Source organism: Microcoleus sp. B4-C1 (assembly GCF_036705285.1).
Lineage (GTDB): Bacteria > Cyanobacteriota > Cyanobacteriia > Cyanobacteriales > Microcoleaceae > Microcoleus.
The window spans coordinates 1-52,253 of sequence record NZ_JAUBUC010000051.1 but is presented as its reverse complement, the minus strand read 5'-3'; the positions used below and the strand labels follow the sequence as shown (position 1 = coordinate 52,253).

Sequence of the window (52,253 nt, the reverse complement as noted above, 5' to 3'; positions counted from 1 at the left end):
CCCGCCCGTCCTTTTTGGACGGGCGGGACGCCCATCCCACAAACTTGTGGAAGTTATTTAATTCTCATTCCTAACAGGATATCCTGAATTCAGAACCATCGACAACACAGAAATTGAGGAGACGGCAGTGCCGTGTCCCTACCCCAAAACGTCGTAGCACGGGCGAGAACCCGACGCCATCGCCCGATTTGCAGGGACAGGGCAGTGCCGTGTCCTGACTGTGCGTAATATCTGAAGAACTCATTTATTAACATCAGAAATTTGACAAAGCATCAAGCCAAACCACTGATTTGGATCAGTCCAAACTTGCACCGGCATTAAACCACGCTGCGACAGTTCTTTTTTTACAGTAGTGAGATTAAACTTGCGCGATATTTCGCTGCGGATAGTTTCTCCCGCTGCAAATTCAACCGTTAAATTGAGAGAACGCAACTGCACTGTTTGCGCTTTTTTACTTTTCAAGTGCATTTCAATTTGACATTCCTCTTGATTGTAAAAAGCCCAATGCTCGAACTGTGCTAAATCAAAATTTCCATCATATTTTCGATTTAAATGTCGCAGCATATTCAAGTTAAATGCTGCCGTTACTCCTTGACTGTCATCGTAGGCAGGCTCTAAAATATCCTTAGATTTGTCCAAGTCAATTCCCAGCAAAAAATACTCTCCCGGCTGCAATGCACCGACAATTTGCGAGAAGAATAAATCGCATTCTTGAGCGTTGAGATTGCCGAGGGTACTGCCGAGAAAGCAAATCATTCGGGTTGGCAACGGCGACGGTGCAATTTTAGCTAAGGCTAATTCGTAAGTGCTGACAAGTCCGTGAATCTGGAGCGACGGATAATCTGCCAACAGTTGACAAGCGCTGCTTTCTAGGATAGTAGGACTGATGTCGATCGGCAAATAATGCAGGGGATATTCCAGTTGACTGTAAGCATCAAGGAGAATCCGAGTTTTGGTGGAACTGCCACTGCCGAGTTCGACGATTTCGCAGGGGCCCGTTAAATTGGCGATCGCCCCCGCGCACCCCTGCAAAATAGCCGTCTCAGTGCGTGTCAGGTAGTATTCCGGCAACTGGCAAATCAACTCAAACAGGTTCGAGCCGCGATCGTCGTAGAAATACTTTGGAGGCAGGGATTTCGGGGTTTGAGTCAACCCGCTAACTGCATCGCTGCCAGCATTGATTTCTGCGGGTGTCAGTGCCGCAGCGCTCACCAGTCGCTCTAAGTGCAGCCGGTTTTCTTTTGTTGAGGCTGAGTTGGTTGTGTCGGACAGTCTTGGGGATTTCATAAAGTAATTTTTAGATGCACACATGGGTATAGCACGCAGTCGCGTTGCCAAATATCGCGATCAAGTCAGATTTTTCAGGTGACTCTCCGTTCTGTATTGTCTCACCCGATGGATCTCGCATCCACAATTAAAACTTAAAATTTATCCACAAAAATTATTGAATACTTAACCAAACTTGTTTTATTTGAGCTTGTCACATGGAAAAATGTTGGGAATTTTGCAAACAAATTTTGTCCCCAATTCCCTCTCCAGCCCTTTATCTGATGTTCGTCAAATAAGCTTTCTAAGGCAAGTATTAAGGAATTTGTTAATTTGAAAAATCCGCTGACTAAATTCCTTAATATGAACAAACTTGATGGTAATTATAATTACCTAGCAAACTACTTAGCGCAGCGAAAACCAGCAATAATTTGCCGCACGCCCGGATAATACCAATTCCGAAAGGTCGATCGCAGTGCCTGCGGAAAAGTCGCCCAACTCCCGCCTTTCAAAACCCGGTGTTCTCCATCAAAATAAACTTGAGAATAGCCTCTGTAAGGATAACTTTCAAATCCCGGATAGGCGTCAAAGGTTGAAGCAGTCCACTCCCAAACATTGCCCAACATATCATAGCAGCCGATCGCACTTGCTCCTTTGGGAAAGGCATCAACTGGCGAAGTATTGGCAATATTATTGCCGTGATTGCACAGGCTGCCGTTTGGCGGTTCTTCTCCCCAAGGATAGATGCGATATGTTTGATTTGTGGCGTCCCAACTCGCAGCTTTTTCCCATTCGGCTTCCGATGGTAAACGCTTGCCGATAAAGTTGCAGTAAGCTTCGGCTTCGTACCAACTCACGCCGCAGACTGGATGGTTGTTGAAAGCTGGATTTTCTGACCAGTAAAGCGGTTGAGAGACGGCTTCGCCTTGCAGCCATTTCCAGCCGTCCGCTGACCACCAATCAGGGTTTTGATAGCCGCCGGATTCCATGAAATCTCGGTATTCACGGCAAGTGACGGGATAGCGATCGATCGAGTATGCTTCTAAATCACACAGGTGGCGCGATCGCTCATTATCCAAAGCCTCAGCAGCATCGCTTCCCATGTAAAATTCCCCGCCCGGAATTTCAATCGCCGAATCGGTAATTGGGAATTGGGCATTGGGAATTGGGAATTTCGGCTGCTTTATTCCTCTCTGTTGTAGAGAATTAATCCGTGTATCCCTGTCCAAATCCGTGTCGTGCCTTTCTTCCTTCTTCCTGTGCATTTGCAACACGAAAGCAACAGTTTCGCAGTGCTGGCTTTCGTGCTGAATAATAAACCGCCAGAGACGTTCTTGCTCGTCGATCGGCGCTACTTCCAAATAATCTAACACCTTTTTTCTCACCGCGTCCAGATATAATTCAACTTCAGGTAACGCGGGCAGAAAAACCCGTTGTTTTTTCGGCAAAATATCAGCAGCAAAAAGTTGGTGATACTGAGGAAAGACAGGTTCCAAGCCAGCACATCGTTGCAACAGCCACAAATCCTCAGTATAAGCAATGTGACCTAAGTGCCAGCCAACTGGACTGAAATCAGGATGAGCTTGACGGCAAAAAGTATCATAATCGATGTCTGCAAATAGCTTGAAAGTGCCGCGGCGACACTGCTGCAAATCGCGATAAATTGCCTCTCTACAAGATTGGATAGATTTCGATATCACGCTCTACTCCGGTACTGATAATGCTCTGGACTGGGCACTCGTGCCAATTGCCAGCAAATAAAGGTTCAGAAGCAATAATGACAGAATTCGGGAAATTTAAATCGTCTCGCAGCCAATAGAGGGAAGGAGGGGTTTTTTGGGAAGCAAAGCGAGAGGCAACGAGCTGGTGTCCGTCGCTGATAATTATATTAGCTGAAAATTCTACTTGGTGAACGTTTGCTAGCTCTGCCAAAATTTTCAGCGACTTTTGCAAAGCTGCTTGTACGGTCAGATTTCCGGCTGTCAATTCATTGACAAACAAGGCGAAGATATGCTCTGAATCTGTAGTACCGTTAATTGATTGATAAAGGGTATCGCTGAGTCGATCGCGAATTGGTCTGTAAAGAGTTTGCCGAAAATTCTTCACGAAGCCGTTGTGTACGAACAGCAGGCGATCGTTCTGAAACGGCTGACAGTTGCTCAAATCTACAGCTTGTCCTGAAGTTGCACTGCGAACGTATCCGATCGCGCATCCAGATTCAACGTATCGGCTGATACTCGGAAGGTTAACGTCGCTCCAAATTGGCTGTACATTTTTATAAGTAAACGGGTCAGTATCTAGGTGCGGGTGATACCAACCAATACCAAAACCGTCAGCATTGAGTAGGCCAGAAGTCATTTCGCGGGGCTGGTAACTCTGCACAATTAGGGAATGTTCCGGCTTGTACAGAATAGCATCGAGTAAAATCGGCTCCCCGAGGTAGCCAAGCAAACGGCACATAAAATTTTTGCAGCAAATTGATTAGCATTGTAGGCCATTAACCGAAAAATTGCCCGTTAGCGAAGCCCGCCCCTACGGGGGCTACGCCAACGAAGAGGATAGCCCATCTTCAGGGCTGGAAGGTTTTTTGTAGCCTGCTGCCAGCATCGCAGTACAAACGATACAGTTAAGGTAGAACCCCTGCAGCACAAGGAGACTCTTGAATGTTCCTCGACGAACTCATCCCAATGGCGAAAGAATTGATCGAACAGCCGATCGCCTTCGCGGGCGGATTTTTATCTGGCCTGCTTCGACTCAACCTTCACGAAGATCCCGTTAAAAGCTGGATCGACGAGCAAGCTGGTTCAACTTCCTACACTACTCCCCCAGCCGAACCCACCAACGGTAAAAGCACGGGGCCTCAGTCAATCTCGATCGACTAAGGAAAAGCAGTAACATCCTCCCAACGCCAAACTGATTACAGTTATGGCGTGGGCTTCCAAACTTCACACTTTGGCTTTTCGCGTTTTTCCCTTACGGGATTTCCACACTTGACTAGAGTGAATTTCTCAGCCCCCGCTAGAAAATCTGCACAGACACAAGCGATTCCCGTATAGCCTTTTTCAGATAGATGAAGTACAATAACACCAGTGTGTAAACCAGTTCCAAATATCTTGCTGAGAAAGTTGACGAAATGCAAACTCGATCGCATTTCCTAATTATTGATATTTTTTTTGTTAATCAAACTGAAAATATTTTTAAATTTTGAGCCTAATTTTTCAGGTTTATGATAAATCAGGCGAAGGGGGCGACAAGTATATTACTTTCGCCCTTTTTATTGATTACTTTATTTAATTATTTTGTCTGTTTCTATGATTATTCTCCATCACTCCCAAAGCATTTTTCCATAATCTCGGTAAGTTACCTGATCATAAAATCCTCAAATATAATTGTATCATTTTCCTTATTAAATTAACTTATAAGCTGTCGCGCATTTAAATTATATATTAGGGGCGGGCTAGAAGCCCAACCCTACTCCCCACAAGAGTTTGATTGTTTTTTGACATATAATTTAAATGCCGCAACAGCTTATAGCGATTCTAAGTGAATTGTGTAATTGTTCTAGGGGCAAAACTCACGCCCGGTTGCCCCAATCCGTGGGGGTAGGCACAGGGCACTACCCCTACATATTTGTACAACTGATGCGAGGATTGCTATAAGCTGTGGAGCATTTAAAGCAGTAACGAGGCTTGTATGGTGCGTCAATCGATTTGAGATTTGAGATTTGAGATTAAAGAATTGACTCCCCGGATAAATGCTCTTTCTTGAGGATTTTCGATTTGAGATGCTTTCAATTGATTCCACAGATAAATCACGTGGCGGGTACCACCTTTGAAATTCGTGGTCAGGAGTTAACACTTACGCGCTTATGCGGGAAACATTTCTGTAATGACCCACCCTACTATCGTCTTTTAAATGCCGAACAGCTTACTCATCAATTCATTACTACTTTTAACAGGCAAAAACTCAAATGTAAACTTTTAATAGGTAATTCATCTACCTGATAGAAGCTATAATATACAAGATATGTCCATAATTGCAGCGAGGATAACTGTAGTAGAAGTAAGCAGAAATAGTATGTTGAGAAAAATGAATTTACAAACCAGACTAATCAGTGCCTTTCTGACGATGGGACTTTTAGTATTTTTAGTAGCCTGGGTAGGATGGAGTTCAACATCCAATCTCAGTCAACACATAGAGACTCTCGGTAAAAATAAATTACCGAGTATTGAAGCATTATTGAAAATTAACGAGGGACAAACCCAAATTGAGTCATCCGAAAGAGCGCTAATTCATCCCGCACTCAGTCAAGCAGAAAGGCAAGATGCTTTAAACAGAATGGACAAGGCTTGGCAGCAGATTCAAAATGGCTTTAAAGCATACGAAGTGCTTCCTCGTACCTCAGATGAAGACGCACTATATCAACAAATGCTTAAGTATTGGGAGGAGTGGCAGCAGGAAGCTCAAGAACTCCTGCTAATTAATAAAGAATTTGAAACACTGGGAATTTTCAATCCTTTGGCTTTGCAGATTGAACTACTTAAGCAGGGTAAAAGTAATTCGCCGGAAATGGCAAGAGCAAACACAGCTACTAACCTTTTGAATAAACTTAGTCAGCAAGCTAAGGTGATTCGTGTTAGATTTATCAAATCTGAACAAGCCACTTTAGCAGTAGCTGAATCCAACCGAAAGGAAGCAGACGAAGCTTATAAAAGCGCAGAAAACGATCGTAAAAAAACTCAAATAGCTGTAGTATTGGGCATGACATTGGGGCCGCTAATAGCGATTATTTTAGGCATATCTTTAAGCATAGCGATCGCCAAACCTTTAGATCGAGCGCTCAAAGGTATTATTAATATGATTGTCAGTTCTTCTACCGAGATAGCGGCTACAATTGAGCAACAGGAACGTATTGCTGTACAACAAGCTGCTTCTGTTAATCAAACAACCACCACAATGGATGAATTGGGCGCATCATCGAGGCAATCAGCTATGCAAGCCGAATCAGCCCTTGAAAATGCCAGTAATGTCTTAAATATGGCTGCCGAAGGCAGTAAAGTGGTGCATAAAACCCAGCAGGGAATGTTGAGTTTGACGGAAAAAGTCGGAGCAATTGCCGCTCAAGTTTTAAACTTGAGCCAGCAAACCAATCAGATTGCTAATATTACCAATTTAGTCAGCGATTTGGCTAGTCAAACTAATATGCTGGCGATTAACGCTACAGTGGAAGCAGTACGCACGGGAGAACAAGGAAAGGGGTTTGGGGTGGTGGCGACGGAAATTCGCAGACTGGCAGATCAAAGCAAAAAATCGTCGGATCAGATTAGTGATTTGATAAACGGTATTAAGAATTCCATTAATAAAACAGTGATGGTAACAGATGAGGGCAAGAAAACTTTAGATAATAGCCTGAAATTGACTGAAGGTACGGCGGATAATTTTAACAATGTTGCTAATGCTATTAACAGTGTTGTTGTCAGCAGTCAGCAAATTTATCTTAATACCAAACAGCAGGCGATCGCTATTGAGCAAGTGGTAGATGCGATGAATGTTCTGAATAAAGGAGCAGCGGAAACAGCCAGCGGTATTACCCAAAGTCGAATTGGCACTCAAACACTTAACAAAGCGGCTTTAAATCTCAAATCCTTAGTTTAATTGAGAAAAGAAAGTAATATCCTAAACTGGGGATGAAGGAGATGGAGAGAAAATGTTCCCAATTCCTCATTTCCACTTGGCAATTCCAAATTTTGCCCAAGGATTGAAAGTGACATCTCCCCGTTTAGGCAAGGGTTGGGGAGATGTGAAGTAGGTTTCCTCAAAGGGCTGTCTAGATGTGTATAGTAATTCTCAAGTGAGTGAGGTATAGATTTGAATTTTAGATGAAAGAAGGGCAGAAGTGGGGAATTGGTAATTAATTGCCAAGTACCTCACGAAAGTTGACAACCGCTATATCAACGCTCGTGGCCCAGAGCAACCTAATATATTATACCTTGTTAGTCGCTATGTTTCCGAAGATGCTTGGTGATTCGTCGCCCACCAATCAGCGATCAGATTAAAATCAAGTATTGTTCAGGGGTGGGATTCCTCGTCGCCCCAAAACTCATATCCTCACTCATTCGCAGGGCGAGTGAGGAGATGAGTTTTGATTAAGCTAACTATTGCAGCCAGTACCAAGGGTTGGTCAATCGATTTTAGATTTTAGATTTTAGATTTTAGAATTGAAGCATTGACTTGCGCGAGATAAATTCGGGGGGCAAGTTTCTCGGATACAGGTTTTTTATTTATCCACGCATAAATCAGGGGGCTTGTATCCTGGATGCTTTCGGTGAGTGCGGCAAACCCTTTTAGTCAGAGTCGATCGCCCAGTTGTATGCTAGATAGCACTTGACAGTTAAATTAACAGGTTATTATGTATAGCACAACAAGTTCAGTTCGATCGACATGACTATCTACATTGGAAATCTGTCTTACCGCGCCACCGAAGAAGACCTGAAAGCAGTATTTGCAGAATACGGCACAGTCAAGCGAGTTGTCTTGCCTACCGACAGGGAAACCGGTCGGATGCGCGGTTTTGCATTTGTTGAGATGATGGAGGATGCCCAAGAAGACGCTGCAATTGCCGAATTAGACGGTGCAGAGTGGATGGGGCGCCCCTTGCGAGTGAACAAAGCTAAACCGAAAGAAGAGGGAAATCGAGGCGCAGGTATCAATAGAAACGACGGATATTAGTCTGGGATGCGGCGGTTGACATCCTCTCGGAACCCACCTGATGCACCAGTGCGCCAGTAGCGCCGAATTGCTACCAGCAGTTGATTTTGGGGATGAAATGTCAAATCCGCTGCACAAAAACATCGATTCTTTGTGGGCTGCACTTGATTCATAACTTTTTGAGCAAGACAGAATTTAGGCACGCTAGTCTAGAAACCCGATTTCTTGGGCGATACCGGGCTGCTAAAAGCAAAATTTGTCAGGAGAAACCGGGTTGATGAGCGTTAATCTTAAAAAGAGTAAACTCGCCCTTTTTCATCAATATAAACTGACCGGTCTTGCCTAGTGCGGCCGTCTGCTCTGGTGATGCGAATCGTCAAAATGTTTGTCTGCGAGTCAACGTTATAGTCGTATTTCAAAGTTGTGGTTGCTGTTGTGGCATTAATCGGAATATTGGCAATGTCGCCGGTACGATTGCTGAGGCGAACACTGATGTTTCTGCTGGCTCCGACTGGCAAGGATGACAAGCTGCCACCTGATTCACCGTATTCTAGGTTCAATCCCGTTTCATTTAACAGTCTGAGGGTAATGTTGCGAGTATTGTCAACCTGCGCTTGAGGTTGCCAGAATCCGGGTTTTGTCCCGCCGTCAGTTGCAGGTTGAGATAATGCTGGATGGGGATGCAGAAAGCCCAGGGCGGCAAGTATTGCTGCGGTTGCAATAATTTTTGATTTCACTGTTTGTACCTCCGATTCAAGTGTTGCTGATATTTCTAGCATAGCTTTAAAATCTGATCTTTTGATAGCGGAAGGAAAAAGAAGGAAGAAGCAATCTTGGGCTCATGTTTCACCAATTAAAAATGTCCTCACTGTCTGGGCGGTTGCTATATAATTAGAAACCGGGCTTCTGTAGTGGTTAATATCCGTGGATGCACGGGTTGTTTAGAAAGCCGATTTCTGAGGGGGTGGCTGCTTGCCAAAGCTATGATTTAGAGTAGAAACCGGATTTCTGAGGTAAAGTGGGTGCGGGAGTGGTTAATTGTTAATTATCGATCGAGCGGCTTCTAGCAGCAGGCGCTGTTCGGCGCGGACGATCGCCCTGCTAGTTTGTTCTGCTGCATCGACATTGACCGAAATAGACGAAATTCCCCACCGCACGAAGGATTCAACTGTATCGGGATACAATGCGGGAGCGTCGCCACAGATCGAGCAAGGAATGCCGACAGCCCTGGCTTGTTTGATTAATTGTTCGATCGCCCTCATCACTGCTCGCTCGCGCCCGTTAAATGCACCTGCTACCTGGTCGGAGTTGCGGTGAATGCCTAACAGAAATTGGGTTAAATCGTTGGTGCCGATGGAAATTCCTTGAACCCCGGCTTTTACGTAATCTGGTAATAAAAATAACACCGAAGGAACTTCCGCCATAATCCACAGTTGAAATTCGGGCGAGCGGTTTTTCCAAACAGTTTCTAAGCGCTGGCGGCAGTAGATAAACTCCTCAACCGATCGCACGAAAGGCAAAATTAAATTAACATTTGTATGACCTGACTCGCAGACTTTTTGAAGTACGCAGAGTTCCCAATCAAATAATTCCGGTTCAAAGGTATAACTGAAACTGCCGTGGTCGCCTGACTCGCGTAAATCGAGAGAGCGATAAAATATTGGCTGCGGGGAAACGGCAGCAGCAAATAAGCTGAGGCAATCCGCCATGCGATCGACAAATTCCGATTGGCGGCCGTCTTGTAGCCAAACTTTGGGGTTTTCACAGTCCAAAGCTTCTAATGCCATTAATTCCGATCGCAGCAATCCGATGCCGTCTATTGGCAGATTTTTGAGGCGGTCAATCGAACTTGTTTGGCTGACATTAACTAGCAGTTGAGTCGCCGTTGGTGGGCCCCAAACATATTGAGTAGACTCAGATTGTCGAGATTTAGGCTCGGAATTGGACGATCGATCAGAGGTAGAAGATTGGTGCTTGGCTATTGACATTTTGGCTGCTGTACTGTATGTATCTGCCTTTTTTGCTGTGTCCAGAAGTCGGCGGCTGTCTGCTGTCTCGATCGCATCGGGTTGGGCGAGGGCAAAAACTTCTCCGGTATCGCCGTCTACCAAAACCGAATCGCCCGAGGCGATCACCCGCGTGGCCCCGGTCACTCCCACAACGGCAGGAATCCCCAATTCTCTCGCTAAAATGGCGCCGTGGCCTGTCATACCTCCTTGTTCGGCAACCACCCCAGCAGCAACCTTCAGCCAAGGCAGCCAATTCGGATCGATTGTCCGAGCTACCAAAATGCCTCCGGCTAGGAATTCCGCGTTTTCTGGGTGGGAATTAGTCATAACTTGGGCAATTGCTTCGGCTTTTCCTGATGCTGCTGCCACACCTCTGAGTATGGCAGGAGTTCGGGCTCTTGCGATCGAGTTTGGCTGCCGGAGGGATCTCGAATTTTCCTCTAGTGGCGCGACTTTTTCCGCTTTGACAAGACGAACTTGAGTGAAATAAAACTGCAGTTCGCCGCTGTTTTCTGTCTGGTTTAGCGTCCACTCCAAAATTAAATCTGAGTCAAATTCGGCGATCGCTTTTTTACTCAATTCAATGATTTCTTGCAGTTGCGATTCCTCTAAAACATATTCTGTTTGTGCTTCCTCTCCCAGCGCTAAAACTTGCACGCAACAGTCAGCAAAATCAGGAATTATAAATGGAGAATCGGGAATTGGGAAAGCAGCAAACTTGCCCAGTAGCAGTTTTTTTTTCGGTTCACCATCGCCGACTTTGAGATTGTAGGCTAATGTTTTGTAACCGATCCGCTGGAATTTAACCGCGCTTGTTTCCGGCTGCACTTGATAGTAATCGGGGATGGTTTCTCCCCTAGCCAGGGACAATCCCAAACCGCTGGTGGCTTGGACTTCCCACTGTGCGCCCGCCTTTGTTTTCACCTCGCCCGCGGCGATGGCTTCTTGAAGTGGCTGCACCAAAACTGCGGGATTGATTTGCTGTACCCGCAGGCCGCACCGCTGCCAGTAAAATAGACTTCGGGCTCTGAACATTTCTGCCCAAGCTCGTTTGAGTCCGGCCCCAATGGCTTCGGGTTCTGCCCGTACTGCCTGAGATTCCAAAATGCCGACTGTTTTCGGGTTCCAGGAAGTCAGGGAAGGGCGAAAAATTAAGGCTGTGGAGTTTAAGTTTGACTGTGAGTTGAGTTGAGAAACAGCAGACTCTAGGGTGGAGAGCAGTGAATCGGGCAGTTTGCCGGTGAGGATTTGGTGGCGGATGCTGCGGGCGATCGATTGCAGTTGTCTGGGTTCATCGACATTCAAGTGCAGGGAAGAGTGTGGCCAGTCAGCAAACAGCGGTTCTAGGCAGTCGATCGACTCTAAAAACTGCCAGAATGTAGTAGCCGGCACGACAAAACCCGGTACAACGGGATGATTTTTCTGGAGCAAACAGCTCAAGTAAAATGCTTTTTCTCCCACTGCATCTCTGTCTGAAGGTTGAATTTTGTCTAACCAGTAGAGGTTTTTCACGCTGCGAGCCTGTCCGTGGAAACAGATTGAATTTGATAGTTTTTCCCATTAATCACTTACGACAATTTTAGGATGAACAAGCGACAATGGACGGGATTAGTCAAATCTTTTCTCAATCTATTTCTTAAGTCTAACTGTCCTCTTTGTCAGCGACCGGCCGCCGGAGAGTTTTGTCCCTACTGTGACAAGCAGCTTCAGCAATGTCAATTAAGCGATCCGGGTCGATTTTGGCATTCACAGCAGCGTGTTTTTGTGTGGGGTGAGTATGGCGGGGCTCTCAAACGGGCGATCGCAGCTTTGAAATATGACGGCAATCCGCAATTAGCCAAACCTCTCGGCGGCTGGCTGGCGGAAGCTTGGCTGAGTTTTCCCGAATTAGCTATAGACAATTTAACTGTTGTACCGATTCCCCTGCACAAAGAAAAGCTCAAGCAGCGCGGTTTTAACCAGGCGGAACTTTTGGCTGAAAGTTTTTGCGATCTGACTGGTTTGCCTTTGCAGCGGCACGGTTTGGATCGGGTGAAAAATACTCAGGCTTTATTCGCTCTGACGCCGCAGCAGCGCCAAGCGGAAATGAAAAATGCTTTAGGTTTGGGGAAAGATTTCCGTCGTCGCCTCCCGCGCGATCGAGTGCTGTTAGTTGATGATATTTACACTAGCGGTACTACGGTTAAGTCGGCAATTAAAATTTTGGAACAATCGGGAATTTCGGTTTATGGAACTGTGGCACTTGCAACTCCGAATAAGAGCGATCGGTAGCCTATTTTGACGAGTGAGTTTAAACTCACATCTTGCACCATTTTCAATTACTTGTTTAGGAACAGGCTTTTCGGCCTGTTCCACAAGAAAACTCATTCTTTGTGGAACGGGCATCTTGCCCGTTTAGGAACAGGCTTTTCGGCCTGTTCCACAAGAAAACTCATTCTTTGTGGAACGGGCATCTTGCCCGTTCTTGACAATGGTGCAACATCTGAGTTTAAACAGGTTTGTAGTGATGACTAAAGTCCTTATTACAAACCTATAATAAAAAATTTTGGGAAAACGAACCGCGAAGACGCGAAGGAAGAGAAAGAAGAGAGTTTAGGCGGAAAGCGGGAATTGATTGCTGATGTTCCACCGGCTGCCGTCGTGAAGCAGTAAAGTTAACGCCGAAGCGGTAAACTCAAAGTGGAGCGATCGCCCTGCAAATTCCAACCAAGCTGTTTGAAAATTCTCCTTAGTTAAATCGCGAAATGCTACTGTCATGTGCGGTACAAATGGGCGACTTTGAGAAACTCGATCGACAATTCCCAAATTTGCCTCCAAATAACTCATCAAAGATGAGTGAATCTCCAGCAATTCGGGCGATTTGAAAACATCAGCGTAAATGACGCGGGGCGTGAAAGCAGCAAAACCAGATAGAGTAACGGGAATGGGCCGCCGATTTGCAGAAAACTGGTTCAAACTTTCCTCTAATTTGGCAACATCCTCCGCTAACGAGTGAAAAGGAGGTTGCAGCGTGATGTGCGGCGGGGAATTCAAAGCACCGCGGCTGTTGTAATGTTCCGCAAAATATAGTTTAATCTCAGTAATGTGTTGTTCAATATCGGGAGGCGGCACTAGGGCAATAAAAAATCGCTGTTTTGACGGGTTCATGGGATAACATCGCAGTGAGGAAGAAATGGCGGAGTATGGAAAATCGAGTATTTACTCAAGGCTTGTACCAAAAACTCCATTCCCAATCTACAATCCAAAATCCAAAATCTAAAATCTAAAATTTAAAATGCCTTGGTTTGTCAAAATTGAGCAAGGAATTGTCGAAAAGCCTGTCTTTGACCAATTCGTGCCAGCTCACAGAGCTTATGTCCGAGAGTTGATTTCTAAAGGACACCGAGCGAAAACTGGCTACTGGGGGCGGCGGGGCGGCGGTATGTTGCTGTTTGAGGCGGGTTCGATGGATGAGGCGAAGGCGATCGTCGCTGAAGACCCGCTGGTGAAGAACGGTTGCGTTATTTATGAAATTTATCACTGGTGTGTGGTTGAAGAATAAATAACTGTGTTATACTCATAAATGAACTGGACCCACGCGATTCCAACGCCCAAATCTTGTCAGGACCGGAAGGTAGCAGCAACACGGGATGCTTGTAATAGGCGTGGTCTCCGGTTCACCCAGTTTTATGAGGTGTAGCTCCTATGCCTGGTTTCGGAGATATTTTACAAAAAGCAGTTTACCTTGGTGTCGGGCTAGCTTCCTATGCTGGTGAAAAAGCTGGCAGCAAGTTAACTGAATTACGCACTGAAGCCCAAAAGCTGGCAGACGAATTGGTGAAGCGGGGCGAGATGTCCACGGAAGAAGCTCGCCGCTTTGTTGACGATATGGTACAACAGGCTCAGCAGCAGCCTCCCGTAGCCTCGGCTGGGAACGAAAAACCCGCTGAACCTCGGCGGATTGAAATTGTTTCTGAGGAAGAAGATGTCTCGGCAAAAGATGCTAAAGAGACAGGCGGCGTAGACAAGCTCCGCGAACAAGTGCAGAATTTACAAGAGGAATTGCGGCGGCTGAAGCGGGATTAAGCAGGAAAAAGCTCGCTCAGCAAAGCAGGAAGGGAACTCAGGATAATAATCTTGAGTTCCCTTTTTGAATATTTCCCCTGTCAGATGTGGACGGATATCCGGCAATAGGTAATAGAATTGAAAATAGGTGCGATCGCTTCACTTGAGGCTGGCTGCACTTGTCTGTAAAATATTTTGTAATAGCCAACTGTCAAATTCATGGAAGATTGGTCTAAAGATTTTTTTGGAGTAATGGAAAATGCTGTTTCTGAAGTAGAGCATTTTTTCAGCGAAATGGGCGAAGAGTTTGTCGAAATGCTGGACGTTTTGGCAAAAATGTCGGAAGAGTTTACAGAACAAGTACAAAATAATCTGATTAATGACATTGACGGCTATTTCAATGAATTTGACGGTTTATTTAATGAATTTATCGAACCGATAATTGAAATTTGCCGCGACTTCGACCCGCAATTTGATGAGATAGATTTGTCGATGGTGACTTATGTAGACCCTTCGCCGACGCAACAGCCGGCTTGTCGCGGTTGTCGCAACTATCACGGTCAAGTTTACGGGGGAAATTTGTTGGTTTGTGCGATGCACCCTACTGGTGTGGAATCGGAAAGTTGTGCGGATTGGGAAACAGACGGCGATGCAGATTTTTAATGGCCCAGTTGAGTTGTTGAGGGTTTAATGGCTTATGGTAACGTCAATTCAGTCTCCGTCAAAGATTTCTCTGGAAGAGTTTCTGCTATTGCCAGAGACTAAGCCTGCTAGCGAGTATGTTGATGGTCAAATTTATCAAAAAGCTATGCCACAAGGAAAACACAGCACGTTACAATTCGAGTTTCCATCTGTTATTAATCGAGTTGGCAAACCGCAGAAGTTAGCTTATGCGTTTCCAGAATTGCGCTGCACTTTTGGGGGACGTTCTCTTGTTCCAGACATAGCAGTGTTCGAGTGGGATCGCATTCCTCTAGATGCTGACGGAGAAATTGCAAATAGGTTTGAAATTGTACCGGATTGGACAATTGAGATTTTATCGCCGGATCAAAATCCAACTCGGGTCATTAATAATATTTTGTTTTGCTTAAATCACAATGCTAAACTGGGTTGGTTGATTGACCCGGCAGAAAAATTAGTTCTTGTTTTTAAACCGCAGCAGCAACCAGAGGCTAAAGAGAATCAGGATATTTTACCTGTGCTCGATGTGCTGTCAGGTTTGCAACTGTCGGCGGCGGATTTGTTTGGGCTGTTAAGTTTCGATCGCCCGTGAGTTACAGTTGAGTATAGGGAATTTTGCATCTAACGGCATTTAAAGGTGAATCGCTCAACGGCTAATAATTCGCAATTTGGATTTCCGAAAATGCCGCCATCGCTGCAATTGCGAGAGTATCAGCGAGTGGCGGTTGCTAATTGGTTTGCGAATCAGGGACGCGGTACGCTGAAGATGGCGACGGGTAGCGGCAAGACGATTACTGCGCTGGCGATCGCCACTGAATTATACAATAAAATTAACCTACAAGTCCTGCTCGTAATTTGCCCTTACTGCCACCTGGTTAATCAGTGGGCGCGCGAATCCGAGAAATTTGGTTTAAAACCTATTTTGGCTTTTGATAGCGCCCGTAGTTGGCAAAACAAGCTGGCTGCGGGTTTGTATGAAGTGCGATCGGGCGATCGGCTATTTCTCACAATCATCACTACCAATGCTACCTTAATGGGAGATAGTTTGCGATCGCAACTGCGCTATTTCCCAGAAAAAACCCTGATTATTGGAGACGAAGTTCACAACTTAGGCGCCCCCCGTTTAGGAGAAAGTTTGCCGCGCAATATTGGACTGCGACTCGCCCTTTCCGCCACCCCAGAAAGGCATTTCGACGAACAGGGAACAGAAGCTATTTTAGATTATTTCGGCCCAGTTTTGCAGCCGGAACTCACCTTAGCAGATGCCATCCGCCAAAAAGCATTAGTACATTATTTATACTATCCGATTTTAGTAGAATTGACCGAAGCCGAAACCCGCAAATATTCCCGCTTAACTCAAAAAATTGGCTGGGCGCTTTGGGGCGATGAAAAAGTAGAAGAAAACGATGCTTTAACGACTTTATTAATGCAGCGAGCTCGGTTGATTGGGGCAGCGGCTAATAAATTAGTAGCTTTGCGAGAATTAATGATTCACCGTCTCGACACAGCCCACACTTTATTTTACTGCGGCGACGGTGCGATCGAAGGAGGGGCGCGCCGAAATAACAACCGCCAACTAACAGAAACCGCGAAGTTATTGGGTTCAGAATTAGGCTACCGAGTTAACACTTATACTGCGGCAACTCCTTTAGCAGAAAGAGAACGATTGCGCCGACAATTTGAGAGTGGAGAATTGCAAGGTTTGGTAGCGATTCGCTGTTTGGATGAAGGCGTTGATATTCCAGCAATTCGCAATGCTGTAATTTTAGCAAGCAGTAGCAATCCGCGCCAGTTTATTCAGCGCCGGGGACGCATTTTGCGGCCGCATCCGGGGAAGGAAAGGGCAACTTTATTTGACATGATAGTTTTGCCTCCCGATTTGGGTCGGGAAACCTTAGAAGTCGAGCGCAATTTGCTACGAAAAGAGTTGAAACGGTTCTTGGAATTTGCCGATTTAGCTGACAATGCTGGGGAAGCTAGAGTGAAATTGCTGCAAATTCAGAGGCGTTACGGGCTATTAGACATTTGACATTTATTAAGGTTCGGTTTATGTTTGAGAATAGAGAATTATTCGATCGTAGTTTGAGTTGCTAGCTTTTAATATTTGAAAAAAAAATGACTGAAAATCTGCATGAAAATCTGATTATGGCATTTAGATATGAAGATAGTGCGATCGCAGCCGTACCGACAAGCATTTTAGCAGAAAAGCGTTCTTCTTATCAAACTCATCAGGAATTCAGCGACGTACAGCAACCAATTACTAGCGCGCCACCGGAAGTCCGACAAATTATTGAGCGGGTATTGGAAATTGAAAAAGATAAACTGTACATGAGAGCTCCTCGCCACATTAACGATGACATTTTAAAAATCATTAAGGAAGCAATTGTATGAAGTTAATCTCAATTACTCTATGCAACTTTCGTCAATTTTACGGCAAAAGTCCCGAAATTAAACTAGCTTGGGGCGGGCAAAATATTACAGTAATTCACGGGAATAATGGCGCCGGAAAAACTGCCTTAATGAATGCCTTTACGTGGGTACTTTACGGAAGATTTAGCGCGGCTTTTGCGGCAGAAGAACAATTAGTAAACAAGCGCGCTTTGGCTGAGGCGGAAATGGGAAAAGCCGTAGGTTGTTGGGCGGAAATTGTGTTTGAACATGACAGCACGCGCTACCAAGCAAGACGCATTTGTCGTGCTTATAAAAGTGAAAATACTGTAGAACATGGTAAGGCTGAATTGTTTCTGAATGTAGCAAAAGATAACGGTCTGTGGCTGAAGCCGGATCAGCATCCCGATGATATTATCGGGCGGATTTTGCCGGAAAGTTTACATAAATATTTCTTTTTTGATGGGGAGCGAATCGAGCAAATTGTCCGCTATGACAAGAAGGCAGAAATTGCGGAAGCTACTAAGGAGTTGCTGGGAGTTGAAGTGTTGAATAGATCGCTCCGGCATTTACTAGAAGCAAAAAAATCTCTAGAGACAGATTTAAATATAATTGGGAATGCTGAAACGAAGAAACTTTTAAAAGACAAGCAAAAAATTGAGCAAGAAGCTGAGCAACTTTCGAGCAGACAAGTAGAAATCGAGCAGGAATTGGTCAACCAAGGGGAGTTAAAAAAAGCAGTTAATGGTAACTTATTGGAACTTAGCGGTGCTGCGGATTTACAAAAGTTGCGAGACGAATTGGAAATGCAGAAAAGTTTATTGAAGCAACAAATTGTACAGGCTACAGATGCTCTCAAACGCTCAATCTCTATGCGGGGTTATGGGGTATTTCTGTCAGAGGCTGCGGCTGAATTTAAAGTAATTGTTGAAGGTTTGCGGGAAGGCGGCTCGTTGCTTTCGGGGATTCAGCGACCGTTTTTGGAACAGTTATTAGCGCAGCAGCGGTGTATCTGCGGTGCGGAATTAGTGGAGGGTTCTGAGTCACGCCAACAGGTTAGCGGTTGGATGGATAAAGCGGGTGTTGGGGATGTGGAAGAAACAACTATTCGGATTAGCGATCGGGTAAATGAAATTGATAAACAAGTGGCTGATTTTTGGGAGGAAATTGACCGACACCAAGGCAATATCAGCCGCGACAGAACCGAACTTTCGCGGGTGGAAAATCAGTTAGACGATATTCACAACAAGCTGCGAAATTTTCCTGACGAGGATGTCAGCCGCTTGCAAAAGCGCTTGGATGAAATTGAGGCAAAAATTGGCGATTTGCACCGGGAAACAGGCTCTAATCAGCAGCAGATTGAGAGTTTGAATGTGCAGGTGTCGGCTTTGGACAAGCAAATCGATAAGCAGCAACTGAATGAGCAAAGGCAAGTATTAGCCCAGCGCCGGATTGCTGCGACTCAGGATGCGATCGATCGCCTAACTGAAGTGCGAGATCGCTTAGAAAAACAGTTTTGTTCTCAGTTGGAAAAGCGGGTGCAAGATATTTTTAGTCAAATTTCTTTTACTCCTTATATCCCAAAACTGAGCGATAAATACGAACTGACTCTAGTAGAAAATACCTCTGGTAAAGAATCATTGGTGGCCGCTTCTACGGGAGAAAATCAAATTCTCAGTTTATCGTTTATCGGCGGAATTATTGAGGGCGTGCGTGAGTGGAGTCAAAAGAATACTTTGATGGGCCCGGATAGCAGTACGTTTCCAATTGTAATGGATTCTCCTTTTGGCAGTTTGGACGAGATTTATCGCAAGCAAATCGCCAATAAGCTGCCGAAGTTGGCGAATCAATTAGTAGTTTTGGTAACAAAAACTCAGTGGCGCGGAGAAGTTGCTCAAGAGATGGAAAGCTGCACTGGCAGGGAATACGTGCTGGTGTACAATTCTCCGAAAGCTGATTGTGAAGAAGATGCGATCGAACTTGGCGGGACGCGCTATCCTTTAGTTAGGCGCAGTCCGAATGAATTTGAATATACGGAAATTGTAGAGGTGGATTATGGCTTCTAATTCGGCAATTACGCAGGTTTTGGAAACGGATATTTGGGTGAAGGCGACGTGGGAAGAGTTTCTAAATTTTGCTGAGGATTCAGCATGGGAAAAGGGCAAGTTTTATTACTATCAAGAACACATGAGGATAGAAATGTCACCAGTAGGGCCATTGCACGGGCGTCAAAATTCAATTATGGCCTGTGTAGTTATTCTGTTTGCAACATTGAAAAATATCCGAGTAGTTCAGTTTACTAACACCAGTTTTCGCAAAGCAGGTATCGGCGAGTTTCAACCTGATTTAGCTTACTACATCGGTTCAGATTTAAGAGTGCCTCCTGATGATAGCAATTCTGCTGTTGATTTAAATCTATACGATCCGCCTAATTTGATAATAGAAATTGGTGCATCTTCTTTTAACGATGATTTAGGCAGTAAGCGGTTGCTTTACGAAAATGCAGGAATTAGTGAATATTGGGTTGAACGTGCAAACACGCGGGAGGTTTTTGCGTTTGCGATAAATGGCGGAGGTAGCGGGAGAATTCAAGAGTCGCGGGTTTTACCGGGGCTGGAAATCCGGTTAGTTGAGGAAGCTTTGAACCGGAGTCTGACGCAAGATGATGGGGAAATTAATCGCTGGTTGATTCAAACTTTTAGTCAAGGTTGAAGGGAGTTTGACGTGGAAAAGCAGTATCATAAGTTGGTTCGCGATCGCATTCCTGAAATTATTCGTAAAAGCGGGAATGAATGCGAGTTTGTAATTTTGTCGGAGGCAGAATACCGTCAAGCTTTGCTGCAGAAATTGATTGAAGAAGCGGGGGAAGCAGCTTCCGCCCACGAGGAAGATTTGGTGGCGGAATTGGCGGATTTGTATGAGGTGATAGATGCGGTGATGGCGAGTTTTGGCATTTCGGGCGATCGACTTTTGGCGGAACAAATGAAGCGGCGCGAAGCAAGAGGAGGTTTTGCACAAAAAATTATGTTGTTGCGGACATTGTGAATTGGCCCTGCGCCCAGTGTTGGATATTTGCGAGATGTATTATAATTAGAAACTAGATATTATGGCAATGGCTGCTAACAAAATTAGAATTGCTAAAGATAAAGCGGAGTTAGTCAAATCATTAACTTTATTGGATAACCACACTGGCCCTTTCCAGACTTACGCCGATGTCATCGCTTTCGCCGCATCCTTGGGAAAGCAGCGGAAAAAACGATCGCCTTTGGGGGAAATTTCTAAACGAGAACCAGGGGCGATAGATGTTGATATTTTTGTATCCAGGGGTTACGATATGGCGATTAAGTTAATTGCGATCGCCGAAACCAAAAATCCTCAAATTCTCTCCCATCTCAACGAAAAATTGGAAGCAGAACGGTTGCAAATTTTTGAAGAATATGCTAATGGTGGACTAGAAATTTTGCGAGAAGAGTTGCGGGGTGCGGCGGATTATACCGATCGCCTGTTGTTGGTTTTGATTTCTGAAAGAGACAACCAACATCGGTCAAATGAAGAATTCGATTTAAGCAAGTTCTTATTTTAATAGGTGCCCAATGAAGTATGTACTAGCAGAGATCGTAAAGAAAGGGCTTAAGGAATCTGCCAAATTTTTCGCTTACGGCTACTCAGTATTCATGATCTGCTATTTCATTCTCAAACTAATCCTTTGGGATAGAATAGGAGTTATTGCCTTAATTACCACTTTTATTCCCTTAATTTTATTCCCAACTTTCCTGCTTCCCATCATCGGATTGTCAATCATCAAAAAAAGATGGTTCACTATTATTTCGGCAATCGCCTGCATTATCCTAATAAGTTGGCTGCACATTAAATACTTTTCTCCCACACCAATAAACATCACAGATTCGCACCCCAGCATCAAAATTTTATCCCATAACGTCCATTGGTATAAAACTCAGTCGCCAAGTTTAGCTAAACTGATTCAGAATCAAAAACCCGATATTATATTTTTACAAGAAATCGTTAGTAAACATACCGAAAGAGCTTTCACCTGGTTAAAAGCAGACTACCCCTATCAAATTGGCAATCCCCCTGTAGGAATTCTCAGTAAATATCCGATTGTCTCCAGCGAAATACTGCACTTAGCCGGCCATCCAGAAACGCAGCAGCGGGCAATTATTAAATTTAACGAACAAGAAGTAGTGATTTATAATATGCAAGCTACCGGGCCGTGGTTGACCAGAGCTAGAAAATTGCGTTTTTTCAAACTTCCTGTTTACATATATGGCAAACGATCGCCTGAAATTCAAGACTTAGTGCAGCGAGTTGAGCGAGAAACTCTGCCAGTCATTGTCGCGGGCGATTTTAATATGACAGACGAAACTCAAGACTATTACAGGGTAAAGAAAGTCTTGCAAGATTCTTTCCGAAAATCTGGATTTGGGTTTGGTTTTACCTGGCCTCACGGTTGGGAACTTAACTTATTGGTAAAAAGGTTAAATTGGAGATTGAATTATCCCGTTTGCCGGATTGATTATATTTGGTATTCAAAGCATTGGGGCGCTAAATCTAGTTCGGTTTTGGAGGCAACGGAGTCAGATCATTTGCCTGTAGGAGCCGAACTTATTTTGTTAAAGGAAGCGGTATAATGTATATAAATTGAGAGGTAAACTTTGGTCTACTATCGAGCGGTAGTAGTGTTTTATAGACAAAAATTGCTAAAATTGATAATATAAATATACAACTTTCCTTGAGCTATATGTTAAAATAAGTATTAGGTTGAGTGATTGACAAATGCCTACTGCTGCCCAGCTAGAGAGTTTATATCGCATCAGTTATCAACTGACAAAAAAAATGGATACAAGCCCCGTCCTTCTAGGACGGCTTTTCTTGGTTTCTGATATATTCTTTCAAAACTTCTAAAGGCGCACCTCCTACGGAAACAGCAAAATAACTGGGACTCCACAATGCTTCTTTGTGGGGTTTTTCGTATCCAGCCTGTCCGTACCGACGACTAGAAACGCCTTTTAATGCGTTAACGATTTGAGAAATAGACAATTTCGGCGGATACTCAATCAGCGCGTGAACATGGTTGCCTTCGCCATTGAACTCTAGCATTTGAAAGTTCATTTTTTGGGCTACCTCTCGAAAGGATTTTTCAATCAAATCAAGACCTTCGCCAGTAAACACAGACCGACGATATTTTGTTACGCAGACCAAGTGTATTTTAAGTTCTGTAACAGAGTGGCGCTCACGACGATAAACAGTTGTCATTACTTGCAAACCAACATATAATCAAATTTACAGACCAATATTTAGTATAACCATGAAGGCGAGATTCAAGTACAGATTTTATCCGACGACAGAACAGAAGCAGAGCTTGGCTCGGCTGTTTGGGTGTGTCAGAAAAGTCTGGAACGATAGTCTAGCTCTCTGCAAACAGTCTGAAAAAAAGCCAAGTTCGGCAGACCTGCAAAAAATCGTGATAACCCAAGCGAAAAAGACCGAAGAAAGAGCTTGGTTAAGCGAAGTCTCTAATATCCCCCTACAGCAATCTGTAGCGGATTTAGAGACAGCTTTCAAGAACTTTTTCGACTCTTGTAAAGGGAAGAAAAAAGGCCGTAGAGTGGGTTATCCTAAATTCAAAAAAAGAACTAATAGTCAGTCGGCACGATTTAGAATTGGAGGTTTTTCCCTAAAAAATAACGGTGTTTATTTGGCCAAGATTGGTGTTGTTCATCCAGTATGGTCAAGAACGCTACCATCTGAACCTAGTTCGGTCACAGTAATCAAAGATTGTGCAAATCGTTATTTTCTTAGTTTCGTGGTAGAAATTGAACCCATTCATTCTGAGGCCAAAAATCCAAGTATCGGAATCGATCTGGGAATAAAAACTTTTGCAGTGATGAGTAATGGCGAGAGTGCTGAAAGTCCTAATTACAAAAAGTTAGATCGGAAAATTCGGAAACTTCAACGTAAATTAGCCCGCCAGCCGAAAGACTCTAAAAGGAGAAACGTAACACGAATCAGTATTGCTAAGTTGCACAACCGCATTGCCGATACCCGTAAAGATTTCCTGCAAAAATTGTCAACCAAAGTGGTCAACGAAAACCAAGTGATCATTTTGGAAGATTTGAACGTATCAGGTATGGTGAAAAACCGGAAACTCTCAAGAGCAATTAGTCAGCAAGGATGGAGGGAGTTTAGAACTCTCTGTGAGGCTAAGTCCGAAAAGTTTGGGAGAGAGTTTCAAGTGATTAGTAGGTGGGAGCCTACTAGCCAAGTTTGTGCGGACTGTGGCTTTAAATGGGGCAAGATTGATTTGTCTGTTCGTTCAGTGCTTTGTTTGAGTTGTGGTATTGAGCAGGATAGAGATCAAAATGCTTCAAGAATGATACAAAAAGTCGGGATGGGGAATCGCCACGACTCAAAACGGGCGCTGAGGGATTGTCAGACTAGCAACGGTTAGCAGAACCCGATGAAGCGTCAAGAATCACCGCGTCTTAAGACCGGTGAGTATTTCAACTACACGATGCTTCAGCCTATACATCTGATTTGTGTTGACGATCGCACTCGTAACGTATACATATTGGCTGGGTACGATGAAGAGCTTGAGTTCCAAATTTTACCCAATGGGGAGTTTGCTGATGAGCCAAGTTAACTATAACGCCATGTCGAATACTGAATTGAAACAGTATTTTCTTAAACATCGTGGAAATCGAGCCGCTTTTCAGGCATATTTAGATAGAATCAATCAGCATCCGCTGAGGATTATTGCAAGTCCCGGCGATCCAGATTTTGATGAGAAAGTTCAAGCCGCAATTCGCCGCAAGTTAGAAGTTGCAAGAAATCGCAGCACTTGAATGAAGCTAGGGATACGGCAGTGCCGTATCCTGTATTTCATCATACTTGATCCAAGAAAAACTTAGCTAAGCACCGGCGGCAATCCTACCTCTTGCGGCTGCACAAATCGGCCGTTAAAACTAATAGCTTTATCCTCAAAAGTCCTCGCTTCCGCTAACGCTTGCCGCAAATGAGCTCGCTCCATATCGTCCTGAATTCCCCCCACCAAATATACAATTAACTTCGTTGCTAAATCCTTTCCAGAAACTAGCACTCGCTTTTTGTTCGGATCGTACAAAATCCCGTACCAGGCAGACTCAGGATTGTCCATGTGGCTAAATCCTTCATCCACATCGTACCTGCGGAGTTTGTCGAAAATAGATTTCAGGGAAAGTTTCTTTCTAAATACTAGAATTCCCAAAGCATTAGCTAAAGCAACTTGACCGACTGGACGGAACAAAATATTTCCCTCGCCCCCAGGCTTTTCAAAACTAAATCGGCGCAATTCAGCCGTTTCTTCGCCGCTTTCTATTCTTTGATAGCTGGGTAAAGTTGCTAAATGATCGAACAATTTTTTAAACTCTTCAATTCCCTCTTTCAGTTCTTCATCTTCGGGACGCATGGGAATTAAACCTTTTCGTTCCGGCTTCCAATGGGGGAATTTGTATTCTAAATACCGTTCGGACATATCTTGCAGCGCTTGCAATGTAGTTAACACAGTTGATTTTGCTGCGACTGTCGCGCTGTCCCAATTGACGCGGGGGTTTCTGTCATCTTGTTCTTTTAATAAGGGATGGGTGACGGCAATTTTTCGGGCCGCGATCGCAAATCCGTTGTCCTCGTTCAATAATGCTAGCTGACCCTGACTTAGCGTTACCGCCATTAGGTTAACGTGCACAAAGATCGATCGCACGCGCCGTTGTGCTTGCTGTCGCGTTTCCCCCGCTACCGCCGCCGGGATAAACTCAATCCCGATTTTTTCGTGAGCTAATTTATACACTGTTTCGGGGTCGATTTGATACTCTTCTGCTAAATCTTCCAGAGTTATTGCAGCGCCGACAGGTTTTTTATTTTTGTTGTATCTTTGCAGGATTCCGGTTTTAATTAAACTCATTAAACCTTGAACTCCCATCAGCCGATGCTGGCCGTCTAAGGCAAAAATTGAGACTTTTTGAGATACATTCAAAAGCCCTAAGTTCTCGTTTTTATCAAAGGATGTAAATTCAGTCGCCGATTTGGTTGCTACGCCATTTTTATCCCATTCCTCGGCTAGAGGATTATCTACCCACGGGGGACTGACGACTACTAAAACTGCGGGGAATTTGTGCGATTTTCTGGCTGCTAAATATTGAGTGAGGGCGGCTTGGCGCGACCAATCTAAGGGACGCTGGATAATTTCGTCAATGGTTTCGTCGTCGCGGACGATGTTGTTGGTTTGGAGGTCGAATTTTTGGCGGAAAAGCGGCATTTGCGATGCGAAACGGACGCGAGAGTCTAACCATTCTAGGGTGACTGAACCGATGTATGCTTCGCTATTTCCCATCTGGGTTTTTTGTACGAAAATGCGATCGTCCTTTCCTAAATAATTATCTAATAAAAGTGCGATTTCCTGTCTGTCGCTATTTTCTTTTTCTAAAATTTTACTAGCGAGGTCATCCGCTGGGTTGGTAGTCATCGGCGGTTTTTAGATAATTAGGCTATTTTTTCAAAAATATCATGGGTTAAATTCTATGTCAACTATTGTTTTTTAAAAAGTTTTGTGAAATACTTGAGTTGTCGGGGAACTGTCCCAGACGCAATACCATATTTATTGCACGATGTCAAGCATTTATTTATTTAAACCGCAGATGAACGCAGATAGACGCAGATAAGAGTTATTCATCTGCAGAAAGTTGGCGTGTATCTGCGGTTTCACAAAAAAATATGTCTACTCCTTCCTTTGAATACATTTTGCCGGTCATCCGGGGAATTCAAGCGGGCCGCGAATATTACGTGTCGATGTGTCCGGTGCGTTTTTTGCCGAAATTGTTTCCCTTTGAATCTGAAGATTTGCCGCCGTCTATGCGGGCGAAACGGGCGCTTAACAAAGCTAGGATTCCCGAAATAGCTGATTATTTTGTCAAGAATTCTACAAATTATACTTGTGGGGCAATTGCTGCTTCGATTGATGCGGATATTACTTTTGAAGCAGTGGGAAATGAGGCCGAAGAACGAAAAATTGGTCGCTTGCGGGTGCCGATGGATGCTAAGTTTACTATTAATGACGGACAGCATCGGCGGGCGGCTTTTGAGATGGCATTGAGGGAAAATCCGCAGTTGGGATATGAGACGGTGGCGCTGATTTTGTTTCTCGATATTGGGTTGGAAAAATCGCAGCAGATGTTTGCTGATTTGAATAATTTTCAAGTTCCTTTGGAGGCGTCGCTAAGTGTACTTTACAACCACCGGGACGATCGCGCTTTTGTGGTGAAGGCTGTTGTTAAGCAGGTTGAGGTTTTCCGGTGTTTGACTGAGATGGAGAGGGGGAGTTTGAACGGGCGATCGCACAAATTGTTTACGCTGAGTGCGATCGATCGTGCTATTATGGCTTTGCTGTCTAATATTCACGGCAGCGAACAGGCAAAACTCTCTGGTTCTCGCACCAAAAAAGAACAGAAAGAGGAAGAACTCGCTCAAAAAATACAACTGGCGGTTAGTTATTGGAATGCGGTTTGCAGTTTTATTCCAGATTGGCAATTAGTTCTGCACAAGCAAGTTGCGGCGGGGGAAATGCGCCGGGATTGCGTGCACTGTCACAGTGTTGTGCTTGAGAGTTTGGGGGAAGTTGGGGCGGCTTTGCTGTCGGTTTTTCCTGAGAGTTGGGAGGAACGTTTGAGCCTTTTGCAGCAGGTTGATTGGTCGATTTCTAATCCTGATTGGGAGAATGGGATTGTGTTGAAAGGGGGAATTTCGCGATCGAGGGCGAGTGTTAGTTGGATGACTGAATATTTGAAAAATCGGTTGGGTTTGGAAACCGCAGATACAGCACAGGCGGGACGCCCGTGCCACCTGGGTTTGTAATTGCAGCGCCAAAATGCCTCCAAAAACTAGGCTAATTAAAATAGCGTCTGAATGGTTCTGCAAGAATACCCAATATTTGGTCTAGCTGAGTAATAAAATATTCAGTCAAATCAATTTTTAACAACTGATTTTCTAAAATTAGGAATTTCCAGTTTGTACCCGTTGAAACTGCTCCATAAATCCCAGATTGTTCTTGCCCTTTGCGGGCATTAAATATTTGAGCTGCTGCCATCTGAGCGGCACACTGTCCCAATCCTATTCTAATATCGTTGTCTTTTGCTTCGACTAATGTCAAGACTGGGGCTGTAACTAATGATTGATTGCTGGACGCACTGAGGAGAAAGTCACAAGCCCCGGTTAATCCTTTGCTCTCTTCTACGTTAAATGTGTTGCCGGAAAAATAGCCAATTTTGTTGTTGAAAGTGCGCCGTATTTCGAGTAGAATGGGAGTGATGATTAATTCCGATCGAGCTTTTTCGGTGCTGATACTTGAGGCTAAGTCTAAAGCTTCGTCTAGAGTTTCTTTGAGGCGTTCTGAAGGTGCGAGGCGGGTAATTTGGCTGAATAAGTGGGGAATGTCTTCAACGGTTAGATCCAGGGTTGAGACGGCTTGGTCGATCGTTTTGAAGTCGCTGTAGGACATATTTGATCTGGGGGGGTGAGAGATGATTTTTTTAACCGCAGATGCACGCGGACAGTGATATAATTATCTCCTGTCTAGGCTATAAAATTACTTTTTAGTCTGCTGACACTGCTTAAATTGTCTAGTTTCTGGGTTATGGTTTTGCCTGCGGTTAACTTTTTGTTGACAAGAGTGTAAAATTTCAGGTCGGATTTTATTTAATCCTAGCGGGAGGAGAAAATGACTACAGGAGAAGAGTCCGAAAATAAGAATTTAGCATACTATCGCCAACGTTTTGCAGCTCTTAATGTAAATAACACACGCCAACGTGGCCAAGCTAATCATAAGCCAATATTACTATTGTCAATCATCGATCTAATTGCTCAAGGAATAATTAGGGAAAATCGAATTTATGTTTCGGACGCCTTGGTTAAAACATTTAACAAGTATTGGGAAATTTTAGGTTCTGACTCTCACAATCGTGGTTTGTACTATCCATTTTGGCATTTGGAAGGTGATGGATTCTGGCATAAAACATTGAAATCGGGATTTAACGGTTCAAAGCCTAAAACAACTAACAAGCTAAGAGAAGCTGTAGAATACGGTAGTTGGGATAATGAATTATTCGATTTACTCCAAGACCAAAATTCTAGAGCGGAATTAATAGATACACTGATTGCTAAATGGTTTTCATCAAATAGAGACGATATTGGAGAGATTTTGCAGGTCAATCAAGAGTTTGAAAATGTTAGTCACACAGAAAGAGAAATGTCGGCGACAGCCGAAGTTTCTGACGGAGAACCGAGATTTTATTTAACAAAATCTGCTGTTAGAAATGCTTTTTTCAGGAAAGCAGTAGTACATACATATGATTACAAGTGTGCATTTTGTCGATTGAAAGTTATCAGAAATCTCACTCAAAATATTGTAGATGGCTCACATATTAAGCCATTTTCAAAGTTTTATGATAATCAAATTAATAATGGGATATCATTGTGCAAAAATCATCATTGGGCTTTTGACCAGGGTTGGTTTGCTATAGATGATAATTACAGAATTATCGTCGCTAATGACTTAGAAGAGGAATCCCCCAATGCCAGATGTATGAAAGATTTTCATAGTGAAACTATTCTCCTGCCCACTTCCGACCAAGATTTACCAAGACTTGAATCGCTAGAATGGCATCGGCGGAATGTATTTAGAGCTTAATAAAGTAACTGAGGTTGAAGACATGACAGAAACAATGCTACCACTTTTTCCACCCCGTACCGTTAGGGACTTAGTGGAAGAAATAAAAAAATTAAGTCAAGAAATTAGAGATTTATATTGTTTAGATGATCTACCTTGGGTTTTAGGATATTCCGGTGGGAAAGACAGCACTGCGGTAGTGCAGCTTATCTGGTATGCAATAGCAGAATTACCACCTGAAAAAAGGACGAAAAAAATTTATGTAATTACCACAGATACACTGGTAGAGAACCCGATAGTTTCTACTTGGGTACGTCAGTCATTAAAACAGATGAAGTCTGCGGCTATAAAGCAGCAGCTCCCAATAGAGCCTCATATGCTTTATCCAGATGTCAAAGATACTTTCTGGGTCAACTTGATGGGAAAAGGCTACCCAGCACCGAGACATGGATTTCGCTGGTGTACTGAACGCCTGAAAATCCTTCCTTCTAATCGGTTTGTTCGTGATATGGTGAGAATCAATGGAGAAGTAATTCTTATATTGGGTACTCGCAAAGCTGAAAGCATTAAACGCGCTGTTTCAATGGAGAAACATGAAATAGGTCGCATGAGTGACCGTCTAAATGATAAATCTAGTTCCATTAAATCTCTGCTTTATCAGAGTCCTAGTCTGCCTAATTCCCTAATTTATAGTCCGATAGAAGATTGGCGAACTGATGAAGTCTGGATTTATCTGAATCAGTGGCCTAATCCTTGGGAAAATAGCAACAAAGATTTATTTACCATGTATCGAGGCGCAACAGCAGACAATGAATGTCCTTTAGTTGTCGATACGTCTACACCTAGCTGCGGCAGTTCTCGCTTTGGTTGCTGGGTTTGCACAATGGTAAGCCAAGACAAATCTATGGAGGCAATGATTCAAAACGATGAGGAAAAAGAATGGATGCAACCTCTGCTCGATATTCGCAACGAATTAGACATAAAAGACGATCGCCCAAAAAGAGACTTCCGCCGCATCTACGGTAGAGTAGAACTGTTTGAACGCAACATGGGCGACGACACAACCTCCGTCGAACCCATCCCAGGGCCCTACACCAAATTCTGGCGAGAACACTGGCTGAGACGAGTCCTGGAAGCACAAACCCACGTCCGCAAAACCGCACCCCTAGAAATGCGCGATATCACCTTAATTACCCCAGAAGAACTTAGCGAAATCCGCCGAATTTGGCTGGAAGAAAAGCATGAATTTGACGACTCTTTGCCCCGTATTTACGAAGAAGTCACGGGCGAACCTTTTGAAGATTCCCGTCCCGCCGCCGAAAGAAAACTCCTCGGTAGCGATGAATGGACTGCGATCGAAGAGATTTGCAGCGAGGACAAAATGCACCTCGAATTGATGGCCAAACTCCTTGATACAGAACGCCAATACTACACGAAGCCCCGCCGTACAGGCATTTACGCCGATTTGGACAAATGCTTTGAAACCAGTTCGCGATCGAAGGAAGAAGCAATTGGCAACGCCCACTATCAACGGAATTTAAAAAAAGCCGTTGAGGATGTTAAGGCAAATCCAACTGAGAATATTCAACAAGTCAAAGATGCGATCGCCCAAACCAACAGTTCCGCCAAAAACGATACCGTTGATATTGCCAAACTTAAAGAAGAACTCGAAAGCAACAGCAATCAAAGCAGACAGCTATCTTGGGCGGATATTAAATATTCTACTCCCGATGTAGGAGAGGAAAAACCTAGCGATTAGCACGCGCTAGCCTGCGGTTAAACCCAAACTTGTTGACAGCCACCCCGCCGAGCGATCGCATATAAGGGTTTTTCAACTAACCGCAGCATTAACAAACCACCATCGTTTAAATTACACAATTTTTACGACCATGCTTGACCCTAATATTCCCCATCAGGATCTTACATACAGCATCATCGGCTGTGCAATGAGAGTACACCGGAGGACACAAAAAGGTTTAAGAGAAAAACATTACCAAAGAGCATTTGATGCAGAAATGCTGAAATCCAGTATTACAACAGAAATGGAATATCCCCGACAAATTTATGACGGTCAAGTTTGGATGGGAATTCTCTATCTAGACCATTGGGTGAATGAATGTATTGTAGTAGAAGATAAAGCCGTGAATTATCCAATGACCGATAAAGATAAAGCTCAAATAATAGCTTACTTAGCAGCTACAGGAGCACAAGTAGGTTTATTTATAAACTTTGGACGCAGTAAATTAGAATACCACCGCATCCTCCCACCAAAATCCGTACAAGGTTGGCAGAAACACATTCAACCATACTTGTGGAAGCCGAAAACAAGTGGCAGAGGTTGGACAAGAGGAAGTGCAGGAACCTATGAAGAAACAGATGACGAACTCCCATTACCTCCCAACATTCAGTCCCAAAACGAAGAGGAAGATTCAACCGATGTAATTGATTGGTAGCAAGGGAGGGGGCGGTTAGCAGCGGATTTTGTAACGGATGTAACGGATGTAACGGATGTAACGGATGATTAGTGGGAGATCACCAAATCTGCCACTAACCGCCGCCCCACCAACCACCCATCCGCTAAATCCGCTACAAAATCTGCCACTAACCGCCGCCCCACCAACCACCCATCCGCTAAATCCGCGACCAAATCCGCTGCTAACCGCCGCCCCACCAACCACCCATCCGTTAAATCCGCTACAAAATCCGCTGCTAACCGCCGCCCCACCAACCACCCATCCGCTAAATCCGCGACCAAATCCGCTGCTAACCGCCCCCACCAACCAACAACATCTACATCTACAATGCAATTCCTCGAACTCGTCCTCAAAAACTTCGGCCCATATTCCGGCACCCAAACCATCAATCTCCGCCCCGAAAAAGACGGAAATCCCTGCCCAGTTATCCTATTTGGCGGCATGAATGGCGGCGGCAAAACCACCCTCATGGACGCCATTCGCCTCGCCCTCTACGGTGGCCGCGCCCAATGTTCCACCAGAGGCAATTTAAGCTACAGCGACTTTCTCAATCAATGCGTCAACCGCCACACTCCCCCATTAGAAGATACCCGCGTCGAACTAACATTTGAACAAGTCCAAGACGACAAATTAGCTCAATTCAAAATAGTTAGATACTGGAAAAAAGGCGATATCAAAGATAACTTAAGCATTCTCATATACAGCGAAATAGTCAGCGATTGGTGGTCAGACAAAGCAATTACTAACACCTGGGACGAATACATCGAAACCCTTTTGCCCGTCGGAATATCCAACCTATTTCTCTTTGACGGCGAACAAGTAAAAGAACTCGCCGAACTCGAAACACCGCCGGAGTTTGTCGTCGGGGCGATTAAATCTCTTTTAGGTTTGGAACTTGCAGAACGCCTCGCCGTCGATTTAGAAATATTAGCAGGTCGCAAGCGGAAAGAAATTGCTGGTAAAAAAGACTTGGCTGCTTTAGAGAAAATCGAAGAAAATTTTAAGAAAATTACTGATGAAATAGACTCAGCTAAGCAAGAACAAGCCAGCTTTAAAAACGAGTTAGATAAAGCTCAAAAAAATCAGCAACAAGCATCAGAAAAGTTTATCTATGAAGGCGGGAAAATTGCCGCCGATCGCAGTCAACTAGACAGACAGCTAAACGACTACAGAAATCAGGCAGAAAAAAACCGTCAATCCATGATGGAATTGGCATCAAATACGCTACCACTAGCCCTAATTTCGCCCTTGCTAAGTGAAGCAAAAATTCAAGCAGAAACAGAAGACAGCCAGCAGCAAGCAAAGATTGCCCAAAATGTTATTAAACAAAGAAGCGATCGCCTTCTAAACTATATCGCCGAAATCTCGTTAAATCCCCAGCAGCTAGATAAAATTCAAGACTTCATCCGCCAAGAAAACCAAGAACTCGAACAGCAAGCCGGAACAGACGCGCCGCCCTGGATGAACGCCGACAACAACAGCATCCAGCAACTAGAAAACCTCCTTAGCTACCAAATCAAAGCCCAGCAAATTCTAGCGCGCGACCAAATAGAAGAAATCAAAAACATCGAAGCAGAAATCGACTTTACAGACAGACAACTAGCAGCCGCCGCTTCCCCCGAAGCCTACGAAAAACTAGAAGAAGAAGTCAGGAAAGCCCAAAAAGCAGTCGCTATCGCATCCGCAGCCTGCGAATCAGCCAACCGCCGAGTCGATGAATTAGAGAGAGAATTAGCCAAAAACCAAAAAGAACTAGAAAGCTACAGCAGCGAATACATCACCATCAGAAACAGCCAACACGTCATTGCTTCGATCGCCAAAGCCCAAGCCACCCTCAAACTCTTTAAAGAAAAACTCACCCTCAAAAAACTCAACAAACTCGAAATAGAAATTACCGACTGTTTCCGCTACCTGTTGCACAAAACCGACCTCGTGCACAGAGTTGCGATCGACACTCAAACATTTAGCCTCTCCATTTACGATCCAGAAGGCAAACCGGTACCCAAACACCGACTTTCAGCGGGGGAAAAACAATTGCTGGCGATCGCCTTTTTGTGGGGATTAGCCCGAGTATCCGGGAGACAATTGCCAGTGGCGATCGACACTCCCTTGGGCCGCCTCGACTCCTCCCACAGAAACAACCTAGTCGAACGATATTTCCCCTCGGCCAGCCACCAAGTCATCCTGCTTTCTACCGACACGGAAATTAGAAAAGTAGAATATGATAAGCTGCAAGAATTGGAGGCGATCGCCCACAGCTACCTCCTCAAATACGACTCCGCCAAACACCAAACCACCGTCGAAACTGGTTATTTTTGGGACTAAAAATTCGCGCAAAAAAATAGCCGCAACCCCCTTGACTTTGCTGGGGAGTTGCGGTAGTATATATATCATAATGGGATGGTTGCGAAAATTTTATTTTTGCCACCATCCCATTATTAAGGATAAATCCTACTAAAATAAGAATACCAAAAAAAACCGATTTAATCAAGTCGCGCCGTGTAAAAAAATGTTAATTATTTCGGGTTATCTAGAGGCTTTGCTTCCCCAACATTAACACTGTTTACAATATACCAAAAAATCTCAAACTCATGGAACCACCACTCGATCGCATCCGCCTCTCCCAAACAGGCAAAGACCAACTATCAAAACTGAAACGATCGACCAAAATCGATCAGTGGAATATTCTATGCAGGTGGGGATTTTGCCGATCGCTCGCCGAACCCAGCATCCCATCGCCAGTACCAATTCCCAGCGACAGCAACGTCGAATTAAGCTGGGATGTCTTCGGCGGCGACATGGCTGATATCCTGATAATGGCCCTCAAGCAGCGCTGTCACCAAGACAATTTAGGCACAGAAAAAGAAACTCTAGCGAAACAGTTTCGCCTGCACTTGCACCGAGGAATTGGTTATTTGGCCGGCGATCCGAATATTAAGAAAATCGAAGACTTGGTGGCGATCGCTCTTTCGCCTGAAAAATTAAGAAATTAACTGATTTTTGACAGTTGGCGGTTCACTCATGTGATTGGTTATATCAATTCCGGTTGGATCGGAATGATTTAACCGCAGAGTACGCAGAGAACACAGAGGAAGAGAAGAGAGAGAGGAATAATTTCGATGAATCGTGGATTTGATATTATTAGCAGACTCCAACAAGTAACAAATAACTTATTACTTCTGTAACAGGGGGAAAAAATGCCCTACTGGCCCTTGGCCTTCCCCAATATCCAAAGCATATTTGAGAGCAGTAGTAACATAATTCTTAGCTAATGTCACCGCCGTAAACAAATCTTTCCCCAAAGCTAAATTAGCAGCGATCGCAGCACTCAAAGTACAACCAGTCCCGTGAGTATTCCCAGTATCAACATTCTCAGTCTTCAACACATCCAAGCGCGTACCATCAAACCAAACATCAATCCCCCGCAAATCTCCCGCCATCCCGCCGCCTTTCACCAAAACAGCCTTTGCGCCCAAACGATAAATCTGCTGCGCCGCCGATCGCATATCGTCTAGAGAAACAATCTGCAAACCGCTCAAAATCTGAGCCTCAAACCGGTTGGGAGTCACGACAGCAGCCATTGGGATCAAAACATCGCGCAAAAATGCGATCGCCCCGTCATCAATCAATCGATCGCCCGATCGTGAAACCATCACCGGATCGACAACCAAATTCCCTATTCCCAAAGCTTCCACCTGTGAAGCCACCGCCGCCATAATTTCCCGATTCAGCAGCATCCCAGTTTTCACAGCGTGCACCCCAATATCCCCAACCACCGCCTCAATTTGAGCCGCCACAGCCTCCGCAGACAAAGCATCCACCCGCGTCACCCCCAAAGTATTTTGAGCCGTCACGCAAGTCAAAGCACTCGTACCGTGCACGCAGTGAAACGCAAAAGTCCGCAAATCCGCCTGAATCCCAGCCCCACCGCCACTATCAGAACCAGCCACAGTCAAAGCCACAGGAATCCTCGATTTAATCATCTTCTTCCACCCCAGATAAACGCCAACTTGAACCAGACAAATCCCAATCATATCTGTGGCACGGGCGTCCCGCCTGTGCTTCCCGTGCCACGGGCGTCCCGCCTGTGCTTCCCGTGCCACGGGCGTCCCGCCTGTGCTTCCGCGTGCCACGGGCGTCCCGCCTGTGCTTCCCGTGCCACGGGCGTCCCGCCTGTACTTCCCGTGCCACGGGCGTCCCCCCTGTGCTTCCGTGGCACGGGCGTCCCGCCTGTGCTTCCCCGTGCCACGGGCGTCCCGCCTGTGCTTCCCCGTGCCACGGGCGTCCCGCCTGTGCTTCCGAAGGGTTAAATTCCCCAAACAAAATTAGCTATGATTAAACCAATTGTAAAGAATTATTGCAAACCCCTGTGAAAATCACCCGAATCGACCTCAACTCTTGGATCTTCCACATCGCAGGCCAAACCATCCTCGTCGATCCCTGGCTAATCGATCCCCTCGTATTTTACGGTCAACCCTGGCTGTTCACCGCCTACCACAACACCCCTGTCGCCTTCACTCCCAGCACCTTACCGCCGATCGACCTCATCCTGATTTCCCAAGGATTAGACGACCACTGTCACAGGCCAACACTCGAACAGCTCGATCGCACAATTCCCGCGATCGCCTCACCCACCGCCGCCAAAGTCCTCAGCAGTTTAGGCTACACCAATATCACATCTTTAGCAAATTGGCAAGAATTTAATTATCAAGAAAAATTACAAATTACCGCCGTACCCGGAGCCGAAATCGGGCCCGGACAAGAAGAAAACGGCTATTTGCTAAAAGATTTAAGCAGCGGCGAGACACTTTATTACGAACCGCACCTGCCACCATTAGAAAAAGTTAAACAGAAAATAGACACAGTAGACGTAGCGATCGCCCCAGTCATCGGTCAAATCTTCCCATTCCTCGGACAAGTCATCATCGGCCCTTCGGAAGCCCTCAGCCTCGCCCAAACTCTCAAACCTCGGTTTTTCCTGCCTACAGCGGCGGGAGACATCCGAGCCACAGGCATTTTACCAATGTTAGTGCGATCGATCGGCAGCATCCCCGAATTTCGCGATTTACTAGCAAAATCCGGCCTCTCCACCCAACTCCTCGAACCCGAACCGGGGCAAACCCTGGAGATTTTAGATTTTAGATTTTAGATTTTAGATTTTTTAGATTTTAGATTTTAGATGCTCGATATTTTCGATTTTTTAGATGGGAGATTGGAGATTCAATGCCAAATCCCCAATCGCCAAATCCCAAATCTCAAATCCAAAATCGCCAAATCCCCAATCTAAAATCTAAAATCTAAAATCTAAAATCATCTTGGCGGACGACGGTTACGCAAAAACTCAGGAATATCCAATCCCAAATCCTGCGGCGGTTTCGCTTTCGGATCGGGCGTCTGTTGAGCAGGAGTCACCGGCACAGTTGCAGCCCGCCAAGGAGCATTAACATTTTGCGTCCGCCCCGGAGTCGGAGGCGCCGGAACTTCCCCCGAAAAACCAGTAGCGATCACAGTAATCTTAATTTCGCCCTGAAGCCGCTCGTCAATCACCGCTCCAAAAATAATATTGGCATTCGGATCGACAACCTCGTAAATCGTCTCAGCCGCCGCATTCACCTCGTGCAGCGTCATGTCAGTACCGCCAGTGATGTTAAACACCACACCTCTAGCGCCCTCAATAGACGAAGCTTCCAGCAGAGGCGAAGAAATAGCCTGCATCGCCGCCTCCCTAGCCCGCGACTTGCCAGAACCCACGCCAATGCCCATCAAAGCCGAACCCGCATCCGCCATTACTGCCCGCACGTCAGCAAAGTCAACATTCACCAAACCGGGAATAGTAATAATGTCAGAAATACCCTGAACCCCTTGGCGCAGGATATCGTCAGCAACTCGAAAAGCCTCTTGTACAGGCATTTGTTCGGAAATCACAGACAGCAGCTTGTCGTTAGGAATTACGATCAGCGTATCCACCCGAGTTTGCAAAGCCGCGATTCCTTCCTCAGCTTGGCTGGTGCGCCGCCGTCCCTCAAACGTAAAAGGCCGCGTTACTATGCCCACAGTTAAGGCGCCCATTTCCTTAGCGACCTCAGCCACGATCGGAGCCGCGCCCGTGCCCGTACCGCCGCCCATGCCGGCTGTGATAAATACCAAATCCGCATGATTCAGAGCATTAGCAACTTCATCGCGGGATTCCTCCGCAGCCTTTTGACCGATCGCCGGATTGCCCCCGGCCCCCAAACCGCGCGTCAACTTCTGTCCGACTTGCAAGCGTTTCGGAGCATTTGAGAGAACCAGAGCTTGGGAATCTGTATTCACACACCAAAACTCGACACCAGAAACCTCGCTGGCAATCATCCGGTTAACGGCGTTGCCCCCACCACCGCCGACGCCAATTACTTTGATTTTGGCGGCACTGCTGGGCATTATGTCTTTGGGATTGACCATAGGATCGATATCAATACTATCTACATTTACATAACCAGACTTGCGTCTAAAGGGATTGGCGGAATCTGCAGCCACCGGAAAATTTTTTACTTCTTCCGAAGGGGGACTGTCTTGGTCAGACCCCTGTCTATTATTAAGCTTCATTAGAGTCGGGGATGGTAGATTAGAGCTTGTTAACTAAACGCCAATTCACAATCAACTATAGGCTAAGTTGCGCGAAAAACTAACACAGATCGATGCTTAATGTTAGCAATCTCGGATTTTGCCGACCTCGCTAGCCTAGACCTCGCTTGACGCCATCAAGGTACTTGACCGGATTAAGGCAATTGTAAGCTGCGTCAGAAGGAAAAAAAATGGATACTAGGCCCAGACGCGGGGCGCTATCCAAAAACTGTGCTGATTTCAAGCCCTATCGATCCTGATGGGCAAAAATTCTGCCTATCGATCGATACCTTCTACCTTCTGTTGACAGAGGATCAATTCTGGGCGCGAGTGGGTGCGGGAGTGGAACTCTGCTTTGTCAAACTTACCCAAACTTTGCTAAAGCCACCTTTAGCCGCAATTCGGAGTTGACTTCCTGCGCTGTTGGGTGGTCGGCCATCCCAAGATAAGCAGGCTATCCCCCAATAGCCTTGGGTTCCCAATTTAAAATATTTAAACTGGCATTGAGATCGCGATCTATTGAGGAGCCACAAGCAGGACAATCATAAGTCCGAACGCTTAGTGGCATATCTTTTTTATGCCCGCAATTCGCACAAGTCTTAGAACTGGGGAACCATCGATCCACCAGCACTAAATTCGCTCCATACATTTTGCACTTATAATTTAGCTGCCGCCTGAATTCGTAAAACCCTAAGTCGGATATTGCCCCAGCCAACTTGTGATTTGCCATTATTCCGCTTACGTTCAAGTCTTCTATATTGATTGACTTGAAAGTTTTAGCTAAATAAGTCGTTAACTTTTGAAGGAAATCTTTGCGAATGCAAGCTATTCGTGCGTGAAGTCTGCCGAGCTTGTTGTAAGTTTTGCGCTGATTGTTTGAGGCTTTTATTTGTCTTGATGCCTTGCGCTGCAACCGTGCAAGCTTGGTTTTCGCTTGCTTTAATGGCTTTGGTGCATCAAACACTTGACTGTTTGACAGGGTAGCAAAATATTTAATACCCACGTCAATCCCTACAGAGCTTTCGGGTTGTTGAATTGGTAAAAGTTCCGCATCAACACAGAAAGAGACGAACCAGCGATTTCCTTCTTGTGAAATGGTAAAAGTTTGAGAGACAAAACCGCATTCCAGTGGCTCGTGAAGTCGAAAAGTTCCCTGCGTGGGAATCTTAATGGTGTTGCCAGCAGTTAGTAAAACTTTTCCATTAGACGAATCAACCGTGAATGATTGCCCATCCCGGCGGCTGGCAAATTTCGGATGATCGGCTTTTCCCAAGCGATACCGACTGAACGCATCTTTCAAGTCAATCAAAGCGTTTTGGTAAACACGAGAAGACAACTGGTTCATCCAAGCGCATTCAGGTTGTTTCTTGACGTGGTTGGTGAGAACTTTCTTGACTTCGTTGATGACCTTTGAGTCTGAAAAATTGCCCTCACCGTACATTTGGACTCGCAAGCTCAATCCCATGTTAAATACTACACGCCGGAATCCTGCGTGTTTTGCCATCAAGGTTGCTTCCCTATTATTCAATTTGAGCGCTCGCTTGACGGCAAACATGGAACTTCCTCTCAACAATCAACTTTAGATAAGTTTAGCAAACTATTTAGCAATTAAGTCCGAATCCAAACTGCCGGGGAGTTGTGGCAAATGGACGATCGGCGAAGCAGGATTTTTCAAGTCAATGTAGGCTATTTTGCTTGAATCTAGCTGTTTTGGCAATTGTCGCATTCGGTCTAAAACCTTAAGTTGCTCCGCAGTCTTGGAACTGTACGGCCCTAAGTGTACGGTACCGATCTCTGTTTTCAAGATCAAGTTGTTCGGGTTTTGCCAATTAATCTCAAAAACTTTCACCGTCAAGCCACTGAGTCCTTGGTAAAACTTCGGCCAAGAGGCGCGATACTGTTCCAAAGGCCCGATGACTTTTAAAGTGGGCAAAGAACGCTGAGCCTGCGTTCCCGGAATGCTGCCGGGCCCGATCGAACTATTCTGCGATCGTACAGCAGTATAACTATCCGACGGCATCCAACCTCCGCGAGCGTCCAGCCACCCCACTTTTTCCTTATCACTGTTCGATCTCAACACCGCCGTCGGCTGCGCCACCGCCACCGGCAGGCGTTCTGCCACTTCTATAGTCAAACTCGGCGGAAACAAGTTACGAGTCACCTTCGCTTTAGCGATCGGCCCCGTTGACTCCAGCTTTTCGGCCAGCGCCTGCGGTTGAATCCCCCACAGCGACTGCGGGTAAGACAGCGGCACCAAAGACCGCACCGCCTTATCCGATAGCCACTGATTGCCCTCCACCTTCACTTGTTCCGATCGGGCAATTAACCAAGCCGGCTGAGCAATCCACCACAGCAAACCTCCAGCCATTGCGCTCGCTGCCAGCATTTGCCACACCACAGCCGCCAATCGAGCGCGCCTCTGCTGCCGCAACTTTTGGCGCCTGCGCCCTAACTCTGTTTGAGAAACCGCTCCAAAACTAGCCATCTACCTCTTGACAATATAGTAATTAACGATTAGCACAAATTCAAAACTGTTTAATCTTTCTCTCTCGAACCCTGTTTTCCCCTACCATTTAACCAGATATCCGCAAATTTACCCATACTCCTGCCAATACCAGTAATATCACTGATCCCGCTAAGTAATAAAAAATTATTAATTAAAAATTCCCAATTCCAGCGCCGGGAAAACCCCTTACCAGATCAAGGTTCTTTGGGTATTTAGGGCATTACCCCACAGGGCAAAAGGTTACAAATCAAACTAAACTCAAGTAAAGAAAGTTTAGACTTTCGATTAACTTTTTAACTTTTATTCGGCTTCAATTGTGATCGCACTCGAATTAGACAGATTCTATAAAGCCTGCAACCCCAGCAAGACCCTTGTTGCGGGAGACCCAGGGGATTATCAATACTACATTGATTTTGGTTCCGTGCGTGGCGGCAAAATCATTGAATCTTTACAGCGAACCATTACCCGCATCTCCCCCAATGAGCCAACCTGTCAGCTATTTACAGGGCATATCGGGTGTGGCAAATCTACGGAATTGTTTCGACTAAAAGCTGAGTTAGAGCAAGAGGGTTTTTGCGTCGTCTACTTCGAGTCTTCCCAAGACTTAGACATGGGGGATGTAGATATCAGCGATATTTTGCTGAGCATTGCGCGCCAAGTCAGCGAAACTATGGAATCGGCTAAAATCAAACTCAGACCGAGCTATTTTACAAATCTGTTTGCAGAAGTGGCAGAATTTTTGCAGACTCCCATAGATTTGTCAGCGGAAGCCGAGTTATCTGTAGGCATTGCTAGAGTGACTGCTAAAACTAAAGACTCTCCCAAACTGCGATCGCAACTCAGGCAATATCTCGAACCCCGCACCAACAGCATCTTGCAGTCGATCAACGAAGAACTCCTCAACAAAGCTAACGCCGAACTCAAGCAGCAAGGTAAAAAAGGGCTCGCAGTCATCGTTGACAACCTCGATCGCCTCGACGCCTCCCTCAAACCCAGCGGACGCACCCAGCCAGAATACCTGTTTTTAGACCGTGGCGAACAGTTGAAAAAACTCAATTGCCATGTTGTCTACACGATTCCCTTGACTTTGATTTTTTCCAACGACTTCGGCCGCCTCGCCAGTCGATTTGGAGTCAAGCCCAAGGTGATGCCGATGGTACCGGTGCAAGTGCGATCGGGCGAAGACCACCTCGAAGGAATGGCACTGCTGCGCCAGCTAGTATTAGCCAGAGCTTTCCCCGCAGTTGCTCCCCATCAACGCATTGATTTGATTTCCCAGGTGTTTGACTCTCCCGAAACTTTAGACAGGCTTTGTCGGATTAGTGGGGGTCATGTTCGCAATCTACTGATGCTTTTGTATAGCTGTTTGCAGCACGAAGACCCTCCCTTCTCTCGCGAATGCCTCGAAAGCGTCATTCAAGAATATCGCGATGACCTTTTGGGAGCCATCAATGACATGGAATGGGAATTACTGTTTCAAGTTGTCAACCGACAAAGTGTAACAGGCGAAGAAGAGTCTCAAATTTTGTTGCGAAGTATGTTTGTCTTTGAATACCGCGATCAAGAAGGTCGTTGGTTTGGGATTAATCCAGCCCTAGCAGAAACCCGAAAATATAAGGAGTGGCTGCAGCGCAGTGAGCCAAAATAGTTGGGATTTTTGAGATAGCTTCGTGACTCTAAAAACCCTTAACTACGAGGGATTTAGAAAGAATTTAACTAAAAATTCATCGCTCAAAACTCCGAAATCTTACCATCCAATACAGAAATCAGTCAGCGGTTTTTTCCACTGGCTAATTTCTGTTGAATGCTGGCTATAGGCGGTGTATTTTATTGTCCTCTAAAACTTTGCCACCACTAAGGACTTTGCCCACTCTCAACTCTCATATCTGCAATGTCAGACCCCCTATGTCTGTTTTTAGCTGTTGCTCTTAATTTCACATAATCCCATACCGGAGTACATTTTTTTTGCTGTTATGCTAAATGCCTGCTACAGATATATGGAAGTTGTTTACTAATAGCTAGCCGTCGGTATGATCGTGAACTAAGCAGTTGGCTATTTATGATCTGTAGTCCTTTATATATCGCTTAATCAAAAAATCTAAGATAACCTTAAATTTTTATTCGCAAGTCTAGCATTCTCTGAGATTGAGAGGTATGATATCTTTACATTGGATCTAATAAATATGTAAGTATTGATAGGACAAGTACGGAAAACTACGTATTTATACAGAGATAAAGCGTCAGACAGAGACGGGGATGTCTAAGTAGAGACGCTTTCAGTCACGATGGGCGAGCGTTAGGTAATTGATTAATGCAAAAGAGGTGCACGCATGACCGATCTAATTAAGGTACAAGAAACTGCAAACTACAACGAGCGCTCGCTCAAAACTCTGGTCAGGTCAATCACAATGTCTCAACACCAATTCTCGCTAATTTTGGTGCGCTGCAACTACGAGCAGTTGCGGCAGCAAATAGCGCAGCGGCTGCGAGAAGTGTCCCCAATTCCAATTCAAGATATCGTCCTGCCAGCTTCAGTCAAAACCCTTTACACTACTCTGCTCTCAAGCACTTTCCAGGAGGGGTACTCGCCTGTCGGTGACGCCTCGGCTTTGATGGTATTTGGTTTAGAAACAGTAGTAGCGATCGACGAACTGATGGCCTCTACCAATCAAGTGCGAGACGAATTTCGCAAAAATTTTTCCTGCCCAGTAATTCTGTGGGTAACAGATGATATCGTGACCAAAATGATTCGTCTGGCACCGGATTTCAAAAGTTGGGCCGCCGCCACAATTAAATTTGAAATGGGCGTTGACGAATTAATTAATTTTCTCGCTAGGCGGGCCGATACTATATTTAAAATAGGCGAACTAAATCAAGCACTCGCCAGCAGCAACCTCAGCAGCATAACTAATTGTGAAACCTGCGAAACCCCGTGCGAAAAAAGCGCCCTGGAGCGCGAAATCAGCCCCGGAGAACGCTTTCTAACTGTTAACTCTGGGCCCCAAAACCGACGACAATCAGATGTCCACTCGTATTCGCCATTGAGTCCGGGCAATACCTTCGATTTGGCGATCGGCTCTTTGTCACGCCGAGAACTAGAATTAGCTTTAAGAGATTTACAAAATCGCGGTCAAGAATTAGAACCCGCCCTCAAAGCCAGCCTGGAATTCGTTCTCGGTCGAGATTACTATGTCAGCGACCAAACCGAAACCGCCTTAATTCACTACCAAGAAAGCTTAGTATTTTGGCAGCATCAAACTGGCAATTGGGAACTCGCAAACTGGGAAAATTCTGAAAACCCAGAAACCCTCTCCTGCTCATTGTCCAATCCTGTCCCCAATATCCTATTTTTAGAGAGAGAAGGCATAGTGCTGTTTCACATAGCCCTGTGTCACCGCTTGCAAGCAGCCAGAAATCCGGTAGCCAACCGCCAACACTGGGAACAAGCTTGGATTAGCCTGGAAAAATCTAGAAACGCTTTCTCCCTTGCTTCACGCCCGGAATTGGTAGCTGAGGTGACAGCACACCTCGGAGAAGTGCTGCAGCGCCTGAAAGCTTGGGGAGAGTTGCAAGCATTAGCTGAAAATTCTTTGCAGTTGCACTTCACTTACGGTACTCCCAGCCAACTAGCTCAAGATTACGGCTTTTTGGCTGAAGTTGCCCTGCAAGAGTCGAGGTGGAGTCAAGCCCGCCAGCTAGCCGAGTTGGCTTTGGCAATTTTGGATCAAACGCCTAACGATTTGAGATTGCTGATTGAAGATTTGAGATTGGGGTTTGAGGGAAATTATCCAGAAATTGTGGGATCTAACGAGTCAAGTAACGATCCCAAATCTAAAATCCAACATCCCAAATCCGACAGGAGTTCGTATCTTTTACTTTTAGCCAGAAGTTTGCGGCAGCTAGGCCAGTGGGAAGCGGCGGTTCATTCTTTGGAGTTGGCTCAATCTCAAAGCGAGCCGAAGTACGACCCCCGACTTTACATCGATATTTTGACGGAATTGCAAGCGGTTTATTTCGAGCAGGGAGAGTATCTTAAAGCGTTTCGGATTAAAAAAACCCAGCGGTCGATCGAATATCAATACGGATTTAGAGCTTTTATCGGAGCCAGCCAATTGCAGCAGCAGCGCCAAGCTGTCAATCCTTCAGGCCCCTCAGCTCAAAACCAAGCTGCCATCGCAGCGTCCATGACAGCTTACTCGCGGCAAACAGATATCAATAGCTTGCTAGAAAGAATTAGCAGGGACGACCATAAATTAACTATTATTCATGGGCCCAGCGGAGTCGGGAAAAGTTCTCTAGTCAATGCCGGCTTAGTACCAGCTTTGAAAAATATTACTCCGGGTGCGCGGGATACATTGCCCGTAGTAGTCAAAGTTTACACCGACTGGCTGGTGGAGTTAGAAAATGCTTTGAACAGCGCACTGTACGACAAACAAGCCGAAGAGGAAAGTAAATTAATCTCGAAAGGAGTACAGGAAATCCACAAAAGAAGTTGCTCGGTTATTCCTGCTCGCAGCTCGGAAGTCTCTTCTTTTATTATAGAACAGTTGCGCGAAAATGCCACAAATAATTTGTTAACTGTGCTGATTTTCGATCAATTTGAAGAGTTTTTCTTTGTTTCAACTTCTGTGGCACAAAGACAACTTTTTTATAATTTTTTGCGTTTGTTTTTGAACTTGCCTTATGTCAAAATAATTCTGTGCTTGCGCGAAGATTATTTGCACTACTTACTAGATTGCGATCGCTTCCCAAATCTTGATGCTATTAACAATAATATTCTCGACAAAAGCATCCGCTACCAACTGCGGAGTTTTTCTATCAAAGACGCGCGGGCTGTCATCGGACACTTAACAGAACGGGCAGAATTTTATTTAGAGCCGGCACTGATCGATGCCTTCGTAGAAGATTTAGCAGACGAACTGCAAGAAGTACGACCAATCGAATTGCAGGTAGTAGGAGCGCAACTGCAAGAAGAAGGTATTACCAGTCTAGCACAATACCAGCAATTGGGGGACAATCCCAAAGCGGAATTAGTGAAAAGATCGCTCGAAAGAGTCATCTCTGACTGCGGGCTCGTTAACGAAGACGCAGCTTGGAAAATCTTGTTTTCCCTGACAGATGAAAGAGGCGTAAGACTGATAAAAACCAAACACGAACTCTCGTTAGTTACAGGCCCGCAGCCAGCCGATGCCCGCGAAACCGAATTATCGGCGATCGGCAGAAACCGAATTTCCCTACCGCGACAGTTCGCTGCATACCCTGAAAGCCGACCCAAGAAAACCGACAACCTGGACTTAATTTTAGACATTTTAGTTGGTCACGGTTTGCTATTTTTGCTACGGGAAGCGCCCGAAGACCGCTATCAATTGGTACACGACTATTTAGTGCGACCGATTCGCCAAAGATTCGGCTTAGAAGCGAGACTCCACAAAGCAGAAGCGGACAAAAAAATGAGTCAAGCACAGCTCTACCGAGCCAATACTTTTCTCAAACAACTGCTGGGAGTAGCAGTGATCGGCGTCATGCTGCTAACCAGTTCCACCATCGCCGCCGTAAACTTTTGGTGGCGGGCTGTGGGTCAAAAACAGCTAGCTGTCGCTCAAACTCAGCGAGCCGAAATCAGTACCCTGACTGCTGCTTCGGAAGCACTTTATTTCTCAAATAACAAATTTGACGCCATGATGGAAAGTTTGAGAGCTGGTAAAAAGTGGAAACAGATCGAACACTCCCAACAAATGTCTACTCTCAAAGACACCGAAATTCTGATTTCTGCCGCCCTCCAGCAGGCAGTTTATGGAGTTAAAGAACGCAACCGCTTGGAGGGACACGGCGATGTAGTTTGGGGTCTTAGCTTCAGTCCAGACGGCGAAACAATAGCTTCCTCCAGTGTAGATAAAACCGTCAAACTTTGGCGGCGCGACGGCAGTTTGTTGGCAACTTTCAAAGACCATACTAATAGCGTCTCCTGTGTCACATTCAGTCCCGACAACAAAATCATCGCCTCGGCTAGTTTAGATAAAACTGTCAAAATTTGGCAAACAGATGGCAGTTTGCTGGCAACTTTCAAAGGGCATACTAATAGCGTTACCAGCGTTGCTTTTAGCCCTGACGGTCAAACGATCGCCACTGGCTCTACTGATAAAACTATCAAACTTTGGAAAACCGACGGCACGCTGCTGCGAACGATCGAACAATTTGCTCCCGTAAATTGGCTAAGCTTCAGCCGCGACGGCAAAATAATCGCTGTGGCGAGCGATGACGGTAGTGTGAAACTGTGGAGTTCTGACGGTAAGTTAATCGCTAATTTATGGCACAGCGAAAACAGACAACCCTCGAAAATTTACACCGTCAGTTTCTCCCCCGATGGTGAAACGATCGCCAGTGCGGGTGAAGATAAAACGGTGAAAATCTGGAGCATCGCTGCACTCAAACACCCACCAACAGAAAATTCAACACCAGCAAAAAAAGGTGAACTGCTAACAACTTTGCGGGGACACACCAAGTGGGTATTCGGTGTCAGTTTCTCCCCCGATGGTCAAACACTTGCTTCGGGAAGTGCAGACGGGACTGTCAAACTCTGGAATCTTGCTGGTGTTGGCGACAAACGCCCAACCGATGCTAGCAACATTAAACCAGAGAGTCGCTTACTGAGAACTTTTGAGGGACACGCCGATCGAGTTACTCAGGTGAGTTTTAGCCCGGAAGGCAAAACCTTGGCTTCGGCAAGTTTTGACAAAACTATCAGGCTGTGGCGACTCGATGACGTGCCGCTCAAAACCCTCGACGGACACCAAAACCGGGTGCAAGGCGTTACTTTCAGCCCCGACGGCCAAAAGCTGGCTTCTGCTTCTACGGACAACACTATCAAACTCTGGAGTCGCACGGGGGTTTTGCTGGAAACCTTGGAAGGACACACTCAGAGAGTCGCCAGCGTCAGTTTCAGCCCCGACGGCCAGCTACTTGCTTCTGGGAGTTACGACAAAACGGTGAAAGTCTGGAGTTTGACAGAAGATGGCATGAATAATATTCTCCCTTGTCCTTCGGCTCCCCTATTCCCGTGTTCGCCTTCTGTGCTGTTGACTCTCGACGGCCACGCCGACAGCGTGATGAGCGTGAGCTTTAGCCCCGACAGCGAGGTTCTGGCAACGGCTAGCAAGGATAAGACTGTGAAACTCTGGACTAGAAACGGCAGGCTGATTAAGACTTTGACGGGACACACAGGCTGGGTGACTGGGGTGACTTTCAGTCCCGACGGCTCGATGCTGGCTTCTGCAAGCGATGATGGTACTCTCAAACTCTGGAATCGGGATGGTCGTTTGCTAAGAACTTTTGAAGGAGCTCACAACAGTTTTGTGTTGGGGGTTGCTTTTAGCCCTGATGGCAAAATGCTAGCTTCGGCTGGTTACGACAATTCGGTGAAATTGTGGAAGGTAGATGGGACTTTGGTGGCGACGCTGCTGAAGGGTTCTAGCGACAGCGTGACTAGCGTTGCTTTTAGCCCGGATGGTTTGTTGGTTGCTTCGGGTAGTTACGATCATAAGGTGAAACTGTGGAGTCGCAGCGGGACTTTGCTGAAAACTTTGACGGGTCACAAGGATAGCGTGATGAGTGTGAGTTTTAGCCCGGATGGGAAGGTTCTGGCTTCTGCGGGCCGGGATAATCGGGTGATTTTGTGGAATTTGGATCTTGACGATTTGCTGGTGAGGGGCTGCGACTGGGTGGGGGATTATTTGAGGACTAATCCTAATGTGAGCGATCGCGATCGGCTTCTCTGTGAGGGGGTTGGGGCAAAACCAAATCGATTTTAGATTTTAGATTTTAGATTTTAGATTGGGGATTCAGTCGATTTTAGATTTTAGATTTTAGATTTTAGATTGGGGAATTCAATGGATTTTCGATTTTCGATGTTACTCATCCCCTTGAGGAGCTCGATCGCGCTAATTTCCCCCTCCCCCCCTCTCCCCCTCCCCCCCTCCCTCTACCACTTTCTCAAAAACTATTTTTTCCTTCCCCTTGCTCTCCGCTTCCTGTAAAGTAAATAATTGTAAAGAAATATGAGTTTTCTCTTATCCTCTGGTTAAGACCGCCAGCTAGCATTCACAATTAAGACCCGGATTATAAGTTCCTATGTCACAGCTTTTCCCGCGAAAATTTCTAGCCTCTGTTGCCGCATTTTTTCTGGCTTTGTCTGTGTGGACGATCGCACCTGCGGCCCACGCTTTCAATAATCCCGATTTGTTGCCTTCTACTCAGACGCCGATCATTGACTTAGCTAAAGCCCTTACGGATATTGAAGAACAAAGTTTGGCAAAAAATTTAAACGCCTTTGAAGCCGAAACCGGCTGGAAACTGCGAGTGCTGACTCAGTACGATCGCACGCCCGGTTTGGCTGTCAAAAGCTATTGGGGGCTAGATGACAAGAGTGTGTTATTAGTTGCTGACCCGCGAGGGGGCAATTTGCTCAATTTTAATGTGGGCGACTCGCTGTATCCGCTGCTGCCGCGCACTTTTTGGGTGGAACTGCAAACCCGCTATGGTAATCAATTTTTTGTGCGGGACAATGGCGAAGATCGAGCGATTATTGAATCTTTGGAGTCGATAGAAGGCTGTTTGCGTCAGGGCGGATGCCGCGTGGTTCCCGGTTTGCCGAGGGAACAGTGGATTCTGACGTTAATTACGTCGGTGGTTGGCGGCGTCATCTGCGGGTTTGCGGCTCAGCCTCGGAAGCCGGGACAGGTTGTGGCTTGGCAGTGGGCGCTGATTTTTTCGCCGCTGTGGGGCATTCTGTTTTTCGCTTTCGGACTTGGGCCTGTGGTGACTCGGACTTCTGACTGGTTGCCTTTGGTTCGGAATGTGGCCGGTTTTGCGATCGGAGTTTTGGTGGCATTCCTGACTCCGGTGTTGGGCAAATCTTCTTCGTCGTCGGAAACTTAGTTGGCAGTTGGCAGTTGGCAGTGGGTAGATTTTACTCAACAGTCAACGAATGACTAAAAGCTGGTAAGCTGATACCTGACAACTCAGAGGCGACAGCTATCCAACAAATGGAATGGCACGTAAGCGATGCCCAGAGTCTGGGATTAATCGATAACGAAATTGGCGACCACGGTTTTTCAGCGGCGGAGTACGAAATAGTCCGCCGCGTGATTTATGCGACTGCTGATTTTGAGTACAAGTCTTTAATTAGTTTTTCCGATCAGGCTTTGCAGGCTGGGGCGGCGGCTTTGGCTGCTCGGACTACGATCGTGGTAGATGTGCCGATGGTGCAGGTGGGCATTACGCCCTTGATCCAAAGTACCTTTGCGAATCCGGTTTACTGTTCGATGGAGGCTTTGACGCGCCCCCAAAAGGAAAGGACGCGGGCGGCTTGGGGGATTGAAACTTTGGCAAGACGCTATCCTGAAGGGATTTTTGTGGTGGGCCAGGCTCAAACTGCTTTGTCGGCGATCGTGGATTTGATTGAATCTGAGGAAATTCGACCAGCTTTGGTGATTGGGACTCCTTCTGGGTTTGTGGGGGTGGATGTGGCTAAGTCGCGGCTGCACGATTCGATGATTCCTCACATTCGGATTGAGGGCCGCAAGGGGTCTGCGGTGGTGGCTGTGGCTATTGTTAACGGGCTGGTGGATTTGGCTTGGCAAGCTTATGGGCAAGAGGGAAACAGTTGATCGAGAAGTCAATCGATTTTAGATTTTAGATTTTAGATTTTAGATTGAAGCATTGATACCAATTTAATGTGAAGTTGCACATATCTCGATCCCCCTAAATCCCCCGATCGAAGGGGAGTAGGGGTTGACTTTGAGAAGAATCTTGTCCCCCCCTTATTAAGGGGGGTTAGGCAGGGTGGATTAATTGTCAAAAGAGTAAACCAGTGGGGCTAGGCTATTTGCTGACGAGCACGCGCCAGATTTAATTGGTTTGTCTTGATGAGATAAACCGAAAAGTAATTCGCTAACATATTCAAGTTGATTGGCCATAAATCTCAAAGCTTCAGGAAGTGTATTTGTACCGAGCATCCGAGCTAGAGATAGTAAAAATTGTCTGACCATTGCCCAGTTCGCAGGTGCATTGCCACCTCGATGGATGCAGTTATCCTCATTTAACGTCACATCTTTAACCCAATGCAGCCGATTCTCTATTAACCAATGTCCTCGAATTGCCGACGCAAATTGGCTTGCCGACCAATCCTTACTACTTAAATAATAATGCGTTTCATGGAAATCAACTAACCGACGACGACTTTTTTTGCCTTCCCACCTACTGCCAGTTCTTTTGATAGCAATTATATGTTTGACACCCGCCCACGCTGGTAATAACTGAGTAGATACGGGATAAATTGTCGTAGAGCGAGTTGTGGTGCGGCCATGCAAGCGTTCTGAGGTTTGAGCTGAATCGATCGCGCCCACAGATGCGACTAATTTTTGAGCCACTTTAAACAAACTAGATTGATTTTTTTTGATGGTAATTATGTAGTCATTACCTCCATCAATAATTAACTGAATAGTTTTTTTTTGAGTGTGCAGTGCATCGGCAGTAATTACTACTTGAGAACCCGCAAGTTCTTGCACGAGTTCTTCGACAACTTCGATTTCACTTCGCTCCTGATTTTCCATTACTTTATGTCGGACTACCCAGCCGCGATCGTGACTGTATGCAGAAACTAGACTCACAAAATTTTGGTAAGAACTATTACCGCCAACACTTGTGCTTTTAATACTTTTTCCATCAATTGCCATCAATTCTCCTGGTGCTATCGATAATGTTTCCCCTGCCCATATATTAAAAAGGACGGCAATTACCTCAAAATCTAATGAGAGAATGATGTTTCTAAAAGTAGAGTCGCATGGAAAACGAATATCTGGTGGGAGGTGAAAGAGTTTTATCAGAGTTGAGCGATGATTTTTCGTAAATTCAGCTAAGGGCTTATATCCCCAATATCCCGTACAACTGCCCAATAAAATTATCATGAGTATCAGCCATAAGGGATGCCTAATCCCCCTCGGATGTCGGTGGTCAGGTACTGATTTAATTGCTTCAATTAAATTCATTGTTGATGCACTCTGTAGGATAGTCGAGCGCGAGCGGACTCGATCCGCTCGCGCTCGACTATTATAATTTACTTGGGGACAATTAATCCACCCTGCTTATTAAGGGGGGTTAGGGGGGATCAGATTGTATGCAGCGTCATAAAAAATTGGTATGACTCCACGGATAAATTCGGGGGGCAAGTTTCATCGGATACAGGTTTTTTATTTCTCGGTCCTGAGTCTGCGAAGGAATGAATCCGGGGGCTTGTATCCTGGATGCTTTCGGTCAGCAGTCATTAGTCATTAGTTATTAGTCGTTCTGGATTATTTTGAGCAGTGTTGCGGTTAATTAACCAACTTTCAAACGATCGTTGACTTTCACTGCTGCGTCGGCCCGCTAGCAAACCTTCTACTCCAATATGTTCGTCTAAATCAACCCATTCAATGGCATAACAATCTCCAAGTAGCTGCCAATTATGTCTTTCCTCCGGGGAACCGTGCAACAAACGGGGATACCAAGCTAAGGGAACACTCAAACTGCGACCATCAACTAAGTCCACAATTACTTTTTCATCTGTCACCGTGACTTTAATTACGAGGGGTTCTGTTTCAAGGATCAAAGTAGTGATGCCAAGCCTCCAACAATATTTGTTCATATTCCTCTACAAGACGAGCAATCTGGTTTAATTCATGCTCTTTGAAGCCTCGATTTTTTTCTAGAGATACAGGATTCATCCAAAATTTGGCAAGTTGCCGATCGCGCTTAGGAATGAGAATTAAATAACTTCCACTCTTGAAAGTGGGATGGGCGTCCCGCCCGTCCAAAAAGGACGGGCG

General features: G+C 45.5%; 48 protein-coding genes and 1 other RNA gene. 30 read left to right on the top strand and 19 right to left on the bottom strand.

From position 1 onward, the window contains the following. Window positions 1-240 precede the first annotated feature (240 nt). From egtD to egtC, 3 genes are all read right to left on the bottom strand, one after another. On the bottom strand, window positions 241-1,287 hold the full coding sequence (gene egtD, locus QUB26_RS19900; RefSeq protein WP_333246426.1) for an L-histidine N(alpha)-methyltransferase: 1,047 nt from the start codon (window positions 1,285-1,287) through the stop codon (window positions 241-243). 380 nt (window positions 1,288-1,667) lie between these two features. Further along, complete coding sequence (gene egtB, locus QUB26_RS19895) at window positions 1,668-2,966, bottom strand: ergothioneine biosynthesis protein EgtB (RefSeq protein WP_333247001.1); 1,299 nt, start codon at window positions 2,964-2,966, stop codon at window positions 1,668-1,670. Beyond that, window positions 2,938-3,726, bottom strand: a complete 789-nt coding sequence (egtC, locus tag QUB26_RS19890) for an ergothioneine biosynthesis protein EgtC (RefSeq protein ID WP_333246999.1) — start codon at window positions 3,724-3,726, stop codon at window positions 2,938-2,940. Before egtC ends, egtB begins: the two co-directional genes overlap by 29 nt. A 203-nt stretch (window positions 3,727-3,929) precedes the next feature. Here egtC and QUB26_RS19885 point away from each other — a divergent pair, with 203 nt between their 5' ends. The 3 genes from QUB26_RS19885 (at window position 3,930) to QUB26_RS19875 (ending at window position 7,995) form a co-directional block, all read left to right on the top strand. Further along, window positions 3,930-4,148, top strand: coding sequence for a hypothetical protein (locus QUB26_RS19885; protein WP_190736419.1), 219 nt, complete (start codon window positions 3,930-3,932; stop codon window positions 4,146-4,148). Between the two features lie 1,207 nt (window positions 4,149-5,355). Then, window positions 5,356-6,921, top strand: coding sequence for a methyl-accepting chemotaxis protein (locus QUB26_RS19880; RefSeq protein ID WP_333243687.1), 1,566 nt, complete (start codon window positions 5,356-5,358; stop codon window positions 6,919-6,921). 786 nt (window positions 6,922-7,707) lie between these two features. After that, a complete protein-coding gene (locus QUB26_RS19875) occupies window positions 7,708-7,995 on the top strand; it encodes an RNA-binding protein (protein WP_333056152.1) in 288 nt (95 codons plus the stop codon). Here the strand turns inward: QUB26_RS19875 and QUB26_RS19870 are convergent. The 3 genes from QUB26_RS19870 to QUB26_RS19860 all read right to left on the bottom strand — a co-directional run bounded on the left by QUB26_RS19870 (window position 7,992) and on the right by QUB26_RS19860 (window position 11,495). Then, complete coding sequence (locus tag QUB26_RS19870) at window positions 7,992-8,147, bottom strand: hypothetical protein (RefSeq protein WP_333243690.1); 156 nt, start codon at window positions 8,145-8,147, stop codon at window positions 7,992-7,994. The genes QUB26_RS19875 and QUB26_RS19870 overlap by 4 nt on opposite strands. A gap of 117 nt (window positions 8,148-8,264) precedes the next feature. Beyond that, entirely contained in the window at window positions 8,265-8,711 is a 447-nt protein-coding gene (locus tag QUB26_RS19865) for a hypothetical protein (protein WP_333243694.1), read from the bottom strand. Between the two features lie 297 nt (window positions 8,712-9,008). Next, window positions 9,009-11,495, bottom strand: coding sequence for a putative PEP-binding protein (locus QUB26_RS19860; RefSeq protein WP_333319356.1), 2,487 nt, complete (start codon window positions 11,493-11,495; stop codon window positions 9,009-9,011). 72 nt (window positions 11,496-11,567) lie between these two features. Between QUB26_RS19860 and QUB26_RS19855 the strand changes: the two genes are divergently transcribed. Further along, on the top strand, window positions 11,568-12,254 hold the full coding sequence (locus QUB26_RS19855) for a ComF family protein (RefSeq protein ID WP_333319354.1): 687 nt from the start codon (window positions 11,568-11,570) through the stop codon (window positions 12,252-12,254). 321 nt (window positions 12,255-12,575) lie between these two features. On the opposite strand, the gene QUB26_RS19850 is transcribed toward QUB26_RS19855, so the two are convergent. Further along, a complete protein-coding gene (locus tag QUB26_RS19850; protein ID WP_333056146.1) occupies window positions 12,576-13,130 on the bottom strand; it encodes a 2'-5' RNA ligase family protein in 555 nt (184 codons plus the stop codon). Between the two features lie 127 nt (window positions 13,131-13,257). On the opposite strand from QUB26_RS19850, the gene QUB26_RS19845 reads away from it, so the two are divergent. From QUB26_RS19845 to QUB26_RS19790, 12 genes are all read left to right on the top strand, one after another. After that, window positions 13,258-13,524, top strand: a complete 267-nt coding sequence (locus QUB26_RS19845; protein WP_333319350.1) for a YciI family protein — start codon at window positions 13,258-13,260, stop codon at window positions 13,522-13,524. Between the two features lie 23 nt (window positions 13,525-13,547). Then, an RNA gene (gene ffs / locus QUB26_RS19840) (signal recognition particle sRNA small type) lies at window positions 13,548-13,644 on the top strand. 23 nt (window positions 13,645-13,667) lie between these two features. Then, window positions 13,668-14,048, top strand: coding sequence for a phasin-related domain-containing protein (locus tag QUB26_RS19835; protein WP_333056143.1), 381 nt, complete (start codon window positions 13,668-13,670; stop codon window positions 14,046-14,048). A gap of 198 nt (window positions 14,049-14,246) precedes the next feature. Further along, window positions 14,247-14,690: a hypothetical protein gene (locus tag QUB26_RS19830; RefSeq protein ID WP_333319348.1), complete on the top strand. Its 444-nt coding sequence runs from the start codon at window positions 14,247-14,249 to the stop codon at window positions 14,688-14,690. 34 nt (window positions 14,691-14,724) lie between these two features. Continuing rightward, window positions 14,725-15,300, top strand: coding sequence for a Uma2 family endonuclease (locus tag QUB26_RS19825; RefSeq protein ID WP_333243710.1), 576 nt, complete (start codon window positions 14,725-14,727; stop codon window positions 15,298-15,300). A 90-nt stretch (window positions 15,301-15,390) separates the two neighbouring features. After that, entirely contained in the window at window positions 15,391-16,737 is a 1,347-nt protein-coding gene (locus QUB26_RS19820) for a DNA phosphorothioation system restriction enzyme (RefSeq protein ID WP_333243795.1), read from the top strand. Between the two features lie 86 nt (window positions 16,738-16,823). After that, a complete protein-coding gene (locus QUB26_RS19815) occupies window positions 16,824-17,099 on the top strand; it encodes a hypothetical protein (protein WP_006632986.1) in 276 nt (91 codons plus the stop codon). Further along, window positions 17,096-19,162, top strand: a complete 2,067-nt coding sequence (locus QUB26_RS19810; protein ID WP_333319346.1) for an AAA family ATPase — start codon at window positions 17,096-17,098, stop codon at window positions 19,160-19,162. The genes QUB26_RS19815 and QUB26_RS19810 overlap by 4 nt, the downstream gene beginning before the upstream one ends. After that, on the top strand, window positions 19,152-19,808 hold the full coding sequence (locus tag QUB26_RS19805; RefSeq protein WP_333319343.1) for a Uma2 family endonuclease: 657 nt from the start codon (window positions 19,152-19,154) through the stop codon (window positions 19,806-19,808). The genes QUB26_RS19810 and QUB26_RS19805 overlap by 11 nt, the downstream gene beginning before the upstream one ends. 12 nt (window positions 19,809-19,820) lie before the next feature. Beyond that, window positions 19,821-20,141 (top strand): nucleoside triphosphate pyrophosphohydrolase, encoded by a 321-nt coding sequence (locus tag QUB26_RS19800; protein ID WP_333243721.1) that lies wholly within the window; start codon window positions 19,821-19,823, stop codon window positions 20,139-20,141. Between the two features lie 67 nt (window positions 20,142-20,208). After that, on the top strand, window positions 20,209-20,679 hold the full coding sequence (locus tag QUB26_RS19795) for a DNA phosphorothioation-associated protein 4 (protein ID WP_333319341.1): 471 nt from the start codon (window positions 20,209-20,211) through the stop codon (window positions 20,677-20,679). Window positions 20,680-20,689: 10 nt separating this feature from the next. Then, on the top strand, window positions 20,690-21,745 hold the full coding sequence (locus QUB26_RS19790; RefSeq protein WP_333319339.1) for an endonuclease/exonuclease/phosphatase family protein: 1,056 nt from the start codon (window positions 20,690-20,692) through the stop codon (window positions 21,743-21,745). Between the two features lie 226 nt (window positions 21,746-21,971). On the opposite strand, the gene tnpA is transcribed toward QUB26_RS19790, so the two are convergent. Beyond that, window positions 21,972-22,370, bottom strand: coding sequence for an IS200/IS605 family transposase (tnpA, locus tag QUB26_RS19785; RefSeq protein WP_333243727.1), 399 nt, complete (start codon window positions 22,368-22,370; stop codon window positions 21,972-21,974). 52 nt (window positions 22,371-22,422) lie between these two features. Here tnpA and QUB26_RS19780 point away from each other — a divergent pair, with 52 nt between their 5' ends. Genes QUB26_RS19780 through QUB26_RS19775 form a run of 3 tightly spaced genes read left to right on the top strand, consistent with a single transcriptional unit; the run spans window position 22,423 to window position 23,959 of the window. Beyond that, a complete protein-coding gene (locus QUB26_RS19780; protein WP_333243730.1) occupies window positions 22,423-23,565 on the top strand; it encodes a transposase in 1,143 nt (380 codons plus the stop codon). Window positions 23,566-23,574: 9 nt separating this feature from the next. After that, complete coding sequence (locus QUB26_RS32065) at window positions 23,575-23,757, top strand: DUF6888 family protein (RefSeq protein WP_445299628.1); 183 nt, start codon at window positions 23,575-23,577, stop codon at window positions 23,755-23,757. After that, on the top strand, window positions 23,744-23,959 hold the full coding sequence (locus QUB26_RS19775; protein WP_333163313.1) for a DUF6887 family protein: 216 nt from the start codon (window positions 23,744-23,746) through the stop codon (window positions 23,957-23,959). Before QUB26_RS32065 ends, QUB26_RS19775 begins: the two co-directional genes overlap by 14 nt. Window positions 23,960-24,021: 62 nt before the next feature. Here the strand turns inward: QUB26_RS19775 and QUB26_RS19770 are convergent, their stop codons facing one another. After that, the gene (locus QUB26_RS19770) at window positions 24,022-25,614 is read right to left on the bottom strand and encodes a DGQHR domain-containing protein (RefSeq protein WP_333319338.1); all 1,593 of its coding nucleotides are present in this window, start codon (window positions 25,612-25,614) and stop codon (window positions 24,022-24,024) included. A 248-nt stretch (window positions 25,615-25,862) separates the two neighbouring features. Here QUB26_RS19770 and dndB point away from each other — a divergent pair, with 248 nt between their 5' ends. Next, window positions 25,863-26,999: a DNA sulfur modification protein DndB gene (gene dndB, locus QUB26_RS19765; RefSeq protein ID WP_333319336.1), complete on the top strand. Its 1,137-nt coding sequence runs from the start codon at window positions 25,863-25,865 to the stop codon at window positions 26,997-26,999. 31 nt (window positions 27,000-27,030) lie between these two features. Here the strand turns inward: dndB and QUB26_RS19760 are convergent, their stop codons facing one another. Further along, entirely contained in the window at window positions 27,031-27,642 is a 612-nt protein-coding gene (locus QUB26_RS19760; RefSeq protein ID WP_333319334.1) for a hypothetical protein, read from the bottom strand. A 219-nt stretch (window positions 27,643-27,861) separates the two neighbouring features. Between QUB26_RS19760 and QUB26_RS19755 the strand changes: the two genes are divergently transcribed. From QUB26_RS19755 to QUB26_RS19745, 3 genes are all read left to right on the top strand, one after another. Next, on the top strand, window positions 27,862-28,830 hold the full coding sequence (locus QUB26_RS19755; protein ID WP_333027141.1) for an HNH endonuclease: 969 nt from the start codon (window positions 27,862-27,864) through the stop codon (window positions 28,828-28,830). Window positions 28,831-28,852: 22 nt separating this feature from the next. Next, entirely contained in the window at window positions 28,853-30,568 is a 1,716-nt protein-coding gene (gene dndC / locus QUB26_RS19750) for a DNA phosphorothioation system sulfurtransferase DndC (protein WP_333319332.1), read from the top strand. 130 nt (window positions 30,569-30,698) lie between these two features. After that, window positions 30,699-31,262 carry a GxxExxY protein gene (locus QUB26_RS19745; protein ID WP_333319330.1) on the top strand — a complete coding sequence of 188 codons (564 nt, stop codon included), beginning with the start codon at window positions 30,699-30,701 and terminating at the stop codon, window positions 31,260-31,262. Between the two features lie 68 nt (window positions 31,263-31,330). Here QUB26_RS19745 and QUB26_RS19740 read toward each other — a convergent pair whose 3' ends face one another. Further along, window positions 31,331-31,636 carry a hypothetical protein gene (locus tag QUB26_RS19740; RefSeq protein ID WP_333319328.1) on the bottom strand — a complete coding sequence of 102 codons (306 nt, stop codon included), beginning with the start codon at window positions 31,634-31,636 and terminating at the stop codon, window positions 31,331-31,333. Here QUB26_RS19740 and dndD point away from each other — a divergent pair. Beyond that, complete coding sequence (dndD, locus tag QUB26_RS19735; protein WP_333319326.1) at window positions 31,611-33,608, top strand: DNA sulfur modification protein DndD; 1,998 nt, start codon at window positions 31,611-31,613, stop codon at window positions 33,606-33,608. The genes QUB26_RS19740 and dndD overlap by 26 nt on opposite strands. Before the next feature lie 266 nt (window positions 33,609-33,874). Then, on the top strand, window positions 33,875-34,276 hold the full coding sequence (dndE, locus tag QUB26_RS19730) for a DNA sulfur modification protein DndE (RefSeq protein ID WP_006632969.1): 402 nt from the start codon (window positions 33,875-33,877) through the stop codon (window positions 34,274-34,276). A gap of 180 nt (window positions 34,277-34,456) precedes the next feature. Here dndE and thiD read toward each other — a convergent pair whose 3' ends face one another. Together thiD and QUB26_RS19720 are read right to left on the bottom strand one after the other, a co-directional pair. Further along, window positions 34,457-35,266 (bottom strand): bifunctional hydroxymethylpyrimidine kinase/phosphomethylpyrimidine kinase, encoded by an 810-nt coding sequence (gene thiD / locus QUB26_RS19725; RefSeq protein ID WP_333319324.1) that lies wholly within the window; start codon window positions 35,264-35,266, stop codon window positions 34,457-34,459. Continuing rightward, complete coding sequence (locus QUB26_RS19720; RefSeq protein ID WP_333319322.1) at window positions 35,259-35,606, bottom strand: hypothetical protein; 348 nt, start codon at window positions 35,604-35,606, stop codon at window positions 35,259-35,261. The genes thiD and QUB26_RS19720 overlap by 8 nt, the downstream gene beginning before the upstream one ends. Before the next feature lie 46 nt (window positions 35,607-35,652). Between QUB26_RS19720 and QUB26_RS19715 the strand changes: the two genes are divergently transcribed. Further along, the gene (locus QUB26_RS19715) at window positions 35,653-36,432 is read left to right on the top strand and encodes an MBL fold metallo-hydrolase (protein ID WP_333243770.1); all 780 of its coding nucleotides are present in this window, start codon (window positions 35,653-35,655) and stop codon (window positions 36,430-36,432) included. Window positions 36,433-36,593: 161 nt separating this feature from the next. On the opposite strand, the gene ftsZ is transcribed toward QUB26_RS19715, so the two are convergent. The 3 genes from ftsZ to QUB26_RS19700 form a co-directional block, all read right to left on the bottom strand. Beyond that, window positions 36,594-37,868: a cell division protein FtsZ gene (gene ftsZ, locus QUB26_RS19710; protein ID WP_333243773.1), complete on the bottom strand. Its 1,275-nt coding sequence runs from the start codon at window positions 37,866-37,868 to the stop codon at window positions 36,594-36,596. A 472-nt stretch (window positions 37,869-38,340) separates the two neighbouring features. Then, a complete protein-coding gene (locus QUB26_RS19705; protein ID WP_333243777.1) occupies window positions 38,341-39,441 on the bottom strand; it encodes a transposase in 1,101 nt (366 codons plus the stop codon). A 42-nt stretch (window positions 39,442-39,483) separates the two neighbouring features. Next, entirely contained in the window at window positions 39,484-40,371 is an 888-nt protein-coding gene (locus QUB26_RS19700) for an FtsQ-type POTRA domain-containing protein (RefSeq protein ID WP_333243780.1), read from the bottom strand. 337 nt (window positions 40,372-40,708) lie between these two features. Between QUB26_RS19700 and QUB26_RS19695 the strand changes: the two genes are divergently transcribed. The 4 genes from QUB26_RS19695 (at window position 40,709) to QUB26_RS19680 (ending at window position 50,057) form a co-directional block, all read left to right on the top strand. Then, the gene (locus tag QUB26_RS19695) at window positions 40,709-42,040 is read left to right on the top strand and encodes a P-loop NTPase fold protein (protein ID WP_333056118.1); all 1,332 of its coding nucleotides are present in this window, start codon (window positions 40,709-40,711) and stop codon (window positions 42,038-42,040) included. Between the two features lie 682 nt (window positions 42,041-42,722). Beyond that, entirely contained in the window at window positions 42,723-48,200 is a 5,478-nt protein-coding gene (locus QUB26_RS19690) for a WD40 domain-containing protein (RefSeq protein ID WP_333319319.1), read from the top strand. Between the two features lie 319 nt (window positions 48,201-48,519). Continuing rightward, on the top strand, window positions 48,520-49,326 hold the full coding sequence (locus tag QUB26_RS19685; RefSeq protein WP_333243787.1) for a TPM domain-containing protein: 807 nt from the start codon (window positions 48,520-48,522) through the stop codon (window positions 49,324-49,326). 107 nt (window positions 49,327-49,433) lie between these two features. After that, window positions 49,434-50,057 carry a precorrin-8X methylmutase gene (locus tag QUB26_RS19680; RefSeq protein WP_015179019.1) on the top strand — a complete coding sequence of 208 codons (624 nt, stop codon included), beginning with the start codon at window positions 49,434-49,436 and terminating at the stop codon, window positions 50,055-50,057. A 180-nt stretch (window positions 50,058-50,237) separates the two neighbouring features. Here QUB26_RS19680 and QUB26_RS19675 read toward each other — a convergent pair whose 3' ends face one another. The 3 genes from QUB26_RS19675 to QUB26_RS19665 all read right to left on the bottom strand — a co-directional run. Further along, window positions 50,238-51,437, bottom strand: coding sequence for an ISAs1 family transposase (locus QUB26_RS19675; RefSeq protein WP_333319317.1), 1,200 nt, complete (start codon window positions 51,435-51,437; stop codon window positions 50,238-50,240). Between the two features lie 275 nt (window positions 51,438-51,712). Further along, window positions 51,713-52,036, bottom strand: coding sequence for a DUF2442 domain-containing protein (locus tag QUB26_RS19670; RefSeq protein ID WP_333319315.1), 324 nt, complete (start codon window positions 52,034-52,036; stop codon window positions 51,713-51,715). Continuing rightward, window positions 52,026-52,253, bottom strand: a 228-nt coding sequence (locus tag QUB26_RS19665; protein WP_333243792.1) for a DUF4160 domain-containing protein, incomplete at its 5' end; no start/stop codon positions are given. The genes QUB26_RS19665 and QUB26_RS19670, both read right to left, overlap by 11 nt.

Coding starts and splice junctions, on each gene's coding strand:
- dndE (WP_006632969.1), top strand. CDS start 33,875: ATGGAACCACCACTCGATCGCATCCGCCTCTCCCAAACAGGCAAAGAC.
- ftsZ (WP_333243773.1), bottom strand. CDS start 37,868: ATGAAGCTTAATAATAGACAGGGGTCTGACCAAGACAGTCCCCCTTCG.
- QUB26_RS19845 (WP_333319350.1), top strand. CDS start 13,258: ATGCCTTGGTTTGTCAAAATTGAGCAAGGAATTGTCGAAAAGCCTGTC.
- QUB26_RS19885 (WP_190736419.1), top strand. CDS start 3,930: ATGTTCCTCGACGAACTCATCCCAATGGCGAAAGAATTGATCGAACAG.
- QUB26_RS19810 (WP_333319346.1), top strand. CDS start 17,096: ATGAAGTTAATCTCAATTACTCTATGCAACTTTCGTCAATTTTACGGC.
- thiD (WP_333319324.1), bottom strand. CDS start 35,266: ATGATTAAATCGAGGATTCCTGTGGCTTTGACTGTGGCTGGTTCTGAT.
- QUB26_RS19780 (WP_333243730.1), top strand. CDS start 22,423: ATGAAGGCGAGATTCAAGTACAGATTTTATCCGACGACAGAACAGAAG.
- QUB26_RS19790 (WP_333319339.1), top strand. CDS start 20,690: ATGAAGTATGTACTAGCAGAGATCGTAAAGAAAGGGCTTAAGGAATCT.
- egtC (WP_333246999.1), bottom strand. CDS start 3,726: ATGTGCCGTTTGCTTGGCTACCTCGGGGAGCCGATTTTACTCGATGCT.
- QUB26_RS19835 (WP_333056143.1), top strand. CDS start 13,668: ATGCCTGGTTTCGGAGATATTTTACAAAAAGCAGTTTACCTTGGTGTC.
- QUB26_RS19700 (WP_333243780.1), bottom strand. CDS start 40,371: ATGGCTAGTTTTGGAGCGGTTTCTCAAACAGAGTTAGGGCGCAGGCGC.
- QUB26_RS19880 (WP_333243687.1), top strand. CDS start 5,356: ATGAATTTACAAACCAGACTAATCAGTGCCTTTCTGACGATGGGACTT.
- dndB (WP_333319336.1), top strand. CDS start 25,863: ATGTCTACTCCTTCCTTTGAATACATTTTGCCGGTCATCCGGGGAATT.
- QUB26_RS19830 (WP_333319348.1), top strand. CDS start 14,247: ATGGAAGATTGGTCTAAAGATTTTTTTGGAGTAATGGAAAATGCTGTT.
- dndD (WP_333319326.1), top strand. CDS start 31,611: ATGCAATTCCTCGAACTCGTCCTCAAAAACTTCGGCCCATATTCCGGC.
- QUB26_RS19770 (WP_333319338.1), bottom strand. CDS start 25,614: ATGACTACCAACCCAGCGGATGACCTCGCTAGTAAAATTTTAGAAAAA.
- QUB26_RS19745 (WP_333319330.1), top strand. CDS start 30,699: ATGCTTGACCCTAATATTCCCCATCAGGATCTTACATACAGCATCATC.
- QUB26_RS19775 (WP_333163313.1), top strand. CDS start 23,744: ATGAGCCAAGTTAACTATAACGCCATGTCGAATACTGAATTGAAACAG.
- egtD (WP_333246426.1), bottom strand. CDS start 1,287: ATGAAATCCCCAAGACTGTCCGACACAACCAACTCAGCCTCAACAAAA.
- QUB26_RS19755 (WP_333027141.1), top strand. CDS start 27,862: ATGACTACAGGAGAAGAGTCCGAAAATAAGAATTTAGCATACTATCGC.
- dndC (WP_333319332.1), top strand. CDS start 28,853: ATGACAGAAACAATGCTACCACTTTTTCCACCCCGTACCGTTAGGGAC.
- QUB26_RS32065 (WP_445299628.1), top strand. CDS start 23,575: ATGAAGCGTCAAGAATCACCGCGTCTTAAGACCGGTGAGTATTTCAAC.
- QUB26_RS19850 (WP_333056146.1), bottom strand. CDS start 13,130: ATGAACCCGTCAAAACAGCGATTTTTTATTGCCCTAGTGCCGCCTCCC.
- QUB26_RS19855 (WP_333319354.1), top strand. CDS start 11,568: ATGAACAAGCGACAATGGACGGGATTAGTCAAATCTTTTCTCAATCTA.
- QUB26_RS19690 (WP_333319319.1), top strand. CDS start 42,723: ATGACCGATCTAATTAAGGTACAAGAAACTGCAAACTACAACGAGCGC.
- QUB26_RS19815 (WP_006632986.1), top strand. CDS start 16,824: ATGACTGAAAATCTGCATGAAAATCTGATTATGGCATTTAGATATGAA.
- tnpA (WP_333243727.1), bottom strand. CDS start 22,370: ATGACAACTGTTTATCGTCGTGAGCGCCACTCTGTTACAGAACTTAAA.
- QUB26_RS19760 (WP_333319334.1), bottom strand. CDS start 27,642: ATGTCCTACAGCGACTTCAAAACGATCGACCAAGCCGTCTCAACCCTG.
- QUB26_RS19805 (WP_333319343.1), top strand. CDS start 19,152: ATGGCTTCTAATTCGGCAATTACGCAGGTTTTGGAAACGGATATTTGG.
- QUB26_RS19820 (WP_333243795.1), top strand. CDS start 15,391: ATGCCGCCATCGCTGCAATTGCGAGAGTATCAGCGAGTGGCGGTTGCT.
- QUB26_RS19875 (WP_333056152.1), top strand. CDS start 7,708: ATGACTATCTACATTGGAAATCTGTCTTACCGCGCCACCGAAGAAGAC.
- QUB26_RS19795 (WP_333319341.1), top strand. CDS start 20,209: ATGGCTGCTAACAAAATTAGAATTGCTAAAGATAAAGCGGAGTTAGTC.
- QUB26_RS19675 (WP_333319317.1), bottom strand. CDS start 51,437: ATGAATTTAATTGAAGCAATTAAATCAGTACCTGACCACCGACATCCG.
- QUB26_RS19685 (WP_333243787.1), top strand. CDS start 48,520: ATGTCACAGCTTTTCCCGCGAAAATTTCTAGCCTCTGTTGCCGCATTT.
- QUB26_RS19825 (WP_333243710.1), top strand. CDS start 14,725: ATGGTAACGTCAATTCAGTCTCCGTCAAAGATTTCTCTGGAAGAGTTT.
- QUB26_RS19680 (WP_015179019.1), top strand. CDS start 49,434: ATGGAATGGCACGTAAGCGATGCCCAGAGTCTGGGATTAATCGATAAC.
- QUB26_RS19705 (WP_333243777.1), bottom strand. CDS start 39,441: ATGTTTGCCGTCAAGCGAGCGCTCAAATTGAATAATAGGGAAGCAACC.
- QUB26_RS19870 (WP_333243690.1), bottom strand. CDS start 8,147: ATGAATCAAGTGCAGCCCACAAAGAATCGATGTTTTTGTGCAGCGGAT.